Raw genomic sequence first — 55,631 nt, 5'->3', positions numbered from 1 at the left:
AGCGCGACGCATAAACAGCGCAGACATAGGCAACGAGATAAACCAGCGCCCAATAGCCGAGCGGCCCTTGCGTCAGCACATCGAGCATCAGACCGGCAAGAAAAATCACCCATTCCGGCAGCCACGCGTCGAGATCGAGAGTCCAATAATAGATGGCCACGATCGGCAGCAGCGGCAGCACGAAGCGATCGTCCGCCGCCATTCCCCAAGGCAGGATCGCAACGATCGTCAGCACCGCAACGGACACGACGGGCATCACGAAACGAAGCCGCGTCATGGTCCGCCCCCCGAGGCACGGGACGGATCGCTGTTCTTGGCGGTGCTCGCCGATTTGCGAGATGAGAGATCGCCTGTCAGGTCCGCCGACGGATCGTCGAAGAAAAGCACGCTGACGTAGTCCAGCCGATCGAGATTGGCTCGCAGCGCCACGCGCGGATCTGACCCCGCGTCATCCGCAACGACGCCGAGACGAAGCCCGATCGGGAAAAGCCCCCCTGTCCCCGATGTGGAGACGTCATCGCCCGGCGATACCTTGGCGCCGTCCGCAAGATAGATGAGACGAGGACGCGCGCCGTTATCTCCCGCCATGATCGCCCGCTGCGCATTCGGCCCGACGACGACCGGAATTCGGCTATCGATGTCCGTCGCCAAGAGCACGCGTGCGGCGTTGGCGCCAACATCGACGACACGCCCGACGAGCCCATCACCGTTGATGACCGGATAGCCCAATTTCACCTTGCGCGCGTCCCCCGCATCGATTGTGGCGTTGTGCCCGAAAGCTCCAGTCGAATCCGCGATCACCCGGCTCGTGATAAAATCGAGCTTCTGCTCAGGAACGACTTTCGCAATCGCTTCGAGACCGGAGAGCTTCGTCTCCAGTTGCCGTGCGCGCCACTCCCAGCTCGCCAGCCTGCGATTATCTTGTTTGAGGCGTTCGAGTTCGGTTTGCAGTTCAAGCTGCGTCGAGATCGTTCGCCCCATCTCGCGGATCGGTTCGAGCGGAACCATCGCGGTTCTGAACACCGGCATCATCCAAGACGTGATCTGCCAGCGAACGTCCCCGAGCATGCTGTGATCGAGCCGGCTCAACAGCATCAGGGCCGACGCGACAAAAATGAGAAAAAGCAGAACGGGCCGCATGCGCCGGCCCCGCGCCGCATCGTCGCCGCGCTTGAAAACGAGATGACCTTCCTTGACGCGCGCCATGATCGTTATCCGCTGCTCTCGAATGCGAACGTCGATCAAGCTCAAGGCTTGATCAAAAGATGCTCGCGGTCTTTGAGCCTTTCCAGAATTGCCGCCGACCCCGCAATGACGCACTGTTCCGGCTGCTCGGGGATATGAACTTTGATGCCGATCCGCCGTTCGAGTTCGGCATCGAGCTTAGCGAGCTTCGCTCCGCCGCCCGAAAGATGAATACCGCGTTCGCAAATATCCGTCGAAATCTCCGGCGGAAGATCCTCAATTGCGTGCTGAATGAATTCTGAAATCCTCTCGATCGGCGCTTCCAGCGCTTCCGCGATATCCTGCGGCCCAAGCACCACCGTTTTTGGTTTGCCTTCGCGGATCTCACGGCCGCGAATGAAGATCTCGGCGGTCTCGCCATTGACGTTGCCCGACGCCGATCCGGCCTCGATCTTGATGCGCTCGGCGTTCGCTTCACCGATTAGAAGCTGGTGACGGCGGCGAACGTAGAGAATGATCGCTTCATCCATCGCGTTGCCGCCGCAGCGGATCGAGTTCGCCTGCACGACGCCGCCCAGCGAAAGCACCGCGATATCCGTCGTGCCGCCACCGATATCGACGACCATCGATCCCTTCGGCTCATCGATCGGCAGTCCCGCGCCGATCGCCGCCGCGACAGGCTCTTCGACAAGATAGACTTTCCTCGCCCCCGCCGACATCGCCGTTTCATAGACGGCCCGCCGCTCGACCGGCGTCGCGCCCGCCGGCACGCAAATCAAAATGGTTGGACGAATGAACCCGACGATCGATTTCGTCCGGCCGATAAACTGCCGAAGCATTTCCTCCGTCGCCACGAAATCGGCAATGACGCCGTCGCGCAGCGGCCGGATCGTCTCGATGCCTTCGGGCGTCCGCCCCAGCATCTCCTTGGCCTTCTCGCCCACCGCCAGAACGTCGCGCACGCCACCGCGCGAACGGATGGCGACCACCGACGGCTCGTTCAGAACGACGCCGCGCCCAGCAACATAGACGAGAGTGTTGGCCGTACCGAGATCGATGGCAATGCTGTCGGAAAATGCTCTTTTAACGCCTAAACCAAACATCCCGTGAACCCGGCCCATTTCATGTCGCCCGAGCTTACGGGACGCACGGCGTTAATCAAAGTCACGGCCGTCGACGGCTGAGGCGAGTGCCGGACGGCTTCGACTGCAGCCACGTACATACACAGACAAACGCGTGCGGGGTAGCATGCTTCGTTGGTCGCACGCTACCCCGACCGATAATTCAGGAAATATAGGCTTTCCGGCTAAATCGCCTGCTGCGCCTGAGCCGTCTTTTGCCGTTTGACGACGAGCTTGTTGAGCGCCGCAACATACGCCCGCGCCGACGCGACGAGCGTGTCGGGATCGGCAGCGCGCCCGGTCACGGCACGTCCATCTTCCTCAAGGCGCACAGAGACTTCGGCTTGCGCGTCGGTCCCTTCCGTCACCGCGTGAACCTGATAGAGCTCCAGGCGCGCATTGTGCGGCAGCAGCATCTTGATGGCATTGAAGGTTGCATCGACAGGCCCATTGCCGACGCTCTGCACCGTCTTCGGTTGTCCACCGATGTCGAGCGTCAGAGTCGCGGTTTGCGGACCCATCGTTCCGGCAATGACGGTCAGCGCCGACAATTTGACGTTGTCGTTGATGTGCGCGACGCCATCGTCGACGAGCGCCTCGATGTCCTCGTCGTAGACGTGCTTCTTACGGTCGGCGAGCGCTTTAAAGCGATTGAAGGCATCTTCCATCGCGTTGTCGCCGAGATTGTAGCCAAGCTCCTTCAGCTTCGACTTGAATGCGGCGCGGCCCGAGTGCTTGCCCATGACGAGCGACGATTTACCGACGCCGACCGACTCGGGCGTCATGATCTCGTAGGTCTCGGTATTCTTCAGCACGCCGTCCTGGTGGATGCCACTCTCGTGCGCGAACGCGTTCCGGCCGACGATGGCCTTGTTGTACTGCACCGGAAAATTCGTCACCGCCGAAACGAGCTTCGACGCCTGCGACAGCATCTCGGACGTAATGCCCGTGCGATACGACAGCAGATCGTGACGCGTCCGGATCGCCATTACCACCTCTTCGAGCGCGGCGTTGCCCGCCCGTTCGCCGAGGCCATTGATCGTGCATTCGATCTGCCGCGCGCCCGCGCGTACACCTGCCAGCGAGTTCGCAACCGCGAGACCCAGGTCGTCATGGCAATGGGTCGAGATCACAACCTTGTCCATGCCTGGCACGCGCGTCTTCAGCATCGTGATGAGATCGAAATATTCTTCCGGCAGCGCGTAGCCGACCGTGTCGGGAATATTGATCGTCGTAGCGCCAGCCTTGATCGCGGCCTCGACGACACGGCAGAGATAGTCGTGCTCGGTCCGCGTCGCGTCCATTGCGCTCCACTCGACATCGTCGGTGTAACCGCGCGCTCGCGTCACGGACGAGACGACGCGCTCATAGACCTGCTCTTGCGTCATCTGCAGCTGATGCTGGCGATGCAGCGGCGACGTGCCGATGAACGTGTGGATGCGCCCGCGCTTCGCCGGCTTGATGGCTTCGCCTGCCCGGTCGATATCGCCGAAGTTCGCGCGCGCCAACCCGCAGATCACCGACTGCTTCGCGAGCTTCGCGACCTCGGTCACGGCCTCGAAGTCGCCATCCGACGCAATCGGAAAGCCCGCCTCGATAACGTCGACACCCATCGAATCGAGAAGCTCGGCGACCTGCAGCTTCTCCTCGAACGTCATCGTCGCGCCGGGACACTGTTCGCCGTCGCGCAGCGTTGTATCAAAAATGATGATCTTATCGTCTTCGCGCATTGGCTCTACCGGCGCGTCTTGAGTTGGGGACGTCATGTGCTTCTCATCCTTTACCGGGCGACCTCTGGGGTCTGCCGCTTTTCGCTCTCAAGCTCGTAAGTCCTGGCCGTCCGATCCCCTGGGCACAAACCCGGCGGACAGCCGGGCGTCATGCGGCCCAGGGGCCGGTAAGGAGGAGCGAAAGCAGAAGCTTGGACGCAAAGGACCCGCCGCGCGTGCTCCTCGCGGGCGCAAAAGAAACGGCGGTGTCGGTCGCGCAGGCCATAACGGCAACAGATCCAAGAAAACCGGTCGAAGGTCCAGTCTGCGGTGAATAACCGATCTGGCCCCAGAAAATCAAGCCATCCCTCGGTCGCGTGGCCGCAAAGGAAGAAAATCGAGCTTCCCGCGGCGGTTCTCGATATTCACCAAGACGGATTAGCCGGGCTTTTGCGTTTCTTAATCTCAAGCCATTCACTTTTGAAATAAAGAGAACATTGATCAGCCTCAATTTCACCCGAGCGCTCAAGGGCAGATTAAGTCGCATAAGGCTACATGGAGAAAATTCCGTGACCGTCGTCGCCTCAAATCCTACGTCCAACACCACCGGCTACCCCCCGGCCGCCATCGCACTGCACTGGATCATGGCAATACTCATCGCGGCGGTTTTCACCGCGATCGAGCTGAAGGGCTACTATCCGAAGGGCAGTGAAACACGGGCGCTACTCGGTTCCATCCATATGATGCTCGGAATCACGGTTTTTCTGCTCGTCATCGTTCGCATCGGCGTTCGCACGCAAAACGCCGCGCCGCCGATCGCTCCTCGCCCCGCCTCATGGCAGACTGCCATCGCACATCTGACGCATCTGACGCTCTACGCTGCAATGATCGGAATGCCGTTACTTGGCTGGACGATGGTAAGCGCGGGCGGCCACTCTATTCCCTTTTACGGTCTCTCCATCCCGCCCATCATCGGCGAGGACAAAGCACTCGCGCACAACTTGGAAGAGGTCCACGAGTTTCTCGGTAACGCCCTCTACTACGTCATCGGCCTTCATGCCCTTGCCGCCCTGGCGCATCATTATCTGCAAAAGGACAACACGCTTCTCCGCATGCTGCCACATCGCGGCGGGCCAAACGTCAGATCTTGAGGACGCCCTCGGCGATCCGCACGGCATAGCCGCCAATGCGGACGCCTTCGAGCTTTCCGCGCGCAACCGTCATGGTCAGCGAAATCGCACTCGGACGGCCCATCTCGATGCCTTGCTCGATGGCGCGCTTATGTGTGCCGTCAGGCAGCACGTCGAATTCCTGCACGATATAGGCGAAACTCGCCGCAGCCGAGCCGGTCGCCGGATCTTCCGGCACGCCGAGATCCGGAGCGAACATGCGCGCGTGAAACGCCGACTGAGCCCGCACGCACTGCCGCGTATAAAGATAGACACCCTGAACGCCGCGATCGGTGAAGGCACGCACCCAATGCTTCGGCGTAACCCTCACCTTGGCCATCGCTTCGAGGTTGGCGACCGGCATGAAGGCAAACGTCGGCACGCTCTTGAGGAGAGTCGGCTTGTGGTTCTCGAAACCAATCTCCGTTGAGATGAGACCGACCGCTGCCGAGATTTCCTCGGGCTCCGAAAGAGCTTCGGGCGCATTCGATATCTTCGGCGCATCGAATTCACCGAACGCCGCGCCGCCGCCTCGCTTGCGCACGCCGACGCGGATGCTGCCAATTTCCTCTTCGAGCGCGATGATCGCGTCGCTCTCGCCGTTGACGAGCGACGTCCGAAGGTCGGCAAGTAGAATGGCCGCCCCGAGCGTCGGATGACCAGCAAACGGCAATTCGCGGCTCGGCGTGAAGATGCGAATGCGCGCCGTATGGCCTGGGCTCGACGACGCAAGCACGAAAACCGTCTCCGAGAGGTTGAACTCCCGCGCGATCGTCTGCATTTCAGACGAACTCAGACGATCGGCTTCCAGCACGATAGCAACCGGATTGCCGCCGAACGGGCGTTCCGTAAACACATCCAGGACGTGATAGGTAAGCGCCATCGTGCGCCGGTCTCCCCGCTGTCGATTGCGCTGAAATGGCCGCGCGAGCGGCGGCACCATGCGTCAAGCCTCCGCCGGAGCCAAGCCCTTTTTCCGCACCAGGAGGACCTTTAGCGCGCGACCAAAAGTGTTTCGAGCAACAAGCGCGCATAGGGCAGCATCGCCAGGCCTTCGAGATCTTCGAGCTGGCCGACTGGAATGACAGCTTCGAGTTCCGGATGGTCCGATATGGCATTGTGCTGTTCGACCTGGGCGGCAAACTCTTCGCTTGCCATCGGCCAATAGAACGGTACGGCGAAACACAAATATGTGCCGTACCGCACGACGACGATCCCTTCCTCGCGTTGAAGGCTTTTACCTGCCTCGCCGATTTCTTCCTCGATTTCCCGCTCGACACTCGCGCCGATATCGATCGTGCCATCGGGCAGCACATCGCGGTCGTCGATGAAACCTGACGGCAGGTAGGCAAATCCCGAGTTGACGTTTCCGGGGCGCTGCCGAACCAATATGATCTTTCCGTCGGATGCGCGAATGAGCGCTGATCCAAACCCGTCGATGACGCCCGCTTCCGGAAACCCGAGCGATCGCCAGTAGAGAAAGCTTTTGAAATTGGTGCGGACCAACGACGCGTGAAGTTCGGTTCCCACCGCCTGCGCATCGCTCACGAGATGTACGATACCGTTGAAGTAAGCGGGATTGGCGGCTGTCGCATCTTGCCAGTGCGCGTCGACCTCCTTGGCGTACGTGTCGGCGAACGGCCAGTCATCGCCAACGACATTCAGAACGCAACGCGATACGACCTTAACGCTGTTTCCGTGCGGAAAGCCGGCCTGGGATTTCATTCGTATTTTCACCTTTGCAATTGGCCGGAGAACGCGGTCCAACCCAACAAGCCACAAATAAGTCTCGGTTTGATCAAAAGTCCCTGGCGTATTTTCGCTGAATTTCAAATGCTCGAATTGCCGATATCGCAATTGGTTTTAACCCGCGATCCCAATCGCACAAATTCGCTTCAGCCACGTGTTGAGCCAAGTTTCGTCATGACGCGGCCAAGATTCGACAGCCATATGACGTTAACGACAGCGTCGCTGGGGGGCGACAGTCAAGATCTCCCAGCACCTCTTAGCCGGTTTCAGTTCCTGGTGTTGTACCAGGACACATTCTGGCGAGGTGCCTGAGAATCCATCTGCCTCCCGATGAAAATCTCATCGGGGCTCGCGTAGGCAACCAGCCGCGCGCGAGCCCCTCCGAATCCGAAGATGTCGCGTCAGCGGCAATATTCGGAAACGGGCGGCAGAGGTCCCCGCTCCTCTGCCGCCCGCGTTAGTCCCGGCCTGCACCCCGCAAGGGCAAAGGCTGGATATGACGTGGACCGCCCGCGCTGCCGCACGTAAACCCTCCCCAAGAGCGCGGTAGCGCGGGTCGGTTCCCGTTTCATCATATCCATCACAACAGCGGCTCACCCAACTCGTACCGACCCATCACATCATCCAGGCCGAAGGCCGGGATCCAGTCGAATCACGACACCGGGAACATGGCTCGTCGTCGGGGCGCCGACCTCCGTCGGCATGACGATGCCGATGGACGAGCCCCAATAAAAAAGCGGCAACCTCGGAAGGCCACCGCGTTTTTTAATTCGGTTGCTTGCGTTGACGCCCGGACGGATCAGTTCTTGCCCTTGTCCACAAGCTTGTTCTTGCCGATCCACGGCATCATCCCGCGAAGCTTGGCGCCGACTTCCTCAATCTGATGCGCATCGTTCAAGCGGCGCGTCGCCTTGAAGTTCGGCTGACCGGCTTTCACCTCGAGCATCCAGTCGCGCACGAATCGGCCGGTCTGAATGTCCGTCAGCACGCGCTTCATCTCAGCCTTCGTCTCCGGCGTGATGATGCGCGGCCCCGTCTTATACTCGCCGTACTCGGCCGTGTTTGAAATCGAGTAGTTCATATTGGCGATGCCGCCTTCGTAGATGAGGTCGACGATCAGCTTCACCTCGTGGAGACATTCGAAATACGCCATCTCCGGCGCATAGCCCGCTTCGACCAGTGTTTCGAAACCGGCGCGGATCATTTCGACGAGGCCGCCGCAAAGCACGGCTTGCTCACCGAAGAGGTCCGTCTCGCACTCTTCGCGGAACGTCGTCTCGATGACGCCCGAACGCCCGCCGCCGATCGCCGACGCATACGACAAGAAGAGATCATGCGCGTTGCCGCTCTTGTCCTGATGGACAGCGATGAGGCACGGCACGCCGCCGCCCTTCTGATATTCGCCGCGCACCGTGTGGCCCGGGCCCTTCGGCGCGATCATGCCGACGTCGAGATCTTCGCGCGGCTCGATCAGATTGAAGTGGACATTGAGGCCGTGCGCGAACAGCAGCGCCGCGCCCTTCTTCATGTTCGGAGCGAGCTGCTCTTTATAGATGTCGGCCTGAAGCTCGTCGGGCGTCAGCATCATGATGACGTCCGCCCACTTCGCAGCGTCGGCGACTTCCATGACCTTGAGACCGGCCTGCTCGGCCTTCGCCGCCGAACCCGAGCCCTTGCGAAGCGCAATGACGATGTCCTTGATGCCGGAATCTTTAAGGTTCAACGCATGCGCGTGGCCCTGACTGCCGTAGCCGACGACAGCGACTTTTTTTGATTTGATAAGATTGATGTCGGCATCACGATCATAATAGACGCGCATGGGCGGCCTCTCGGGTTCCCCGGTCGAAATCGACAGTCGGGCTGGGTTGAATGCGTATGGCGGCCCATATCCATCCGGAGACGGGCGCCCTGAAAACTGGGCGGAACCTACAGATATCGGAATAAGGATTCAACGGCCCGGAGGTGCTACCGACTGCCCTAATTCGGAATATTTCACCGCAGCCTATCGGCTCATATTGCAAAGCGGCATTAACCGAACCGCCCCACGAGGCGGGCGGCGGCGAAACATCGGCAAAGCTTGTGCGCGATTCTTTTCTCATATCAGGTCCCGCACGATTGGCCAGAGCGACGCGACAAGCGCGACAGCCATCGCGATGTTGAAAGCCCGCATCGACCGCTCGTCCTTGAGAAGCGACCGAAGCGACGTGCCGAACAACGCCCAAACCGACGCCGACAGCGTCGAAACCAGCGTAAAAACCACAGAAAGCAAGGCCAAATCATTCCACAGATGGTCCGGCGCAACGTAATTCGCCGCGACGCTCAAGCAAACCGTCCAGCCTTTCGGATTGACCCACTGAAAGAGCGCAGCTTCGATGAACGTCATCGGCCGCGCTTCATCGCTGACGATCGGATCGGTCGCCCCCGCCGTCGCGATCCGCCACGCGAGCCATAAGAGATAGGCAATGCTGACGACGCGCAACGCCGTGTAAAGCGGCGGAAAAAGCACGAACACGCGGCCGATGCCAAGACCGACCGCCACGATCATGATCGTGAAGCCGATGACGACGCCAAGAATGTGCGGCTGCGTTCGCACGAAACCGAAGTTAACGCCGGACGCCAGCAGCATCGTGTTGTTCGGCCCGGGCGTCAGGGCCGAGACGAGCGCGAAGGTAATCAGCGAAAGAAAGAGTTCGTGAGACATTTGTCGTCGGCAGCACACCGAAGCGTCTGCTCGTCCCAATTCGATAATGTGTTGTCAGTTTCCGAGCTGAATGTCGTCAGCCGATCGCGCCACGCCCGATGGCCGCAATGCCCGTTCGCGAAACCTCGACGAGACCGAGCTCCGACATGAGCTGAATGAACGTCTCGATCTTCGAGGGCTTGCCGGTGACCTCAAACACGAAATGCTCGATCGATGTGTCGACGACCTTGGCCCGGAAGATCTCGGCGAGGCGCAGCGCTTCGATCCGCTTGTCGCCCTTGCCCGCAACCTTTACCAGCGCAAGCTCGCGTTCGATCGCGCCGCCTTCTTCCGTCAGATCGCGGACGCGATGCACCGGAACGAGGCGTTCGAGCTGCGTCTTGATTTGTTGAATGACCGCCGGCGTTCCGCTGGTGATGATGGTGATGCGCGACAGATGCCGCTCATGCTCGACCTCGGTAACAGTCAGCGAGTCGATGTTGTAACCTCGGCCCGCGAACAGCCCGATGACACGCGCCAGCACGCCCGGCTCGTTATCGACGACGACGGACAGCGTTCGCGATACGATCTCCTGCGAACGCGAGGGGCTCGGGTAGTGCGACTGCTTCAGTGGTTCAGACATCGTCGGTCTCTTCGTGTTCAAACAAAACTCTCAACAAGGGTATGGCCGGTAGCATAATCGGGAATGCTCCACGGTTCTACGAGGGCCGCCTCGCGCCAGTTGGCGAAAGCCGGATGCGCCAGAACGGCATCCATATAAGCACGCGTCGATTCCCGGACGGGAATTTGATAGCTGTCGAACCGCGCGACGACCGGCGCGTACATCGCGTCAGCGGCCGAAAACGGCCCGTAAAGAAATGGCCGCCCGCCGGCAAAGCGATTGCGCGCTTCCGACCATATGTCTTCGGCCCGGTCAATGTTCGCCCGCAAGGCTTCCGTGATCGGTGGCGTCGCGAAGCGCGCGCCGAGATGCATCGGGCAGGCCTGCCGCAAAGTCTGAAAACCTGAGTGCATCTCGTTCGAAATCGCCCGCGCATGAGCCCGCGCGTTGCCGTCTCGCGGCCAGATCGCGACGTCGGGAAATTTCTCCGCCAGATATTCGATGATGGCGAGACTCTCCCACACCGTCACCTCGTCGTCGACCAGCGCCGGCACTTTCCCAGAGGGCGAATACTCCAGCATCCGCCCGCGACTGTCCGGCATCCGCAGCGGAATGATCTCTTCTTCGAACGGAATGGCAAATGAAGACAACACAAGCCATGGCCGGAGCGACCACGACGAATAGAGTTTGTTGCCGATGACGAGCTTCAGCATCGCTATTTGTTGCCGTCCGCCGCGCCGCTATCGGGATCGCCCGGCTTCCTCGGCGGGAACACCGACTTCAGAAAAATCGGCATGCCATTTTTGTCGACCATCTTCTTGAAGTCGTCCGCCTGCTTGACGGAGATCTTGTAGGCCGTAAAGGCAGCAACGAATCGCGCACCCATGCCGCGCGCGATATCCTCAGGCGCGGGCGTTCCCATTCGCACGCGCTGCTCTTGCGGAATACGCGCATAGATCTGCGCCAGCACCTGGCTGTGCATGTAATCCTGCGCCAGACACGACTCGAGGCCCGGTGAATATTCGCTGGCGAGCATCTGCGTCCGATAGCAGGCGTCGAGAAACTTCAGCACACCCGCCGAACCTTCCTGCCGGTGCAACACGCCGAGACGCCGGGCGGCGTCCTTGATGTTGGCGACGTGGTCCCAGGTCTCTTTGGCGGCAGACGCATGCGGAACCGCGACGAAGCTCATCGCGAAAACCGCGAAGACCGCGCCGAGAATTCCGAAACCTGTTCCCCCGTGCGTTCTCAAACCAGCACCTTTCCTGCTTCTCCGATAGCGTTCTCGACTTCCTCTTCGGTATTCTCGCCGAGCAGCATCTCGTTGTGAGCCTTGCCCGATGGGATCATCGGGAAACAGTTCGCAAGCTTCGCGACCCGGCAATCGAACATGACCGGACCCTTCGTGTTGATCATCTCGTTTATCGCATCGTCGAGATCCGCGGGATGCTCGCAGCGCATGCCTGTCCAGCCGTAGGCGTCCGCCAGCTTCACGAAGTCCGGCAGTGCCTCGGTGTAGCTCTCCGACAGCCGATTGCCGTGCAGAAGCTGCTGCCACTGACGCACCATGCCCATGTATTCGTTGTTCATGATGAAAACCTTGACCGGAAGCCGGTACTGCACGGCCGTCGAGCATTCCTGAATGTTCATCAGAATGGACGCATCGCCCGCAACGTCAACAACGAGCGATTTCGGATGCGCAATTTGTACCCCGATCGCGGCGGGCAATCCATAGCCCATCGTGCCGAGCCCACCCGATGTCATCCAGTGATTCGGCTCTTCGAGGTTCAGGAACTGCGCCGCCCACATCTGATGCTGACCGACCTCGGTCGTGAAATATGTGTCGCGATTCTTCGTCAACTCATTGAGCCGCTGACACGCGTACTGCGGCATGATGATATCTTTGGACGCCTTGTAGGACAGCGATTTCTTCGCCCGCCAGCTATCGATGTGCTTCCACCACGTCTTGTGCGCGGCCTTATCGAGCACCGGCGCCTTCGCCTTCCAGACGCGCAGCATATCTTCGAGCGCGTAAGCGCAATCGCCGATGATCGGAATATCGACCATGATATTCTTGTTGATCGAAGACGGATCGATATCGACGTGGATCTTTTTGGAGTTCGGCGAAAACGCGTCGACACGCCCCGTGATACGATCGTCGAAGCGTGCGCCGATGTTGATCATCACGTCGCAATCGTGCATCGCCATATTGGCTTCGTAGGTGCCGTGCATCCCGAGCATGCCGAGCCACTGCTTGTCCGACGCCGGATAAGCGCCAAGACCCATCAGCGTCGACGTGATCGGATAGCCCGTCAAGCGCACGAATTCCCGAAGCAACTGGCTCGCCTTCGGACCTGAATTGACGACGCCGCCGCCGGTGTAAAACACTGGCCGCTTGGCACTCGCGATCAAGTCGACAGCCTCGCGCACCGCCTGCTGATCCGGCTTCAGCTTCGGCCGGTAAGTCTTGTGCTGGATGTTCGACGGGCCGACATAGTTGCCGGTCGCAAACTGCACGTCCTTGGGAATGTCGACCACAACCGGACCCGGACGGCCCGTGCGCGCGATATGAAACGCTTCGTGCAGAATGCGCGCCAGATCGTTGACGTTCTTCACCAGCACGTTGTGCTTCGTGCACGGCCGCGTAATGCCGACCGTATCGCATTCCTGGAACGCATCGTTACCGATCAGATGCGTCGGCACCTGCCCTGTAATGCAGACGAGCGGAATAGAATCCATCAACGCGTCGGCAAGACCCGTCACCGCATTGGTCGCGCCCGGCCCCGACGTTACGAGGCAAACGCCGACCTTACCCGTCGAGCGCGCGTAGCCTTCGGCCGCGTGCAGCGCTCCGCCTTCCTGGCGCACAAGAATGTGGCGGACCTTCTCCTGCTGGAAGATCTCGTCATAGATCGGAAGAACCGCGCCGCCCGGATATCCGAAAATCGTATCGACGCCTTGGTCGGCCAGCGCCGTCATGACGATTTCGGCGCCGGTCATCGTGCGTGCCATCGAAATACTCCTCTGCGGGCATCGGACCCGCCATCATCGCGAAAGTTTGGGGAACCTAGGTGCGCGATCCTAATTGGTCAACGCTTAGACTGAATAAATGCGAAAATTTCTCGCATGGAACTTTCCATAGATTTCGTTTTTACAGCATACCACGTAATCATATGACTTTTGTGCCAAGTTTCCTGCCGTTTGATGTACTGCCGGGTCTCCGCCTGGGACGCCGATATCGACTCATCCAAGCTGATCTCGCAACGTATAGCCCGGAGCAGCGGCCGCACGCCGATCGCCCGCATCGCCGGTAGTCCGCCGTCGAGTTGCATATCCGACAACGCCTGAACTTCCGCTATGCCGCCATCCCTAATCATCTCGGCGAACCGGACATCTGCACGGGCGTGAAGCTCGGCGCGATCGACCTGAACCACGAAGCGAACCGTCTCCGCGTCATTGAGAACCGGCTGCCCCTTGAGCGTTTGCCACTCCGCCAACGACCGCCCGGTCGACTGCAGAACCTCAAGCGCCCGCACAATCCGCTGCGTGTCCGCCGGCTGAAGCCGCGCCGCGACGACGGGATCGCGCTCCGTAAGCTCGGCATGCAATGACCCGGCGCCTCGACGCGTCGCCTCACCGCGCCAGTACTCCCGCACCTCGTCCCGGATCTCCGGGATCGGCGAAAGCCCTTCGAGCAGTGCCTTGAAATAGAGGCCCGTCCCCCCGACGATGATGGGCCGTCGACCCTCGCCCTGTGCCTTGGCAATGGCATCCCCAGCGTCGCGAACGAACCGCCCTGCCGAGTAGGCTTCGCTGGCCGGAACGAAGCCATAGAGCGCGTGCGGCACGCGCGCTTCGTCGGCGGGCGTCGGCCGCGCCGTCAGAACCCGCAGCTCACGATAGACCTGCATGCTGTCGGCATTGATGATCGCACCGCCAACTCGCTCCGCGATCGCCATCGCGAGCGCCGACTTACCGCTCGCCGTCGCTCCCGCGATCAGGATGGGCTTCAGATCTGTTTGAGCGCTGCACATGAAAAAGCCTCCTAGCGCTGCGGCGCTAGGAGGCGCAAGTCACGACGGGAAAATTAACCGTTCGGTCGATGCCGCTCAGTAGCTGATCTTCAGGCGCGAACCCCAGACGGCTGCATGATCGACCTCCGCCACGGCGCCTGGATTCCAGAAGTACTGGAAGTCCGGTGCCAGTGTGATGCCGTTCGCGATCTGCGCGACGTAGTTGAGTTCGAGCACCGACTCGAAGGTCTTGAGCTCGGAGGGATCGGTGTCGACCAGATCGCTGGAAATCTGGCCATATCCGTAGGCGGCGCCGAACGTATCCTTTGCCCGGCCCGGCACGAAGCCCGCGAACAGAACACCCGTATCGAAGTAGAAATCCATCGGGCTGCGATCCGTGGGGCTACCCGAAATACGGCCGAAGGCCGTGATGGTCTTGTCGCCGTCACCCTTCCAGATCTGCTGGTCGATGATGCCGTAGATTCCGTAGTCGTTGTTAACGCCGTTACCGCTGCGGAAGTCGGAGTAAACGCCTTCTGGAGCATTGAACTGCTTCCAGCCGCCAAACTTCACGGTCCCCTCCAGGCCGATATTGTACTTATACGCACCTTCGAGGATCATCAGCTCGCCGTCGCCGAAGCGGAAATCGGTCCCGTGCGGGTTGTCCTTCTGAGGGTCCTCGGCGAACGGATCGGCCGGGCTGCCGTTAAAGACCGCGCCCATGAGGGTCAGCTTGTCGTTCGGCGTGAACGTCACCACCGCGCCCATCGACGTCAGCGGATAGCCGGGACCGCCCTGGATGGTGTTGGATGCCAGAATACCGGGCCAACCGAACGTACCGTTCAAGAAGACAGCCGCCGTGTCGCTGATGAAGAACATCGTATCGGCGGCGATCGAACCGACCTTCACCTTCACTTTATCGTCGAGCAGCGACTGCTCGAGCCACAGCTCATCGAGACGGACAGTCTCGAAGCCCTCAAGGTTGCTGACGGCGAAAATGCTGCCCGTCTTCGCCGTTGGCCCGTCGCCATGAACGTAGAAGGCATTGGCGTGAATGGTCGCGCCCTTCCAGCCCATGATCTTCTCAAGGTCGAGATCGACATAGGTCTCGATGAGGCCGTTATACGTTGATCCGCGAGAAAGCCCGCCGGAGGTCACGTCGTAGTATTCACCGTTGTAGTTGACGCCGTATTTGACACCGGAAGCGGCCAGCGAAGCGCGTACCGAGTCAAAGGGAAGATCCGCGGCGATCGACTCGTCAGGGACGCCGATATCCGGCTTGTCTTCCGCCTTTGCCGCCGTCGCCGCCATCAGCGAACCCAAAGCAAAAACCGGCAAAGCCCCGGCCAAAAGTTTCGATGTCATATAGTCCCCCAAATTCCTCCGGTCCGGCCTGACGCTTCGGTCGCACGGCACCGGCTATTGAACCCGCCTCCCGGCCCAACGGGGTCAAACAGAAGATACTTGACGCGTCTCGTCAACATTTGAGTGGGCGAATAGGATCATGCGATGTGAGGCAAGATCAGGACTGTTGCTGATTTGCAATCTTTCGCGGCATCAGCCTGAGAGAAACGGTCGCAAGCCGTGCTGATTCCGGGAACATCTTCCAATCGTCAGCAGTGACCCGAGGTCAGCCGCCCCCATCTCGGCGAATCACTTCGGAGCGATATCCGCGCCGTCACGCGCTTGTCCCACAAATGGCAAATCGCGCCCCGTCCATCGCCGCCAGAGATCCGCGACCTGCGGCCGGACTCTCTTCCAGGCCTTTGAGACTTCGGCATTCGCACGCGCCTTCACGATGCGCCCATAACGCCATGCCCACGACGCCCGAATCTGGGCGTAGAGCGCGTCCTTCCAAGGCATGAACCAATTGAAGGCCTGCGCGAACCAGCCGATCTGCATCAGCGACGGCTTCACCAAAATGAAAATGCGGGCAATCAGCGCCGTCGACGCGATCTTGGCCCCGACGAACAAAAGCGTCGCCGATACGAAATGCTCGTTCGCCAGCAGCCAGAGCGCAAAGAATTTGAGCGGCAGCAGCAACGACGTCGGCAGCAGCAGGGCGATCAGCGCCGCATAGGGCGGCAGCCTTGCGAGCAGTCTTTCCAGCGCCGCGACCGGCGCGAATTTCGCAAGCCGTCCGAGCAGGTTCGAAAGCGGCCGCCACCCCCATTCCTCGAACAGGATGATAAGGGCCGCTATAATGTTGAGCGCTGCGATCAGCGGGCCTCGTGCGATTTTCCAAGCCGTCCTCAGAAGCTCGCGTACCGTCCAGATCGCAATGACCGTGCCGCGCCAAAGCGCGCCCGATATCCTCTTCGCCGTCGCTATGAAATCGTCTGTGCTCAATCGTTTTCGCCTCTTCGGGCCAGCAAAATGCGGCATCGGAGGCAAGTGTAACATCGCGATTCGGGCCGGGGATAAGTTTTGCCCGCGCAATCCGCGAATTGGCCTTCCCCGAACGCGTCAAAAGGACACTTGAGGCGCGGCCCAACCTATTCTATACTTTTTATGTAAACAAAAAACGGCCGGGAATAGGAAACGATATGAAAGTGACCCATCACGTTCTGATGGCGGCTGCTATTACCCTGGCCGCGCTCGCTATGCCACACGACGCTAGCGCCACCGAACACATCATCGAAATGCGCAATAAGGACGACGCCGGCAATCTCATGGTGTTCGTGCCCGGCTTCCTGAAAATCGAATCCGGCGACACCGTGAAATTCGTGCCGACCGACAAAGGCCATAACGCTCAAAGCGTTCCGAACGCCTGGCCCGAAGGAATTCCGGAAGTGAAAGGCGCCTTCAGCAAGGAAGTCGTCTTCACCCCCGGCAAGGACGGGCTCTACGTCATCAAGTGCCTGCCCCATTACGGCATGGGCATGGTCGCCCTCGTCCAGGTCGGCAAGCCCGTCAATCTCGACGCGATCAAGAGTTTCGTCGCGACCGGCAAAGCGAAACAGCGCTTGGAAGCCGAAGTCGCGAAGGTAACGCCGTAACAGAATCGAGTTGAGCCCAAGGTTTTCCTGGAAGGGCCAAAGGCTAAGCTCGTGCTACCCCTGAGATGGGTCTCCCGGCCCCAAATCTCGGGGGTAGCTTTTTTATGCGGCGATTGAAGCCCTCGCGGCTATCCTCGAGTCGAACGACGGAGGACATTCCCCGATGGCTTACCTGCTTGAAGAGCATCGCTCGACGCCGCTCGCGTTCGATACCAAACACACCTACCTCGGCAACGGCGATGTCTTCGTTGGCCGCGCGCTCGCCATTCGGTTCGCAACCCGCGATGAAGCCGAGACGAAACGCGCAAAGCTCCCCAATCCCGACGACTGGATCATCGTCGAGAATTAAATCCGCTCCAGAACATCCACGATCTCGTTGCGGCAATTCGACGATCGCCGTTTCACCACCAGCGCCAGCCGCGTCCTCAAATTCATAATTGACTGTCTAGTCACTCATGAAGTATGCAATCCGGCTAAGGAGACGACATGGCGAAGCCAAAAAGCGAAGAAAAGCGCAACGCGATCATGGCCGCCGCAACGCGCGTGATCGCAGCCCAGGGGCTTGGCGCACCGACCGCAACAATCGCCCAAGAGGCGGGCGTCGCCAACGGCACGCTTTTCACGTACTTCGAAACGAAAGCGGATCTGATCAACGAACTCTACCTAGAACTAAAGACCGAAATGGCCACAACCGCTTTAGACGGACTCCGCGAGTCGGCAGACCTTCGCAAGCAGGCATTCCACGTCTGGAAGCGTTCGATGAATTGGGGGATGGCCAGTCCGGAGAAGCGGCGTGCCCTATGCCAGCTCGGCGTCTCCGACGAAATTACACCGGCGACGCGTTCACAGGCGCATCAGGCCATGGCGCCTGTCGCCGAACTGATGGAACGCATTCGCGCCGATGGTCCGATGCGCAACGCCCCGATGAGTTTTGTCGTCGCGATCATGGAATCGCTGTCCGAGACGACGATGGACTTCATGATCCGCGAACCTGGCAACGCCGACAAGCACTGCAAAGCCGGGTTCGATGTGTTCTGGCGGGCAGTCGGATAATTTTTTGATCAAGAAATGACTGACTAGACAGACAATTAATGAGGGAACGCGATGTCGAAGACTGCGTTGAAAAATCCTATAGATCCCAACGTCTACATTGTCACCGGCCCGACGTCCGGCATCGGCCGCTTCACGGCGCTTGAATTGGCCGAGCACGGCACCGTCGTCCTGGTCGGGCGCGACCGCAACAAGCTCGACGAGATGCAGAGGATCATCGAGCAAAAAGGGCGGCGCGCGATATCGGTCGTATGCGATCTGTCGGAGCTCGACAGTGTGCGGCGCGCGGCAGCAGAAATCATCGCGCTCGAACTTCCAATTGCAGGCTTGCTCAACAACGCGGGCATCATGCAGGTGCATCCGACGAAAAACGCGATGGGCTGGGACATGACGTTCGCGACCAACCATCTCGGTCCGTTCACGCTGACGGAAGCACTCGTGCCATATCTGCCCGACGGCGCGAACGTGTTGTTTGTCGCCTCCGCCGCCGAAGACCCGGAGCGCAAACCCGCGGTAGCCGCCGGTTTCCGTGGCGGGCGCTATATCTCGGCCGAAGCCGGCGCGCGCGGCGAGTGGCAATCCGGCGGTTCCGCAAGGGTGGGCATGGACGCCTACGCCACGTCGAAGCAGTGCAATCTCGCCACCGCGATGGCCTTCGCCCGCGAGACGCCTCGGCTCCACTTCAACGCAATCGAACCCGGCGTCACTCCGGCCACCGGCCTTGGGCGCGATGCCGGTGCCTTCGTACGCTTTCTGTCGAAATACATCGTTCCCGTGCTCGTACCGCTGCTGATGCCCTTCATCAAGGTTTTGAACACCCCGCAGCGGGCCGCACGCGTGATCGCGAAAGTCCTAACCGATACTTCGGGCCAGACCGGCGTCTATTACGACGAGAGCGGCCAGCCAACGCAAGGCTCCACGCTCGTGCGCGATCCGAAATTTCAAGACCGCGTCGTCGCTGAGACGCGCGCCTTGCTGTCAAAGATTTCAACCTGAAAATTTGAATCGACCGACCGGCAAACCATTGGAGAGAATGATGTCCAAAACAGTGCTTGTGACCGGCGCGACCGGCTTCGTCGGCAGTTGGTGCGTGGTTGAGTTATTGCAGCGTGGCTACACGGTTCGCACCACCGTGCGCAGCCTCGCGAAGGAAGCCGCCGCACGCACGATCATCGCCTCGGTCGTCGACCCCGGTGACAAGCTCACCTTTTTTGCGGCCGACCTCAATCGAGACGAAGGATGGGACGCCGCAGTGGCAGGCTGTGACTATGTCCTCCATGTCGCGTCTCCTCTCGGCACCGACAACCCCAAAGACCCCGACGTGCTCGTCGTGCCGGCGCGCGAAGGCACGCTGCGCGTACTGCGTGCCGCGACTGGCGCCGGGGTCGAACGTATCGTGATGACGTCTTCAGTTGCCGCGTGCGCGCCGAGAATAAGAAGCGGAGAGACTACGACCGATGAGACGTTCTGGACCGACCCGAGCGATCCCGACCTCGGCGCCTATCGTTTGTCGAAGACTTTAGCGGAACGGGCTGCTTGGGATTTCATGTCCCAGCAGTCCAGCCGGACGAGACTGACGACAATTCTGCCGAGCGCCGTACTTGGGCCGGTACTGAGTAAAGAAAACCTGGGATCCGTCCAGATCGTCCAGCGCTTGCTCACCGGCAGCATTCCCGGCGCGCCCCGGCTGGGTTTCAACTTTGTCGATGTCCGTGACGTGGCCGACCTCCACATCCGCGCCATGACCGCGCCGGAAGCGGCAGGCGAGCGCTTTATCGCAGGTGGTGAATGGAAATGGATGAAAGACATATCGGAGATCCTGCGGTCGGAGCTGGGCCCGCGCGCGAAGAAAGTTCCGAGCCGAAATCTGCCGGACTTCGTGCTGCGGCTGATCGGCATTTTCGACCCCACCGTGCGAGTCGTCACGCCGTTGCTCGGCCGCAAACACATGGTCACGTCAGCGAAGGCTCAAACCGTTCTGGGCTGGAAGCCTCGTTCTGCGAAAACAGCGATCGTCGACTGCGCCGAGAGCCTCATCGCCAAGGGTGCCGTAAACTAATTTCGGAACTGCCGTCGCCATCACGGCTCGGGCCGTGCTACGACGCCCGACCAACTTCATGGCCGCGCAGGCGGCCATCCACGACAAGCCAAAACAAAACCGAGCGCCACGCGATCACTCCGTCTCTGCGCGCTCCAGCAGAGTTGCTTCGTCCGAACCGAGCCGCGGAGGCAACTCGCCCGCGTCTTCCAAAGCGTGCGCGAGCTCTTCCCGCGCCTTCTCCGCCTGCCGCTGCCGCGCCCACAGGCTCGCATAAAGACCGTTCTTTGCGATGAGCTCCGCGTGCGTCCCCTGCTCCGCGACCCGGCCCGCCTCGAACACCAAAATCATGTCGGCGTGCACGATCGTCGACAACCGGTGCGCAATCACCACCGTCGTCCGGTCCCGCGAAACGCGGTCGAGCGCATCCTGAATTTCTTTTTCCGTATGGCTATCGAGCGCGCTGGTCGCCTCATCCAGCAGCAAGATCGGCGGCGCTTTCAAAATCGTCCGCGCGATCGCGACGCGTTGCTTCTCGCCGCCCGAGAGTTTCAGCCCCCGCTCGCCGACCATCGTGTTGTAGCCATCGGGAAGCGCCCGCACGAAATCGTCGATCTGCGCCAGCTGCGCCGCCGCGTAAACGTCCTCGTCCGTCGCGTCCGCGCGGCCATACTTGATGTTGTAGAAAATCGTATCGTTGAACAGCACGGTGTCCTGCGGCACGACTCCGATCGCCTCGCGCAGCGACGACTGCGTCACCTCGCGAAGATCCTGCCCGTCGATCAAGATCCGCCCGCTCGTCACATCGTAGAAGCGCAGCAGCAATCGCCCGATCGTCGACTTGCCCGCGCCTGACGGTCCGACAATCGCGACCATCTTGCCAGCCGGCACCTCGAACGAAATGTCCTTCAGGATGACGCGTTCCGGATCATAACCGAACCAGACATGATCGAATTTGATCGCGCCACCCGAAATGGCGAGCGTCTTGGCGCCCGCGCGGTCCGCGACTTCCGGATTCTGTTCGAGCACTTCCATCATGCGCTCGATGTCCGTCAGACCCTGTTTGATCTCGCGATAGACCATGCCCATGAAATTCAGCGGCATGAACAACTGCAACATCAGCAAATTCACCATTGCGAAATGGCCGACGGTATCTTTCCCCGCCACCACGTCGTTCGCCGCCATCACGAGGCAGATCGTCAGCGCAACCGTGAAGATGACGGCCTGGCCCGAGTTCAACACCGCGAGCGACGTGTATGTCTTGATGCTCGCCTTCTCGTAAGCCGCCATCGACTTGTCGTAACGAGCGGCCTCGCGGCCCTCGGCGCCGAAGTATTTGACCGTCTCGAAATTCAGCAGACTGTCGACCGCCTTGGTGTTGGCGTCCGTGTCGCTTTCGTTCATGGCGCGGCGGATCGAGAGCCGCCAGTCGGTCGCGCGGATCGTGAACCACAGGTAAGCGGCGATCATGCCGACGATGGTCACGATGTAGCGCCAGTCGAATTCGTATGCACAAACGACGATGATCATCAGGAATTCGATGATCGTCGGGATCAGGGTCATCAGCGCCATGCGGCTGATATTTTCGATGCCCGTGCGCCCGCGTTCGAGCACGCGCGTCAGCCCGCCGGTCTTGCGTTCGAGGTGAAAGCGCAGCGACAGCCGGTGCATGTGTTCGAATGTCGAAAGCGCGAGCTTGCGCACGGCGTGCATCGCGACGCGCGCGAACATGCCTTCGCGGACCTGCACCAGCAGCGACATCACGATGCGCGACAGACCGTATAAAATGGCGGCCAGCACCGGCGCGCCGACGAGCCACGGCAACGTCTGACTGCTCGCGACATGGCCGCCCGAAGCAGCGACAAGCGCATCCGTCGCCCATTTGAGCGTGAACGGCACACACACCGTCACCGCTTTGGCGATGACCACGATCACGAACGACCAGACGACCGTGCGCCTTAAGTCAGGCCGATCCTGCGGCCAGACGTAAGGCCACAGTGCCCGCAAAACCCGTGACGTCTCGGTGGTGGGAATGAAGCGCGCGACAAACCCGTTTCGGGCGATAGCCGCGCGCATGTTGGTCAAGGATTCTTGCATTGGCCCTCAGATAGGGTCAAGCGGCGGGAAAGTCCATCACCCGCGCCGACGCGGCAGGTAAAGGCGCTCGCAAGGGTATATGAGGTTTGGATTGCGAATGACGTCTCGGTTGGCGCGATAAATGCGCAAGAAATAACGGCCACTGCGATAATGCCGAAGCGCGATCCGCCAAAGCGTATCCCCACCCGCGACGGTATAGCGGCCCGGGAGCAGGATCTTGCGGCCCGCATATCGGCAACGGCCTTGTCGCGCCCGGCGGATCCACCGCTTGACGACGGGACCGCGCGCAACGTGAGTGCTCGCTTCGCGGACAAGCTCCGCCTCGTGCGGCGGAGATGGTGCCGCCTCTTTTCTCTCGGCTGGCGGAGCGGCTGCGGCTTTCTCCTCTGCCCCTTTGACGGCGGCAGCGCGCGCAGCTTTGACTTCGGCGATGCGCTGCTTATCGGCGGCATCCTTCGCGGCAGCTTCTTGTTGCGCCTTTTCGTCGGCGGCCTGTGCGGCGGCAGCCCTCGCCGCTTCTTCCTGAGCAAGACGCTGCTTTTCCGCCGCGTCTTTGGCTGCATCTTCTTTGGCTTTATCTTCAGCCGCTTTCGCTGCTTCTGCCGTTGCGAGACGCTGCTTCTCGGCCGCATCCCGTGCGGCAGCCTCTTCGGCCTGCCTCTGAGCGGCGGCCGTCGCCGCCTGTTGTTCGTCGGCTGCCCGCTTCGCATCGTCAGCGGCTTTCGCGGCCGCATCGGCTAAGGCGCGCTGATGCTCCTCGTCTTCGCGGCGGCGCTGCTCCTCGGCGTCCTTCTCGGCAAGTTCGCGCGCTTTCGCCTCTTCCGCCTGCTTTTCGGCCTCAACCTTCGCAGCGGCGTCATTGGCGGACTTCTTTGCGTCCGCTGCTCTCTGAGCCTCTTGCTGCGCTTGCGCCGCAAGCCGCGCATCTTCCAGCCGCTTCTCGTCGTCAGCCTTGCGCTGCGCTTCCGCAAGTCGCCGTTGCTCGTCGACGCGTTTTGTCTCGGCTTCCAGACGCTCACGCTCCTGTCGCACCTCGTCCGCCGCTGCCTTTTCCTTCGCTGCGGTTTCCTCGGCCTTGCGCTTTGCGGCGTCTGCTACGTCCTGGCGATGTTTGGCCTCGGCGGCCTGCTTCGCTTGCGCCGCCTTGATCGCCTCTTCTGCGTGCTGCGCGGCGCTCTCGGCGTCTTGTTCCTTCACCTCTTCGAGCTTGCGCGCGATGTCATCGCCGCCGCCGCTCGGAGGCGCCACCGACAACCGCCGGACGATAACCGCCTGAAATTCGCGATTGGCCCGCGCCAGCCAATCCTGCACGCGATCCAAGAGGCTGAGTTCTCTCGCCCGCCACTGCCTCTGATCTTCGGTCTGGGCGCTTTCACCCGCGCCGGTTCCCGGTTCGGCAGGAGATTTCGGCGCCTCCTGCGCCACCACAATCGGGCGCGCTTCAGCGGCCTCTAGCGTGTCGTCATTGCCGGTTGCCACGACAATGGCAAAATTTCTGTCGATAACGGCTTGTGACGCGGCCCGGCGAACATCCGGCCGCTCGATGGCGGCATCCAGCGGCAGCGATAAAAGCGCGGCAGCGACAAGGATTCCCGCAGCAGCTCCGGCACGCGCGCACCGAAACGCAATTTTTCCGGCCGAATCCGTGGGTTCCCCGCCCTTCATAACATCGCCTTGTAGCTCCTATATAAGCTAAGCACACGTCTCCCGCCGACGCCAAGCCCTGCCAGGGGCGGAGACTGCGGATTGGCCCGGGAGCGTGACCCGGCGCTCACAAGCGTCAAATCGATGGGATGCGAGGACTAGGCCGCATCGGCATCTGGGAACCGCGAAGCCGGCCCACTAAATATTGAAGACTGATAATCTGAGAACGGAATACGAATGAACGAAATGACAAAAATGCCGGACACAAAACCGGCCCACGGGAAGAACGCCAAGGACGATATGAAATCGGGAGTTTCGGCCGAGATTGAGGGCGTCTGCGTCTACTGCGGCTCCGGCAAAGGCGTCGATACCGCCTACGCCATCGCGGCGCGAAAACTCGGCAAGGCCCTCGCCGACAGCGGCATCCGCCTCATCTATGGCGGCGGCAGCCTCGGGCTGATGGGCGAAGTCGCTCGCTCGGCCCTCGGCGCCGGTGGCAAGGTGACGGGCATCATCCCGGAATTCCTCGGTAGCCGCGAACACATGCTGCAGGACGTCGACGAATTGATCGTTGTCGAGAACATGCACGTCAGGAAGCAGTTGATGTTCGATCGCGCCGACGCGTTTGTCGCGCTGCCCGGTGGCGTCGGCACGCTCGAAGAGCTGGTCGAGCAACTGACATGGTCGCAACTCGGGCGGCACACCAAGCCGATCGTCGTCGCCAACATCAACGGCTTCTGGAACCCATTCCTGAATCTGCTTGAGCACATGAAGGCCGAAACCTTCATTCGCGCCGGCCTCGACATCCACTTCACCGTGGTCGACAAGGCCGAGGATATTCTGCCCGCGATCCTGCGATCGGCGAAGCCTCAGGCGCCCGCAGACGCAGAGGATGTCGTGAGGAAGTTCTGATTTTTCGAGCTAGCCTGGAAGTGCCATGCCACATCTCAAAGGTTTGCCTCGCATCCTCGCGATAGCGGCACTTTGCTCGGGCGCCATTGCCCCCGATGTAGCCCAAGCCAACGAGATTTCGACGGCGGGGCAACGGCTCGCTGAAAAGCTGGACAGCTTTGATGTCGAAAAACATTGGCCCGCCCACCTGCACGTCAACTGGGAAACCGGAGAGCCGGATGGAAAGCCAGAGAAAGGCACCGGCGTTCACACCCACTGTAGCGCCTTCGTGGCGGCCGCCGCAAAGCGACTAGGCGTTTACATCTTGCGGCCGCCCGATCACGGTCAAGTCCTTCTTGCGAACGCCCAGAACGAATGGCTTGAGAGCGAAGGCGCTGCTCAAGGCTGGCAGCATTTAAAAGACGCTCAGACAGCCGAAGATGCGGCGAACAAAGGCGAACTTGTCGTCGCGTCCTATCACAATCATCACGAAAATAAGCCGGGCCACATCGCCATTGTCCGGCCGAGCACAAAGAGCGCCGAGGCCATTGCCGAAGAAGGGCCTGACATGGTGCAGGCCGGCGGGCACAACTACAACATCGTCAGCGCCAAAATGGGTTTCGCCGGACACCCCGCCGCTTGGCGTGACCATGAGATCGAATATTTTGCTCACAATCTCGACCTCCGCCCAAACTGACCCTCGCCAGCGCGATATCGCCATCCATCCTCACCAAAAATCGCGAAGCTCATTGCGACCGCCGCCGTTCCCTCTTATCAGCGCTTATGACCAAGACGATTGCAGACCCCCCCGCCCCCATTGCCCGTATCGGCGACGCCGATATCGCCGATTATGTGGCCCGCATGCGGGCGGGCGAGCGCCGCGCCATCTCAACGGTGATCACCGAGTTGGAACGTCTGTCTACGGCCGCGCCGGGATTGCTCCAGGCTCTCCAGCCCCATCTCGGACACGCCCTCGTCGTCGGCTTTACGGGGCCGCCCGGTGCCGGAAAATCGACCCTCGTCAACGCCGTTATCGCCCATCTGCGACAGCATGGTCGCACCGTCGGCGTCATCGCCGTCGATCCGTCGAGCCCGATCTCGGGCGGCGCCATTCTGGGCGACCGCATCCGCATGACCGCCGCCCTCGATGATGATGGCGTCTTCGTCCGCTCGCTGGCGTCACGCGGGTATCTTGGAGGTCTTTCCCCGGCCGCCGTCCGCATCGTCGACGCCCTCGACGGCGCCGGCTTCGACATCGTGCTTCTCGAAACCGTCGGCACCGGCCAGAGCGAAATCGACGTCGCGGAAGTGGCGGACATTCGCATCGTCATCGCCGCCCCCGGCCTCGGCGACGACATCCAGGCGATGAAGTCCGGCCTGCTCGAAATTGCCGATATCATCGTCGTCAATAAAGCCGACCGGCCCGGCGCCGAGCAAACGATGCAGCAACTCATCGGCGCGCTGTCGATCCGCGCGACGCACAGCGAAAAAGTCCCAGTTCTGAAAACGAGCGCGCTAAATGGCGATGGCGTCCCCGATCTCGTGCAGGCGTTCGATGCGATCGGCAAGCGCGTCGTCGCCAATGGTGCCATCGACCGCCGCCGCCGCCGCGCACGTTATCTCATCGCCCGCGCCGCATCCGATATCGTCGCCGCACGCATAAAGTCCGGCGGCAAGGACGGCCTCGATCTCCTCGCCGACGAGGTTCTCTCCGGCACGATGACACCCGACAAGGCCGCCCGAAAGCTGCTCGAATCCTGACGGCGCTTTCGCGCCGGCGCGCGAAACGCGTGTCATTCATGCCAATCGTTAGAGCCACCTGCGCCGCTTGAAATAGAGATACGGCATGATTGCCGAGAGAACCATAAGTCCCAGCGCCCAGGGATATCCGAAGAACCACTTGAGTTCGGGGATATCCTCGAAGTTCATGCCGTAGATCGACGCGACGAGCGTCGGCGGCAGGAACACTACGGCCGCGACCGAGAAAATCTTGATGATCTGGTTCTGCTGCAGGTTGATCAACCCCAGCGTCGCATCGAGAAGGAAGTTCACCTTGCTCGACAGGAACGTCGCCTGATCGGTCAAAGCCACGACGTCGCGATAGAGAACCTTGGTCCGCGCCTTGGCTTCCTTGGTGACCCGCTTGTCGACCTGTTGATCGACAGTTGTGTGATACGTCAGCACGCGGTTGATGCTGACCAGGCTTTCGCGCACCTTCGTCAAGAGATCGCCATCCTGCCCGATCTGCTCGATGGCAAGCTGCAGATCGTCGCTCGACGGCGCCGCTTTCATCTTGCCCTTGCGGAAAACCTGACGCGAAACTTGATCGATGTTCGTGCCGACACGTTCGAGAGCATCCGCTAGGCGGTCGAGAAGCGCCTCGATCAAGCCCATCATAATTTGCTCGCCATTGGCGACGGGAACCGCGTTTGCCCGCTGCGCGCGCGCGACGAAATTGGCGAAGGCCTTGGGCTCGTCGTAACGCATCGTCACCAGCGAGCTGCCCTTCAGGACGAACGTAATCGGCGACATGGTCGGCTCATCGCTTTCGAGCGCCGACACCGCCGTAATCGTCATGAACTCCGCGCCATCTTCCTGATAAAGCCGCGCCGAAACCTCGATCTCCTGCATCTCCTCCCGCGTCGGCAGCGAGATTTCGAGAAGCTGCTCGACGAAGCGGTTATCTTGCGGCGCCGGGTTGTAAAGATCGATCCAGAGAGGTTGGCCTAGCGAAACCGTCCCGTCGGCCGGAATGCCTTCCTGCCCGAGGACGATGTGTGAATTTTCGCGGCGGTAGCTGCGCAGCATGCTGGCTCTCTCTCGTTGACGGCCGCCGCGCAGCCGCCCCGAGCCGCCTTCGATCAGGCGCGCCGGAAGGATGCTGGCGAAAGCGAAGCGTCACTGCGACTGTCGCAGTCCATTGTCGATGGTCCTTGTAATCGGTCCGAAGGGGGAGCGGAGCAATACCCACGGGGCCGAGTCGGCGCGACCCTAACCCCAGCGCCGACCTTTTTCCAGTCGGCGCCGACTGCGGCGGAAGTGCCTTTATATGACGACTTGATGACGCCTCAGGTGGAGGTCGACGCCAGCCGGCTGTGTTTGATCGAATAGGTGAAGTAGATGATCAGCCCGGCCGCGAGCCAGAGGATGAACCGCAAGTGTGTCTCCCACGGTAGAAATACGATCAGCGCCCCGCATGAGAGAACACCGAGCACGGGCGTAAGAATGCCGCCGGGCGTCTTGAAAGGGCGCGGCAGATCGGGATGCGACCGGCGCAGCATGATCACGCCTCCGCAGACGAGGACGAAAGCCACCAGAGTGCCGATATTGACCAGCTCGGCCAAAATGCCGAGCGGGATAAATCCGGCCATGATGGCCATGACGACGCCGGTCAGAACGGTCGTCCGAACGGGAGTACGCGTGCGCTCGTTCACGGCGGAGAAATAGGGTGGCAGTAGACCATCGCGCGACACGCTGGTGATGATGCGCGTCAGCCCGTAGTAGAGCACCAGCATCACCGTCGTCAGCCCGAAGATGACGCCGGTGGCGACGAGACCCGCAGCCGTATCGTGCCCGATAAGAAGCAGCGCCTCCGACGCTGGCGACGATACATTCAACGACGTGTAGGGCACGATGCCCGTCATCAGCGCCGAAACGATCACGTAGATGGTCGTGCAAAAGCCCAGAGCGGAAAGGATTCCGACAGGAACGTCGCGTTGCGGTTCGCGCGCCTCCTCAACAGCGGTCGATACGGCGTCGAAGCCCACATAAGCAAAAAACACCAGCGACGCGCCGGCGAGCACACCGATCGGCTTACCGGCGCCGTCATGCCCGAACCAGCCGAACGGCAGGAAAGGCGACCAGTTCGCCGGGTGAACATTGAAGATTGCGACCCCCACGAAAATCGCGACGGCCAGGAGCTTGATCGCGACCGCAGCCGCATTGATGCGCGCGGTCTCCTTAACGCCGATGATCAGCAGCACCATCAGGATCAGGATGACGATGATCGCCGGTAGATTGACGATCCCGCCTCCGCCCTCAGCGAACGGACCTTTCGTGAATTGCTCGGGGAGTCCGATCCCCATCGCGGTCAAGGCATTGTTGAAATAGCCCGACCAGCCGTTGGCGACGGCCGCTACCGAAACGCCGTATTCCAGAATGAGATCCCACGCGATGATCCAGGCGATCAGTTCGCCGAAGGCCGCGTAGCTATAACCGTAAGCGCTGCCCGAGCCGCCGACCGACGCCGCAAGCTCCGAATAAGATAGGGCGGCGAATGCGCACGCCACGCCAGCCACCAAGAACGACAGCACGACCGCCGGTCCCGATTGCGTCGCGGCGGCATGGCCCGTCAGCACGAAAATGCCGGTTCCGATGATCGCGCCGATCCCCAGAAGGGTCAGATCGAGGGCGCTCAAGACCCTCTTCATTCCGAATTCCGCATCGTCGTAGGCAACGGCTTTCTTGCGAAAGAGATCGGACATGCGAAGGGTCCCCCAATTTGAACGGCATTAAACCGGTCTTGTTCGGCGCTCTAAGTCCCTGCCGCCCCGGTGCGTTAAAGCCGCCGATAGCCGTGCTTCCCCAAGACTCCGTGCCGGCGCTGAGCTTTGCCCAGGCTTTTGCGGATGTCCACAACCCGATTGCCGAAAAATGTTGCTCGCCCATATATTAAGCAGACTGGGCGTCCATGCACCGAACCGCCGCCCCCCGGGCAATTCTGGCGGGGCCTTGCTCCGCGCACCCAAACCCGATAGCGAATTCGAACTTTCGAGCGAGCCAGGGGACCCGGTCCCCAAGCCCATGATGGAGCATGCATATGTCCGACGAGGCCGTCGTCGCCCAGACTGGCCCCTACCAGGTCGAACTGACCGAAGGTCAGGAATACTGGTACTGCCGCTGCGGCCGTTCGAAGACCCAGCCTTTCTGCGACGGCTCCCACGAAGGCACCTCCTTCGAACCGATGCGTTTTGTTCCCGAGCGCACGGGCACGTTCAATATCTGCGGCTGCAAAGCCACCGACGACGAACCCTATTGCGACGGCACCCACAACGTCCTTTAGCCGGGCATAATCGTGTAGCCGTCCACCTCAAGGTTCATGTGGCCACCGCATAAAAAAAGGCCGCCTTGCGCGAATACTCGCGCCGGCCAGCCCAAACCAATAAATCTCGATCAATTGGAAATTGATCGGACGGAAAGAGGCATGCAAGTGCAGGCTCTCATACGCCTGCACTATAACGAATATCAGCGGCCTTGAGAGGCCAGCATGCATTCCGTCATGAGTTGCCTTTCGAGTTTCGACAATTCGTCGGGTATATCCCGGCCCGAATCGCGAAACGCGCTAATTCTTTCCCTCACCAGTGCATAGCATTGGCGCGGATCGTCTTCCGATTGTTCCATTTGATGGACCAATTCAGCAAGCTCTCCGCTGCCCATCTGTTGCGACATGTGATTGTAGTCTCCCGCTTTGGTTTTTATTGAAGCGCCCGGAGTTGGATAAACCATCCGCGTACGCCCCGACTCATTACTCCCTTGGGCCTACCAATCTAGGCCCACCTATCGTCGAATAGAACGCGATAATCAGACGTCGTCCGACGAATTTTATAAGTGTGGCTAAACTGCCCTGAATATTAGCTGAACAAGAAACTGAATTGCCACCCTCATATGGTGGGAATTAGCTCAGCTATTCGTGGCGATAGACTGGCGACATTTGGATATCTCTTCACAAATTATTGCAAAGCATTAGGTGCAGAGCAGCATTCGCCGCTTTCACGGGACCACCCGCAAGTCTTCGGGATTTCGCCTCGCGTGATTGATGCGGAGTGGCCCGTCTGCTACGCCTCCCGCATCGCATCAAGGATCTAGCTGAATGATTCCCCGTTACTCCCGCCCCGAGATGACCCGCATCTGGGAGCCCGAAACCCGCTTCCGCATCTGGTTCGAGATTGAGGCCCACGCCGCCACCGCGAGCGCCCAGATTGGAATAATTCCGGAGGCTGCGGCAAAAAAGATATGGGAAAAAGGCTCGGCCGCCGTTTTCGACGTAAAACGGATCGACGAAATCGAAGCCGTTACGAAACATGACGTGATCGCGTTCCTGACCCACCTCGCTGAGCATGTCGGCCCGGAAGCCCGCTTCGTCCACCAGGGGATGACGTCGTCGGACGTCCTCGACACCTGCCTCAACGTCCAGTTGGTGCGCGCCGCCGACCTGCTGATCGCCGATATCGACCGTCTGCTCGCGGCCCTCAAGACGCGGGCGTTCGAACACAAGAATACAGTCACTATCGGCCGCAGCCACGGCATTCATGCCGAGCCGACGACGTTCGGCATTAAGCTCGCCTTTGCCTATGCCGAGTTCCAGCGCTCGCGTGAGCGTCTCGTCGCGGCGAGAAAGGAAGTCGCGACCTGCGCCATCTCCGGCGCCGTCGGCACCTTCGCCAACATTGACCCGCGCATCGAGGAATACGTCGCCGAGAAGATGGGCCTCGTTCCCGAACCGGTCTCCACGCAAATCATTCCGCGCGACCGCCACGCCATGTACTTCGCGACCCTCGGCGTCGTCGCGTCCAGCATCGAACGTCTCGCAATCGAGATCCGGCATCTGCAGCGGACGGAAGTGCTCGAAGTGGAAGAGTATTTCTCGCCTGGCCAAAAAGGCTCGTCGGCGATGCCGCACAAGCGCAACCCGGTGCTATCCGAGAATTTGACCGGTCTGGCACGGATGGTCCGAGCCTACGCCATCCCCGCCATGGAGAACGTCGCCCTCTGGCACGAGCGCGATATCTCTCATTCGAGCGTCGAGCGGATGATCGGGCCGGACGCGACCGTCACCCTCGACTTCGCGCTCGCACGCCTCGCGGGCGTCATCGAGAAGCTTGTCGTCTACCCCGAGAACATGAAGAAGAACCTCGACAAGCTTGGCGGCCTGCACAATTCCCAGCGCATCTTGCTCGCGTTGACACAGTCCGGTGTCAGCCGCGAGGACGCCTATGCTCTCGTTCAGCGTAACGCCATGAAGACGTGGGAATTCGGCAAGGACTTCCTGACCGAACTCAAGTCGGACCCGGACGTGACGGCGAAGATTGCGCCCGGCGACCTCGATGCCATGTTCGACATCGACTACCACACCGCCCACGTCGATACGATTTTCCGGCGCGTATTCGGGAGCTATTGAACCGACTGATCGGCTGTTAATCGACCAACGTCACCAAATAGTAAGAAAACTGACACGCCGCTGACACGTCTGCTGACGATTTTCCCTCAGGTCGGGGGTTAGTCGGGATAGTTGGTGATGTGGGCGCCGAAGTTTGTTTTCGACTCGGACGAGCGCCTGGATGGCGTCGACGAGACGGACGTCCAACCGTACGTCACGGCAAGCGCTATGCTGAGGGGCGCGCTGATCGTCGGGGGTCTGGCGCTGGTCCTCTTTACGGTTGCGCCCGGCATAGACTTGACTTTGGCGCGTCTGTTCTATCTGGGCGACCGCCATTTCATCGGCAACGCCGGCTTCCTGATCCCGTCTATCCGATTGGCGTTTAACATTTTTTTCTACCTGATCTGTGCGGTAACCATCCTCGGACTGGTGATGGCGGCACGGAACGCCGGTCCGTGGCTCGACCTGACCGTTGGCAAGTGGCTCTTTATTGCTCTCTGCCTGATAACCGGCCCACTCGTCGTCGCCAACATCGGCTTCAAGGACCATTGGGGCCGCGCCCGCCCCCGCGACATCGTTGAATTCGATGGCTCAAAGGCATTCACGGCGCCGTTTCCTCCCTCGGGTCAGTGCGATTACAACTGTTCATTCGTATCGGGCGAGGCTTCGTCGATTTTCATCGTAATGTTTGCCGCAGCCCTGATGTTCAAATCCCGCTCGCGCAATTTCGTCAGGCTCGGCATTGTATCCGGCAGCCTTGCGGGCCTCATGCGAATGTCTCAGGGCGGACATTTCCTATCGGACGTCATTTTTGCAGGCGTCCTGATGGCCATTACGGCCGCCAGCATCCAGATTCTGTTCGATACGCTGAACGGTGAGCAGGCACGTCCCATAGAGCAAGGCGCGGCCTAGGCCAGATGGTGCGCGAAATGCTTATGCGTGACATCTTCAAATCGAAAGTCTAAGCGAACCTCGGACGGAAAGCAGCGAACCCGATGGGGACGATGACCACGGCACTATCTCGAGCTGAACTTCAGGACCAAGACGCGAACGGCAACGTCTCGTTGCTCATTTGGGGCGCGCTCATTGTGGGTGCCGTCTCCGGCGTCCTGTTTTTTGCATTTCCCCAGATCGACATAAAAACGTCCGAGTACTTTTACAAAGGCGGCGGCGTCTTCGCCGGAAAGGGCAGCGGGATATTCTCCGGCGGACCGCCGAGAACCATCCCCGACGTCGTGCGCTTGTTCCTCTACGTCTCGTTCGTCGGCGTCTGCATCCTCAACGCGATCGGACTTATGGCGTCGCTCATTCTCAAACGTCCCGTGTTCGGGCTGGGCTTCCTGAAGTGGCTCTTCCTCGCCCTATGCCTCGTGATGGGCCCGTTGATTGTCGGCAACCTCATCCTCAAGGACAATTGGGGACGCGCTCGGCCGGTCCATATCACCGAGTTCGGCGGCTCGAAAACCTATACTTTGCCGCTCGTGCCGTCCGATCAATGTGACCGCAATTGTTCGTTCGTCGCGGGCGAAGCCTCGATGATGTACGCGGCGTTCTTCGCGGCCGCTTTTCTCTTTCCGGGTCGTGGCCGCAGGCTCATCGCAGCCGGCGTTCTAGTTGGCTTCTTCTCCGGCCTCATACGCTTATCGCAGGGCGCGCATTTCCTATCCGACGTGATTTTTGCCGGCGTCACGATGGCCCTGACGGTCGCCTGCATTTATCTGCTGTTTAAGGCGATCGCGCGAAAGGTTGCCGTCGACGCCCAACCCGGACCAGATCCATTGGCTCAATGGAGCCCGTGGTGACCTCCGATCCCCAAGTGAAAATCACTACCCAGGCATCCGCGATCCCATTCGCCGGAACACACGCGACGGCCCCCGTGGCCCGCCCGCGTCTCTCCGTCGTCATTCCCACCTATTGCGAAGCGGGCAACATCGCATCGATGATCGCGGCCCTCGATGCGGCCCTGGTCAGCATCAGTTGGGAGGTCATCTTCGTCGATGACGACAGCCCCGACGGCACGACAGCCGTCATCCGCGCAATCGGCGAACAGGACGGTCGCGTCCGCGCCATGCGCAGGGTGGGTCGTCGCGGCCTGGCAGGGGCCGTGATCGAAGGCATGCTCGCCGCCAGCGCCGACATCGTGGCGGTCGTCGACGCCGACCTCCAGCACGACGAAAAACTTCTGATCGCCATGCTGCAAGACATCGAAAGTGGCAAGTCGGATATCGTCATCGGCACCCGCTATGACCAATCGGGCGACGCCGAGGCCGGCTTCTCGGAAACGCGGCGCCTGTCGAGCATCCTCGCGACCAAGCTCACGAACGCGCTGCTTCACACCAACGTCAGCGATCCGATGAGCGGCTTTTTCATGCTGAAGCGAAACATCATGGACACCGTCGCGCCGAAGCTATCGCCCGGCGGCTTCAAGCTTCTTCTCGATATTCTTGCGTCCGTCCCGTCAGGCGTCCGCGTTTCCGAAAAGCCGTATGTGTTCCGGCCGCGAAAAGTCGGAAAATCGAAGCTCGACGGTCTCGTAATCGCAGATTTCCTCGGGCTGCTTCTCGCCAAGGTTTCCGGCAACTGGGTGCCTCCCCGCTTTTTCCTTTTCGCCTTCGTCGGCGCGACGGGTCTCATCATTCATTTGGCGGCGCTCCGAAGCGCGATCATCCTGGGCGGCGCATCATTCAATGTGGCCCAGATCTTCGCCTCTTTCGTCGCCATGACGTTCAATTTCTTCCTGAACAACGGCCTGACCTTCCGCGATCGTCGCTTGAGCGGCGTTGAAGCGGTCCGCGGCCTGCTGACCTTTTATGTCGTCTGCAGCGTCGGCGCACTCGCCAACATCGGCGTCGCCGACCTCGTCTACAATCACGATCCGAACTGGTGGCGCGCGGGCATCGCCGGCGCGTTAATGGCTTCGGTCTTCAACTACGCCGTCAGTTCCGCGATCACCTGGCGGCGCTGATGGTCGCCGCTTCGACGCCAGTCGCCGCCCCGGCGGACGCGAAAATTCGCGACAGCCGAGCCGCGAACAATCTTCTGCTCGCCGCTGCGCTCGGACTGACCGTCGTCCGCCTCGCGATCGCGAGCTATACCGGCCTCGTCGACGACGAAGCCTACTATCGAATCTGGTCGCTGGCGCCGTCACTCTCCTACCTCGATCACCCGCCGATGGTCGCCTGGATCATCGGAGCCGGACGCGCCCTCGCCGGTGACGGCACCCTCGGCGTGCGCCTGCTCGCGCCGCTCATCGTGCTCGCGGGCGCGGCGGTGCTTTGGCGAACGGCATTGCTGCTTTACGGACCGGACATCGCGCGCTGCGCCGTCTGGATCATGCTGGCGATGCCGCTCCTCGCGGTCGGCGGCATCATCGTTACGCCCGATCTGCCGTCCGTACTTTTCGCAGGGCTCGTCGTTTGGGGCATCGCCGAACTCGATCGCGGCCGAAACGCAAAATGGTGGCTGGCGATCGGCCTCTTCGCCGGTCTCGGCCTTCTGTCAAAATATACCAACCTTTTCCTCGGCGGTACGATCCTGCTCTGGCTGCTGGCGACTCCCGAAAATCGCAAATGGTTCCGCGCCCCCGAACTCTGGATCGGCGGCATCATCGCGGCGCTCGTCGCCAGCCCCGTTGTCATCTGGAACGCCGAGCACGACTGGGCATCCTTCACCAAACAGTTCGGACGCGTCGCCCACGGCGGCTCCGCTGGATTGAGCTACCTGATAGAGTTGATCGGTGGCTTCGCGCTGCTTGAGAGCCCGCTGATCGCGACGCTGGCGCTGGTCGGTTTCATCGGCGTTATACGCGCCGCGATCTCGCAGCGCCGCCAAAGCGATGTTTTGCTCGCGGCGGCAATCGTGCCGATGCTGCTCTATTTCTGCATCCACGCACTCCATGACCGCGTGCAAGGTAACTGGCCAGGGCCGCTCTATCCGTTTTTCGCGATTTGCGCCGCGCTCGGCCTAACTGTGGTGCCCATGGCTTGGCGGCGCGCGGCATTCGTCGGCGCCCTGGCACTCGGCTTCGCCACGACCGCGCTCGTCTACATTCACGCGCTTCATCCCCTTTTTCAATCGGCGAAAGATCCAACGGAGCAGATGCGCGGTTGGCCGGCCCTCTCCGATGCCATCGAAAAAACGCGCGAGGAAACGGGCGCGGCATGGCTCGCAACATCGAGCTACGCGACGACCGGCCAGCTTATGATGGGCATCAAAGGTCGGAGCGAAGTTGCTCAGCTCGACGAGCGCATCCGGTATATCTTCCTGCCGCCGTTGCCGGATGCACTGCTTTCCAAGCCCGCGCTCTACGTTGAACTCGAACGACGCGTCGATCTCCCGCTTCTGCGGAAGAAGTTCGCCAACATCAGCAAGGTCGCCACGCTGACCCGTAACAACGGCAGCACCAGCGGAGCGACCTACGTTCTCTATCTCGTCTCAGCCCCGCTTCAGCCGCCGCTCGCGATGGACGATAAGCGCTAGATGACCGAAACGGACGCCTCACATCGTCATCCCGACGTTCGTCGGCACGACGATGGTGAGGGCACGCTTCCTAGTAATGCAGGCGAAATACTCAGGCGGCTTCCTTGTTGAGCCGCCCTTCCGCGAGCTTCGTCAGCTTGTCGTCGGCGCCGTATTCTTCTTTGAGCGTCTTTTCGAGGATGGTCGCGATGTCCTTGTGACCGAGAAGCTTCGCCCACGAAACGAGCGTACCGTAACGGGTGATCTCGTAATGCTCGGCCGCTTGTCCGGCCGCGATCATCGCCGCATCGCGCGTATCGGCGTCCTTGATCTCCGACATCAGTTCATCGCCCTCGGTTAGAATGCCCTTAATCGCTGGACACTCCGTAGCCTTGGCATTGCGGCCGAGCTTTTCGAACACTTGCTCAAGGCGCGTCACATGCTCCTTGGTCTCCTCAAGATGACCCATGAAGGCTTTGGCAAGCGCTGGAGAATCCGACGCCTTCGCCATTTTCGGCAGCGCTTTGACAAGCTTCGTTTCGGCAAAATAAATATCTTCGAGCGTATGGTTGAACAGGTCTTCGAGATTCGTGATCTTCATTGGGGGCGTCTCCTCGGCCTATGAACAGTTCCTCATCGCGCAACGTCATGCCCCCTGCGCGGTTCCCGAACTGAACACCGCTCCGCTGGATCTTTTGTCCCCGGAGATGCCGCAATGTTGGTATTTAGGCATTCTATGCCGAGAGAAATTTTTGCTATCGGCGGCCAATACCGGCAAACGCATCAAGCACGAGAGACCCTATGACCGATTAGCAGCCGACTTCCGCAACGCCTCCGCCGCGCCAAGCAATTCCGCTTGCGCGTTTGTGCGTCTGCGAAGGAAACCTGCAATGGTCCGATCCAATCTTCCCGTTTACATTCAACCCTCACGCAAAGTCAGCGAACGGCTCGGCAGCCACATCGGTAACGTCGCGTTGCTTGCGATCCGCGCCATTTTGAAAAACCAGCGCGGTATCGAAGTCGCCTATCAGCAAATTCTATATCGCGGCCATCACCTGGCTTTGTCCTCGCGGATTACGGCTGGCGGCGATCTGGCGATAACCATCGACGTCGGCGACCCGAGCCTCGCCCAACGCCTGATCCTTGAGGATGAACTTTGCAGCGCCGAACGGCGAGCACGCGAGGCCGATAGAAAAGTCCGCGAGGCCGGGCTCCAGCTTCGCCGAGGTCCACGACGCTGGTAAGGAAAATGGCCAGGATCGGGCCGGTCACGCCAGGCGGCCCGATCTAGGTCTCTCTGCCGCTCTTTTCACGAACGGCCCGGTCGGTTAAGCACACAGTCATCCATGAAAACATCCGAAGTCGACATCCTCATCGTTCCCGGCTGGCAAGATTCCGGCCCCGATCATTGGCAAAGCCGATGGGAACGCAATCTCAAGACCGCGCGCCGCGTCATTCAGCTCGATTGGGAAAATCCCGACGTCGAAAGCTGGGGCGACCGGATGGCGAAATTCGCCGGCGGCACTACCCAGCCCGTCGTTGTCGTCGCGCATTCCGTCGGCGTACCCGCTGTCGTCTTTGCGGCGGATAAACTGAAGCGTAACGGCGTCATCGGCGCGTTTCTCGTTGCTCCGTCCGATCTCGACTACGCCAATTTCTGGCCGGACACCGGCGGCAAGCGCTGGCCGCCCGAAAAGGGCACACGCGGCTTCGAAACGATGCCCACGCGGCGGCTCCCGTTTCCCTCGCACGTCGTCGTCGCCAACAACGATCTCTATTGCAGCTTCGCGCGCGCCGAATACCTTGCCGGAAAATGGGGCGCAACGATCAGCGACGCTGGCGAAAGCGGCCACATCAACATTGCTTCGGGTCACGGTCCGTGGCCCGAAGGTCTTTTGCAGTTCGGACAATTTTTGAAAAAATTGGGTTGACGCGCCGCGCCCGGCAACCGGCTCCCGCAACGGGAGAGCCGGGCGCAAACAAAAGACTTAGCTATTCTGAATATCCGTAACCGCCTTCGCGAAAGATTCGGCCATGAACGAACGAATTTCCGTGTCGTCGACGGCGATGCCCTTCGCCGCGAGGTCGGCCTTCACTTTCCGGAAGACATCGTCGTCGCCCTTTTCCACGAGGTCGGCTTTGCGCACCTCTTTGACGTAAGCGTCAAGCGCCTCGCCAACGAGACCGAGCTTCGCACCGGCCCACTCCGCAACAGCCCTGTTGCGCCGCGCCTCAGCTTTGAAGCGAAGCCCCTCGTCATAGGCAAATTTGCTCTCGAAACCCTTCTCACGCTCGTCGAAGGTCGTCATTTCATGCTCCTCCCTGATCTCCCGGGCGCCCACCGGGGGCGTGACCATTGATTGTATTTACTGTTAATTCGCACGCTACACGGGTATTGCAGATGCCCACCTAATGCATATCTAAGGCAGCGTTACCGTGCGCTCTGAGCTAAATCAACGGCTTGGCTTTTAGACACCATAAGGGATGCTGCGGCTCATGGTCTACATTGTGTCGCCCCCCTCGTTCGGCTAGTGTCCGCCCAAGACACCCGAGCGCGAAAAGGTGCGCCACTTCATTCCCGACATGAAGAAAACACGTTGGAAAATCAAGGCGTCAGCGTCAGCGTACGAACTCGTGAGAAGATCCGTTATCGCAATGAGTGAGAGCAATCTGTTGATCCTCAGAGGTCCAGGAATGAACAAGCGTCGGCGCATTTACGAGGGTAAGGCAAAGGTCCTTTATGAAGGACCCGAGCCCGGCACCCTCATCCAGCACTTCAAGGACGACGCAACCGCCTTCAACGCGAAGAAGCACGCGTTGATCGAAGGCAAGGGCGTTCTAAACAATCGCATCTCTGAATATATCTTCGTGAAACTCGGCGAGATCGGAGTTCCGACGCATTTCATGAAGCGCATCAACATGCGCGAACAGTTGATCCGCGAAGTTGAAATCATTCCGCTCGAAGTCGTCGTGCGCAACGTCGCTGCGGGCTCGCTCTCAACGCGCCTCGGCCTCGAGGAAGGCACGCAGTTGCCGCGCTCGATCATCGAGTTCTACTACAAGAAAGACGAACTGAACGACCCGATGGTCTCGGAAGAGCACATCACCGCGTTCGGTTGGGCGACGCCGCAGGAAATCGACGAAGTCATGCAGCTCGCGCTGCGCATCAATGATTTTCTCGTCGGCCTGTTCCTCGGCATCGGCATCCGTCTGATCGACTTCAAGGTCGAATTCGGCCGCTACTACGACAACGAGCAGGTCCGCATCGTTCTTGCTGACGAGATCAGCCCCGATTGCTGCCGTCTCTGGGACGTCCAGTCGGGCGACAAACTCGACAAGGATCGCTTCCGTCGTGACCTCGGCGGCGTCCTCGAAGCGTATCAGGAAGTTGCGCGTCGTCTCGGCGTTCTGACCGAGACCCCGCGTCCTCGCGGCGCCGGCCCCGTGCTGGTCGCCTCGAACACGGCCTCCAACGGCCCGATCGCGCCGGTTAACGGCAAGCCGAACTAAAAGCTCTGATCCTGTTATCCCGGACGGCCCATTGGCCGATCCGGGATCCAGGACCTCCGCCACATCGCCAAGCTCATCGCTGGATACCGGCTTTTCGCTTCGGCCGGCATGACAAAACCGGACTTCTTATGAAGGCACGCATCAAAATCACATTGAAGAACGGCGTGCTCGATCCTCAGGGCAAAGCCATCGAAGGCGCGATCAAGGGACTCGGCATCGCCGGTGTCGGCGACGTACGCCAAGGCAAGTATATCGAAGTCGATCTTTCGGAGAGCGATCCGGACAAGGCCAAGGCCATGGTTGAGCAGATGTGCAAAGACCTTCTCGCCAACACCGTGATCGAGAACTACAGCTACGAAATCGGCTGATCGATGCACCCAGCGCTACGGATCGGAGTTGCCGTAGTCGCCCTTGGGTCATTCCAAGCGTTATCCGATTCCGCGCACCCGTCTCCGCCTGATCTCGATTGCAGCATAGGCTTCGAGGGGCTTCACCAATGGACGGAGTGGCTGCCCGGAGCAGAACGAGGAAACGGCGCCAGCGGTAATACCATAACGGTCAACGCCCCCGATGCCTGGCGCGTCGAAATCACCTTTACCGAACGGGGCCAACCCGCGCATCCCGCCGTCGTCTTGCGGAAGTTCCTGAAGCAGGTCACGGGCGTCTGGACAGCGCAGAGCAAAGTCTGTGGCTACGGCGACAAGGCGCAATTCGCGGCGTTCATGGCCGACGTGAAGACTGAGGACACCAGACTGACCAACGCCTCCCGCGCCGAAGTCGAGCGCCAGAAGCGGGAAGCTTCGCCGCTCGCGCGCTGACGCCCCTGCCGCGACGGGTCGGCAAGTGGACATACGGCCGGAGTCGCATTACCTGACACTAGACAATCATTGACACCTGTCAGCGATCATACCTGCTAACCGAGGCTATCCAGGATGCTCCGCGCTTCCGTCATCGTCTTTCCCGGATCGAACTGCGACCGCGACGTCGAAACCGCGATTGCGCGCGTCACGGGGTTCGCGCCGAAGATGGTCTGGCACGGCGACGCCAGCGTCCCATCGTCCGACGTGATCGTATTGCCGGGCGGTTTTTCCTACGGCGACTATCTTCGCTGCGGTGCGATGGCCGCCCACTCGCCGATCATGAAGGACGTTGTCGCCAAGGCCAAAGCTGGAACGCCGGTCATCGGCATCTGCAACGGCTTTCAGATTCTATGCGAGGCGGGCCTTCTCCCCGGCGCGCTCCTGCGCAACGCCTCGCTGAACTTCATCTGCCGCGACGTGCTTCTCAAGGTCGAGAACGATCAGTCGTTCTTCACGAAGTGCTATCGTAAGGGCGAAGTGATCAAGGTTCCGATCGCGCACGGCGAAGGCAACTATTTCGCCGACAGCGAGACGCTCGACCGTCTCGAAGGCGAAGGCCGGATTGCATTCCGCTATGCCGATGCCGATGGCAACGTCGGCGCGGAAACGTGCCCGAACGGCGCCCAGCGCAACATCGCCGGCATCACCAACGAGACCGGCCGCGTGCTCGGTATGATGCCCCATCCCGAACGGCTCTACGAAACGGCACTCGGCGGCACCGACGGCCGCCGCGTCTTCGAAAGCATCCTGCTTTCGACGCTGGAAGCCGCCGCCTAAAGCGCGTCGCTCACGCCGACATCGCGAGATATGCGGACACTGTCAGCACCGAGATCACTGTCGAGACGAGAATAACGCGCGACGTGACGGCCGCCTCGCGCCCGTAAAACTCAGCAAGCATGAACGGCCCCGTTCCCGTCGGCAGCGCCGCGAGCAAGACGGCGGTCCGCGTCAGTTCCGGCGTCAGATCGAAAACCATGCACGCAAGCACCCACGCGATGATCGGATGCACCACAAGCTTCAATCCGACGAGCATCGCCGTCGTGGCCGTCGTACCGGCGCCTGCCTCCGTCTTCGCTGCGAGAAACAGTCCGAGCGCAACAAGCGCACACGGCGACGCCGCGCCACCGAGCATTTTGAGGAACGGCTCCGCCGCAGCTGGCACGTCAAATCCGGTGATCGGAAATAGCGCCCCCAACACCGGAGCGACGAGAAGCGGGTTGCGAACCAGCGACCGGCCGGCCTTCATCGCAAGATGCAGAGCCCGCGCCTCGCTCTGCAGCCCGATTTCGATCAAGATGATCGCGATACCGAACAGCACGCAAACCGTGATGATCGACGCGATCGTCGTCGGCGCCATGGCTTGATGGCCGAGAACGGCAAGCGTGATCGGAAATCCGATGTAGGCCGTGTTGGCGTATCCGGCGCCGAGCCCGTCGATTGCGGCATCCGCCAGGTGCCTGGTCCCTCGCGCGCGGATGACGACCGTCGCGGCGAAGATCAGCGCCGTGGCGATGCCGAACACAGCGATGAAACCTGGCTGCCAGAGATCGGCCCAATGCGCGTGGCTCGTGATGTCGAAAAGCAGCGCTGGCAGCGCCAGATAGACGACGAACCTGTTTAGCTCCGTCGTCGCGTTGGGTCCAAGGACGCCGATGCGGCGTGCCAGCCACCCGGCAAGCACGAGCGCAAATATAGGCAGAACGATCAGAAGGGTCGCAAGCATGGAGCCGGAAAAAGTTGGGAGGACCTAGGAACGGAGGCCCTTACTTATGCCGCACCGCCGCAATGATCCAATGCGGACTGGGAGCCCCATTCATGCGGATCGACCATGCGGGGGTGATCCCGCCGTCGGCATGACCGGCGTCGCGCGGCGGTCAATTGTGATCTTTCGGTGGCATTTGCGAACCCTCACTTGCGCACCGCCGAAGCCCACCTAAGTCATTGGGAGATTGCGGAACCGGGCCCCTCTGGCAGTACCTTGATGGTGTTGCGATGTCGGACCGCATCGGGTGTGCCCGGTGCTTTGAGTCTTTCGCCGGACATACCTCCATCATTCCGAACCGGAGGAAAGTTCATGTCCCGTCGCTTCTTGGTCCTTCTCGATCGCGCCGCTCGCATCCGCGAAATGATCGACCGCGAACAAAAATTCCCAGCGCCCAGTAGCATGCGCCTCATTCGCATGAAGCAGCTTTACCTGCAGCTCTCGCGCAGCCTGCGGCGCCTCACCGAAAAACGCATCATCGCGATGGCGTCAGCGCCACGCCTCCGTCCGGAAATCATCTTCCTGAATGTCCGCTCGGCTCCAGCCCTCTCCGGCCGCTGGCAATAACTTCCCGCACGTGGCGGCCGGCTCGCGGAACGCGCGGCGCCGGACACAAACAAAAGCCCCCAGAAACAAAAAAGGAGCCTCGCGGCTCCTTCCTCGTGCAGTCAAACGTCCACTGATTAGCGGGCGTTCCCGCGCCGCTGATTCCTACTGGCGGGCGTAGAGCCAAACGACAGCGAATTGAATACAGCGAACACGATGGCCTTCATAATATCACCTGTTTTGAGCTAGCCGGCAGGGATGACCCCCGCCTAACTCCCGGGATTAGCCCCCGGGCCGCTTTCTTCTACAGTGTAGATAGGTGATCCGCGGACGGTCCGCCAGGGGGCGCCGAGCAGCTCTATCATGCGCGCCCCACAGCGCGGCTAGGTCGCGGGGGGTATCAAGAATAACCAATGAAATCAGTGCTTAATGGAAAATAAAAAAAGGGAGAGAGTTGTAACCCCCTCCCTTTGCTCAAACGGCTTGCAAGCGTGGACTTGGAAGCGTCGAGGCAACCCGCTGCCGATAATTCGCAGTTGCGATAAACACTACGTGCGGACGAACCTTAAAACCTTGCCGGACTACCCGAAGCACCGCCCCGAACCCGCCGTCATTGATCTATGTTCAAATCCACGCCAAAGGCCTGGACGTAGCGTCGTCATTCAACTGACTAAATAACCTACTGACCTCACACGCAAAATCCCCATTCACCGCAAACCCGAATTGCGCCTTTTGCAGCGCGAAACGGTCACAGTCCGAACGGGTAGGACGGAAAGTGCCAATCTGCCCGATCGCTGGGCAGAAGTCCGGAGTGGGACAAGGAAGGTTCAGGCCGCCTGCCGGAGATCCGAAGCTCGCGGAGCCTCGGCCGCGGCGTCGGACGCGAGCAACTGCGACTGTGCGACGAAGCGCGACGCATGCGCGACTTCGAGCGCCCCCGGAAGGGCCTGCAGGCCGCCGCTCTGGCGATATCGCACCGCGCGCCATAGATCCGCGAATGAAACGTCCGCGAACAGCGACCGGCGATCGACGAACTTGCGGGATGACATTGGAAACTTCCTTCCGAACCCTCAGACGGCGATGCGGAGACAATCCTCCGTTCGCCGACATTGCCAAATCAGGAGGCATATAGGGCGCAGATTCTGCTAAATAAAATGGCACATCGCCGCAACTCTGAGATGCGCGGATCACAGCGCTGAGCCGCCGCAGGGCAAGACCGTAGAAGTTCATTTCGGGTTCATGGACGTCGCAAAGCTCTGCGTCGCCGGAGGTCCGCGACAATCATACAAGCCGCCGTTATAAGGTCGATCGACGTCACAGGGTTACGTCTCGCCGGGAAATTCCCATATCCGACCATATTCCATAGCTGAAACGCCCGAAGGACATCCGCCGTGAAATCCATCGCCGCTTTTCTTTGCCTCGGCCTTTTCGCCGCCACGCCCGCCGCCGCCGAAGACATGGATATGAAATCCATGGATCACATGCAGATGGACATGGGCGCGACCTCAGCCGAGACCGCCCCCTCATCGAAGGCCTTCGAGGCTGCGAACCAGAAGATGCACAAGGACATGACGATGTCCTTCACCGGCGACGCCGATGTCGATTTCGTCAAAGGCATGATCCCGCATCACCAAGGCGCAATCGATATGGCGAAAGTCGAATTGCAGTACGGCAAGGACCCCGAGATGCGGAAACTCGCCGAAGACATCGTCAAGGCGCAGGAGAGCGAAATCGCCGGGATGAACGCGTGGCTCGCCAACCACGCGAAGTAAGCCGCGCTCCTTGGCTGCTCCCGAGGGGAGAGAGATTAAAACCATCGCGACGTTTGGCCATTGGGCTCGGAGCCCCCCAAAGGCGACAAATCGGCACCGACCCCATATAAGCGGTCGCAATTCAAGCGCCCGGCGAGATCCTGATGACCGAGACGACCACCACCAGCAAGATCACCCCTGCAATCGTTGCCGAACACGGCCTGAAGCCGGACGAGTACGCCCGTCTGCTCGAAATCCTCGGCCGCGAGCCCTCGATTTGCGAGCTCGGCATCTTCTCGGTCATGTGGAGCGAGCACTGTTCGTATAAATCGTCCCGCGTCTGGTTGAAGACCCTGCCGACGTCCGGCCCGCAGGTCATCCAGGGACCGGGCGAGAACGCGGGCGTCGTCGATCTCGGAGACGGTGACGCCGTCGTCTTCAAGATGGAGAGCCACAACCACCCCTCCTACATCGAGCCGTTCCAGGGCGCCGCGACCGGCGTCGGCGGCATCATGCGCGACGTCTTCACGATGGGCGCGCGGCCGGTCGCCAACATGAACGCGCTACGCTTTGGCAGCCCCGATCACGCTAAGACGAAGCAACTCGTCTCGGGTGTCGTCGCGGGCATTGCCCACTACGGCAACTGCACCGGCGTTCCGACCATCGGCGGCGAAACGAATTTCGACGAAGGCTACAACAACAACATCCTCGTCAACGCCATGTGCGTTGGCCTCGCGAGGACGGACAAGATCTTCTATTCCGCCGCCAAGGGCGTTGGCTTGCCCGTCGTCTACGTCGGCTCGAAGACCGGACGCGACGGCATCCACGGCGCCACGATGGCCTCCGCCGAATTCGACGACAAATCCGATGAAAAGCGCCCGACCGTTCAGGTCGGCGACCCCTTCACCGAAAAGCTGCTGATCGAAGCCTGTCTCGAATTGATGGCGACGGACAGCATCATCGCTATTCAAGACATGGGCGCGGCGGGCCTGACTTCGTCGACGTCCGAGATGGCCGACAGAGGCGGCGTCGGCATCGAACTCAATCTTGATTTCGTGCCCCAGCGCGAAACCGGCATGACCGCTTACGAAATGATGCTCTCGGAATCGCAAGAGCGCATGTTGATGATCCTGAAGCCCGAGCGTCAGGACGACGCGAAAGCCATCTTCGAGAAATGGGGCCTCGACTTCGCCGTCATCGGCACGACAACCGATACCCAGCGCATGATCATCATGCATAAGGGCAACGTCGAAGCCGACCTGCCGGTGCCCGTGCTCGCCAACTCGGCGCCGCAATACACCCGCCCTTATATCGAGCCGAAAAAGCCCGCGAAGATCCTGCCAGAATGGGTGCCCGCGCCAAACTCGATCGTCGGCACGCTGAAGGATTTGATGGCGAGCCATCACCTCGCCTCTCGCCGCTGGATCTGGGAACAATACGACCACATGGTGATGGGCGACACCATCGGCCGTCCCGGCGGCGATGCCGGCGTCGTTCGCATCCACGGCACCAAGAAGGCTATTGCCGTCGCGTGCGATGTCACGCCCCGCTACGTCACTGCCGATCCGGAAGAAGGCACGAAGCAGGCGGTCGTCGAGACGTGGCGCAATTTGACGGCCGTCGGCGCCGATCCGCTCGCCATCACCGACAACATGAACTTCGCCAATCCCGAGCGGCCCGAGATCATGGGCCAGTTCGTCGCGAGCTGCCGCGGCATGGCAGAAGCCTGCACTGCATTGGCCTATCCCGTCGTGTCCGGCAACGTCTCGCTTTACAACGAGACCAACGGCGTCGGCATTCCACCGACCCCGGCCATTGGCGGCGTCGGTCTCGTGCCGGATTCATCCAAGCTCGCCGACATCCGCCTGAAGCACGATGGCAACATGCTGATCGTGATCGGCCGCGAGGAAGGCCACCTCGGTCAGTCGCTCTATCAGCAATACGCGGCGGGCAAGTTCGAAGGTGCGCCGCCGCCCGTTGATCTCGATTCCGAAATCAAGGCGGGCCGTCTGATCCGCACGCTGATCCGCGAGGGCCGCGCGCTGGCCGTGCACGATTGCTCCGATGGCGGACTTCTCGTCGCCATCGCCGAAATGGCGCTCGCTGGCGGCAAAAACGGTCTGTCGCGCGAAGCCTCGGGCCTAGGCGTCGAACTCTTCGCCTATGAGGGCAAGATTCCGTCGCACGCAGTCTGGTTCGGTGAAGATCAGGGCCGCTACGTCGTCGAGGTCACGCCGCAGAAGGCCGAAGAAGTGTTGGAGCGTGCCCGGCTGCTCGAACTGCCCGCCCGTATCGTCGGCCGCGTTGGCGGCAACGCCATCGCGCTTACTGGCGAAGTCGCTTTGCCCCTGTCCGAACTTCGCGCCGCAAACGAAAGCTTCCTTCCGAAGCTGATGGGTGGGTGAGTTCAGCGCATAGGCCCCACCCGTCATGGCCGCGAAAGCGGCCATCCGCGACACGCCGAAAACCAATTCTCAATACCTTTGCGGAGGCGGCGCCCGGTGATATATCGACCGGCACACGCAACGACCAAGGCGATCCCGATGTCCACCGCTAACGAGCCGCCCACCGAGCAGGAACTCAGCGAGATCAAAGGCGGCCTCGACGTTCTCTTCACGTTGCGCGAGGAGTTCGCAACATGGGTCGAGGAAGCGCAAGACGAGGCGCGCAAGGAAGAACTCGACAACGTCTATCAGCACGTTCTTGCGATAGAGAGCGAATATCAGCGCCGCCTCGAAGAAGGTCTGAAGAAATCCGAAGCGTCGGCCTAGCTACGCTATCTCTTGAGATCGCGCGGCGACGGGCCTGTCCCAGCCGCCGGACGACACACGGCTCACATTTGAAGGAACCGATATGTCCTACGCACGCTTCCCAACAGTGATGGCCATCGCCGCCGCTCTCTCGCTCAGCGGAGCAATTCTACCCACCAATCTTGCAATCGCAGAACCACAAGGAACGTCCATGACCACCACACCGTCCGGCCTGCAATACGAAGACACCCTCGTCGGCACCGGCGCCACGCCCGAGACTGGGCAGATCTGCGTCATGCACTACACCGGCTGGCTTTATAAGGACGGCGAGAAAGGCGCGAAGTTCGATTCATCGGTCGATCGCGGCAGCCCGTTCGAATTCCCGATCGGCACCGGGCGCGTCATCAAGGGCTGGGACGAAGGCGTCGCGTCGATGAAGGTCGGCGGCAAGCGCACACTCATCATTCCGGTTGCGTTGGGTTACGGCGCGCGCGGCGCTGGCGGCGTCATCCCGCCCAACGCCACGTTAATGTTCGATGTCGAGCTGCTCGGCCTGAAATAACACGTCGCGCGGTGGCGGCCGTCAGAGGGCGGGCGCCGCCGCGTATTGATGCCTCGCTATCCGCGCGAGCACGCCGCCGAGATCCGAGCACCGTGACCGGTGATAGCGATCGATGTTGGCCAGAAACTTCTCGCGCGTGACCATGTTCGGATGCTCGCTGCCGCGCGCATTCTGCTCTTCCGGGCTCATTTTGGTTTTGATCTGAAGCTTTCGGGCGATGCCTTCCTCGTTAAGGACGGCGTACCCGTAATAGAAGATCGCAAGATCATCGAGCGTCGGCATCTGATACCAGTGCCGCCCGCCTTCGCGCGCATAAGCAACGGGATAATTGTGAATGCTGCGGCTGGCGCGCAGACCTAGGTTCAGCTTCTCGCACGGGCGCGGATCCGTTTCGTAGTAACCGAAACTCACCTGCTCGTGTAGCGGCCGCGAATACGTAAGTTCGTGCGGCGCGCCGTTCCGCGGTTGAGTGAAAACATAGTTGCCGAGAAAGTGCTGCGCCGGAATCACAATTTTATCGAGCTGCGCAACGTTGCCGTACAGAAATTCCGTGACATTCAGCGCCATCCGCCAGCCGGTGCAGGTGCGCTCGTAATCTTCGACTTCGCGATCGATGCAGGCGCTATCGAAATAGGCGTTGCGCGTTGTGACGATTTCCCAATCCGGGCACATCTCCTGGATGATGCGCCGGCTTTCGTCCGTCGAATTGTAATCGATCATGATGCCGTGATCGAAGATGCGCCGATGATGAGCCAGCCACCAGGGCAGCAAATATTCTTCGTTGAAGAAGTGGCAAACCACCGTCCGCATCTTGGCCACCGTAAAGCGAATATCGTCGACCTGATGATCTCCCGCACGCCCCCACGATTCAGGATAAACGACAATATGCTTTGATTCGCCAAAACGCTGAAGCGGCTACGCACCCAGCCGCAACCTTCGCGAAACCTTTGAGTCTCTGCGAACTTTCAATTCCAGGAGATCATAGCTTTAGGCCGCGCGCCGTCTCTTCTCCGCCTTGCCGCGATATTTATAGATCAGGCCCGGCAACACGATGAATTCCCCATCCTTCAGCGCGGCGTCGTCGAATTGTCCGTTGCTCCGACGCGGGGCAACACCCGAATAAGCGAACAGCCGCCCATATTCATCCAAAACGAATTCCGAGAATTCGCGCCCGTCGAGCCTGCCGATCACCGGCCCTTGGAACTTCGTATTGTGCAGAATGGAATACTCGATGGGCCGGGCGCGGTGCGTGCTGGAGAGCATGGCTCAATCCCCTCTGAAAATTAGCGCTGGCTGTCGGCCTGCTCTGCCGCGGCACCGGACAATGTCAGCTCGCGTGTGCCGCCATTGGCCAACAGCACGATGCCCAGCGCCGCGCAGGCGCCGATCAGAACGGCGAAAATCAGCGCCACTCCGCTCTTCTCGCGCTTGTTCCTCGCAAGCACCACCGGCTCGCGTCCGGTCGGCTGCGTATAAATCCATACGGGACTTGCCATGATCGTTCACCGTTTTCGCGCGCTCCAACGGCGCACGGAGGACACTTAGGCATCTGTCCGTAAAGAATCGACGGGGATCGCAGTGCAAAAATATAGTCTTCTCATATTGATGCCGGTCAGGGGCGCCCCCCAACCCAAACGAGTTCCCGAGCGGGGTCAAAAACGACCGATCCGAGTCCGGCGACGACCGACATTCCGAGTTGCGCCATAGGCGAAGCCATGTCGGCGATCCCGCCGCAACCATTAGCTTTTTTTCGGATCAGGGCCGCGCCTGCGAGCGGACGGATTTCGCGATCGTCCTCCGTCCGCAACGAAATTTCAGCGTGCACGACGGCATACACGTCGTTGGTCACAACTCCGTGACACGTCACGAGCGAGCTGGTTCCCTTGCGGCGCAGCGCAATGCCTGCTGCGACAAGCTCCCCGTAAAGCGCGTCGTTGATGTCGATGGACGGCGGCATAACGCGATCGTCGTATCCCGTATCGATCTGCGCGGCGGAAAAAACGCCCCCGATGTTGACGAAAAGCACGGGAACGTTCGGCATCACCACATCAACTTTGCGCAAGTCGCCGGAAAAAAAGCCCTTCTGACGAACCGGCACCAACCCCCGCGCTCGAAGCACCTCGCGATCGCACGGCAAAGCACTCAACGCGACATCCCTGCGATCATGACGGAAGGAAAAATCCGCGGTTAGGAGCGATAGAAAATCCGTCCCGATGATCCCGAGTTGACCTCCCGGCGGCGTCGCGGCGAGCCCATATTTCGATATCCGGAACCGGCCGGATGAAAAACTCGGTAAAGAAATCTTTTCGATCCGGATGTCGGCGCTATCTGATCCGCCGGCCTGATAAAAATCACCCGCAAGTGAGCTTTCCGTCGTCCCGTAATCGAGAAGAAAAAAGCCCTTTCTTCTCCCGACGCTAAGCTCAACGTAAGGCGACGTGCCACCCGAAACGGCCGTCACTTCAAAGCGTTTGCCGGAACATCGCGTCTCGACGGGCGCTTGTCGCTCGCCCGTCAACGCTCGGCTCGCCAAAAAGAGCCCGGCGAAACAAAAAATGAGAAATCCTGCGGCTCGTATTGCTGACTTGGCGCTCATCCATCGCGATCATACCAGATGTCCGCGCGATGCCAAAAACCGCTTTTCATCGCTGGTGGGATCAGAGAAGGAAGCCGCAAATACGCGTGCCTCCCTCTTTTCTCCCACACCATTACTTATGCGCACCTGCATTCTGCTCCATCTCCGCACCGGAGAGAGAACCATCCTGCGGCTTCGCATTCGGCGTCGCCGTCTGGCCGGTCTTGTCGCTGTTAACGCCCGGCTGGCGCTGCATTTGTCCTTCAGAAAGGCTGCCGGAATTCGGCTTCGCCGTCGGGTCAACGGTGGTGCCGCCGCTGTTATTCCCGGGAAGATCCTTCATCGCTTTCGTCGTGAGGTTGCTATCTTCTGCAGCGAGCGCGACCGAGGCCGACATAGCAAGCAGCACAGCGGCAAAAATTGACGTCTTCATTGGAACAAGCTCCTGTTTTGGAAGGTTAAAGTTTTTTTATTCAAGAGCGCGGCCGAGACGCGGTAAAATTCGATCGAATATCGCTGCGCCAGATTGCGACTGTTTTCCGCTCTTGCATGAACCGGTACGTCCCCTCACCGGTGTTCGTTTCATGCGTATTCGGAGAAAATTCTCCGACGGCGGAATTAACGAATGCGAAGATTCCCGCGTCAACCCACGCCTGTTCCAGCCGGAACATCCAGTGTGGGCTGCTTAGGGCACAAAGAGCGCAACACGGATTATCTGAAGCAAACGCGGTTCTGTGAAAGGGATCTTGTCATGCGGGTCATGAAATTCATTGCGCCGGTTGCGGCCTTTATCTCATTGGCGGCTGTCCCCGGAAGTGCATTCGCCGGCTCCGATCCAACCGGGATCTGGCTGAACGACACCGGCCGCGGTGCGGTCGAAATCAAGGCATGTGGAAGCGCCATGTGCGGCAACGTCGTTTGGGTCAAATCGGCAACCGATGCAGGTGGCTGCGGAAAGCAGGTCATCGGCAACGTCGCCTCTGTCGGCGCCGGTCGTTGGGATAACGGCTGGATCTTTTCGCCCGAGAGAAACCGAAAATACGATGTCGAGCTGACGCCGCTCGCCAACGGCAATCTCAAGGTCGTCGGCTATGCCGGCATGAAGTTCCTGTCGAAGACGATGATCTGGAAGCCCGCGCCCGCGGACTTGCAACTCTGCGGTCAGACCGAGGCGACCAAGAAGCCCGAGATCACGACGGGCACCATCCCGCCGCCCCCGGCTCCGGCCGCACCGAGCGCCGCTACGTCCGCAAGCATGCCTGCTCCCGCGAAGGAAGCGGAAGCGACGGCATCCGAAAAAACGCCGCCTATTGCCGCCGCACCCGCGGCCAAACCAGACCAGGCGCAAGCACCGGCAACCGCACCGGCTGATGAAACCGCGAAAGACGATACCGGCGCGCCGGACGACGGCAACGACATCGCTGGCGCTCTCGGCAAGATCAAGATCGGCGATCTGTCGTTGGATAAGGTTTTGACCAAAACCAAGTCGGGCAAGTGCAAACTCGACCTTCCATGGCTGAAGGTCACGATCGATTGCGAGCAATGAGCTCGCGAAGCGCCGGGGCTCCCCCCCGTACTCGGCGCTAAAGAGACGTCCGCTGCTTCTGCCCGCAGCGGGCGTCTCCATTTCGATCGCAAAATTTCGGACACAAAAAAACGCGGCGGTAGGATTTCCTACCGCCGCGCTTGAATTCAAATCGAGCAAACCGACTTAGATGAGGTCGATTTCAGCCGGAAGATACGAGGTAACTTCGAGGCCGACTTCCTGCTCGCGAACTGCGGGCTTTGTCCAGGTCTTCATGGTGTCCTCCATTAGACTTCAGGGAGCATTACGCTCCTCACGTTCTGTACATTTAGCGTTGACCAGCGATAACGTCCAATCGCAATCGCGTGAGAATTACATAAGAATGCCTGATCGCATCCCTTGTCGGATCTGATTGGAAGCGCCATAGATCGGAAAGAATCCAAGACCACATCCAGAACCGGGAGTTCACCACCAATGCCGATGGCAGCGGCCGATATCGAACGCATGATCAAAACCCAGTTCCCCGATGCCGAAATCCAGCTCAAGGATCTCGCGGGAGACAACGACCATTGGGCGGCGCACGTCGTCTCGGCGGCCTTCAAGGGCAAGAGCCGGGTCCAGCAGCACCAGATGGTGTACGACGCTCTCGGCGGCCGCATGGGCGGCGTATTGCACGCCCTGCAGCTTACAACCGCGCTACCGCCCGATTGACTAACGCACAAGTCTCGCCCACATCTTGAGTTTTAACGGGTGCGCCGCATCGGGCCGCCCACGATAGGAGCCTCGGAATGGCCTCTGATACCACCACAGCAACAGCCAGCGACGCCATCGCCAAGACCATCAGCGAAAACGATGTCGTATTGTTCATGAAGGGAACGAAGCAGTTCCCGCAGTGCGGTTTCTCGGCGACGGCCGTAAAAATCCTTGAGCACCTCGGCGTGCCGTTCAAGGACGTGAACGTCCTCGAAGACCAGGGCATCCGCGAAGGTATCAAGACCTTCTCCAACTGGCCGACGATCCCGCAGCTTTACGTCAAGGGCGAATTCGTCGGCGGCTCCGATATCATGCGCGAGATGTATACCGCCGGAGAGTTGCACGATCTGATTTGCGATAAGGGCATCGCCCACAGCCACCACCACGGCTAATCGCGCGCAATCAGTTCTGAAAATTCAAGCGGGGCTGTTTCAGTCCCGCTTTTCTTTTGCTGACGGCAGCGGTGTTCGCTTTGCATATCGTCCTGGAATCGACGTCTCATGTGCGTTCAACAAATACCGTCATGCCGACGAAGGTCGGCACCCAGACAACGATTTACATCCAATTTATCGACATCTGCCTGAATCCCGGCCTGCGCCGGGATGACGTTGCCGGGGATAGCCGTCGCCCAATCGCGAAGTTTGACGCCGAGACCGATCGATCGGTACGTGAAAACCAATCTCTCCGTCATGGCCGCACAGGCGGCCATCCATGGCAAACTTCTGCATAATCGTGCTGCGATAAGCGCGTGCAGATGCTTGCCGCTTAACGGCTGACACCGGATGACGGAAAAAGAACTCAGCTCGCGAGCCGGGCCTCGATGGCTTTGAGAGCATCGCCCGCCTTGGCGCCGTCAGGCCCACCCGCCTGCGCCATGTCTGGACGGCCACCACCGCCCTTACCACCCAGCGCTTCCGCGCCAGCCTTAACGAGATCGACTGCGCTCCACGTCTTGACGAGATCGTCCGTCACGCCGACCGCCAGCCCGGCCTTGCCGTCCTCGGTCACACCGACGACCGCGACGATGCCCGAGACGACCTGCTTCTTGCCGTCGTCGATCAGGCCACGCAGGTCCTTCGGATTGAGCCCCTGCACCGTGCGCGCAAGCAGCTTGACATTGCCGATGCTGCGGATCGCTTCGCCATTCGTTGCGCCTTCGCCCGCGCCGCCGCCGAGCGCGATCTGGCGCTTCGCATCCGCAAGCTGCTTTTCGAGAGTCTTACGTTCTTCGACAAGATGCTTCAGCCGCTCGACCAGATCCTCCGGCCGCGTCTTGAGAACACCCGCAGCTTCCTTCACGCGGGTGTCCTGCTCATCGAGATAAGCGCGCGCGCCCTCGCCGGTCAGCGCCTCAAGCCGCCGCACGCCCGCGGAACTGCCGCTTTCACCGACGACGCGGATGAGCCCGATATCGCCCGTCCGCGAGACGTGCGTGCCGCCGCAAAGTTCGACGGACCATGCCTTGTTGGCGCCGGGACGCGTTGAGCCCATTGACACGACGCGAACTTCATCGCCGTATTTCTCGCCGAACAGCGCCATCGCGCCCGTGGCGCGCGCATCGTCGAGCGCCATCAGCCGCGTGACGACCGGCGTATTCTCGAGAAGCACGGCATTGGCCATGTCCTCGACGGCCTTGATCTCCTCCGCGGACATCGGCTTCGTATGCGAGAAATCGAAGCGCAAACGATCCGGCGAAACGAGCGACCCCTTCTGCGCGACGTGCGTACCGAGAACCTGCCGCAACGCCTCGTGCAGAAGATGCGTTGCCGAGTGGTTGGCGCGCGTTGCCGAGCGTCGGCCATGATCGACTTCGATCTCGACGGCATCGCCCGTCTTGAAACTTCCCGCTTCGACCTTGCCGTAGTGAACGAACAAATCGCCGAGCTTCTTCTGCGTATCGGTCACGCGGAAAAGCGCGCCCTTCGGCCCTTTGACAACGCCCTGGTCGCCGACCTGGCCGCCGCTCTCGCCGTAGAACGGTGTCTGGTTGAAAACGAGCGCGCCGTCTTCACCGGCCTTGAGTTCGGCAGCTTCCTTGCCGCCCGAAACGACTGCGGTGACGATGCCTTCCGCACTCTCCGTATCGTAGCCGAGAAATTCGCTTGCGCCGGTCTTGTCCTTGATTTCGAACCAGAGACCTTCCGTCGCCGCTTCGCCCGAGCCCTTCCAGGCAGCCCTCGCGGCGTCCTTCTGCTTCATCATCGCGACGTCGAACGCGTCGGTATCGACCGTGATGCCGCGCGGCTTCAGCGCATCCTCGGTAAGGTCGAGGGGAAAGCCGAACGTGTCGTAGAGCTTGAATGCGACTTCGCCGGGAAACACGGCGCCCTTCGTGAGGCTCGCCGAGCTCTCGCCCAAGAGCTTCAGACCGTTGTCGAGCGTCCGTTTGAACTTCGTCTCTTCGAGCTTCAGCGTCTCGGTGATGAGCGGCTGCGCCCTGACGAGTTCGGGATAGG

General features: G+C 60.5%; 61 protein-coding genes (2 of these 61 cut by a window edge). 30 read left to right on the top strand and 31 right to left on the bottom strand.

Annotated features, from left to right (window positions below; all coding sequences use genetic code 11):
• The 4 genes from mreD to WC811_RS18495 form a co-directional block, all read right to left on the bottom strand.
• Positions 1 to 277: the 5' portion of a rod shape-determining protein MreD gene (gene mreD, locus WC811_RS18510; protein ID WP_372646878.1), read on the bottom strand. 236 nt of this gene lie to the left of the window's left edge; 277 of the gene's 513 nt are visible here — the first part of the coding sequence; its start codon is at positions 275 to 277; the stop codon falls past the left edge of the window.
• Positions 274 to 1,251 carry a rod shape-determining protein MreC gene (gene mreC / locus WC811_RS18505; protein ID WP_372646877.1) on the bottom strand — a complete coding sequence of 326 codons (978 nt, stop codon included), beginning with the start codon at positions 1,249 to 1,251 and terminating at the stop codon, positions 274 to 276. Before mreC ends, mreD begins: the two co-directional genes overlap by 4 nt.
• A complete protein-coding gene (locus tag WC811_RS18500) occupies positions 1,248 to 2,288 on the bottom strand; it encodes a rod shape-determining protein (protein WP_372647132.1) in 1,041 nt (346 codons plus the stop codon). Before WC811_RS18500 ends, mreC begins: the two co-directional genes overlap by 4 nt.
• A 203-nt stretch (positions 2,289 to 2,491) precedes the next feature.
• Entirely contained in the window at positions 2,492 to 4,072 is a 1,581-nt protein-coding gene (locus WC811_RS18495) for a 2-isopropylmalate synthase (RefSeq protein WP_372646876.1), read from the bottom strand.
• 512 nt (positions 4,073 to 4,584) lie between these two features.
• Here WC811_RS18495 and WC811_RS18490 point away from each other — a divergent pair.
• Positions 4,585 to 5,166, top strand: a complete 582-nt coding sequence (locus WC811_RS18490) for a cytochrome b (RefSeq protein ID WP_372646875.1) — start codon at positions 4,585 to 4,587, stop codon at positions 5,164 to 5,166.
• On the opposite strand, the gene WC811_RS18485 is transcribed toward WC811_RS18490, so the two are convergent.
• The 11 genes from WC811_RS18485 to WC811_RS18435 form a co-directional block, all read right to left on the bottom strand.
• On the bottom strand, positions 5,156 to 6,067 hold the full coding sequence (locus WC811_RS18485; RefSeq protein WP_372646874.1) for a PhzF family phenazine biosynthesis protein: 912 nt from the start codon (positions 6,065 to 6,067) through the stop codon (positions 5,156 to 5,158). The two genes, WC811_RS18490 and WC811_RS18485, sit on opposite strands and share 11 nt — an antisense overlap.
• Positions 6,068 to 6,177: 110 nt before the next feature.
• Complete coding sequence (locus tag WC811_RS18480; RefSeq protein ID WP_372646873.1) at positions 6,178 to 6,909, bottom strand: NUDIX hydrolase; 732 nt, start codon at positions 6,907 to 6,909, stop codon at positions 6,178 to 6,180.
• Positions 6,910 to 7,732: 823 nt separating this feature from the next.
• Positions 7,733 to 8,752: a ketol-acid reductoisomerase gene (ilvC, locus tag WC811_RS18475; protein WP_372646871.1), complete on the bottom strand. Its 1,020-nt coding sequence runs from the start codon at positions 8,750 to 8,752 to the stop codon at positions 7,733 to 7,735.
• A gap of 276 nt (positions 8,753 to 9,028) precedes the next feature.
• Positions 9,029 to 9,634, bottom strand: a complete 606-nt coding sequence (locus tag WC811_RS18470) for a LysE family translocator (protein WP_372646870.1) — start codon at positions 9,632 to 9,634, stop codon at positions 9,029 to 9,031.
• A 76-nt stretch (positions 9,635 to 9,710) separates the two neighbouring features.
• On the bottom strand, positions 9,711 to 10,256 hold the full coding sequence (ilvN, locus tag WC811_RS18465) for an acetolactate synthase small subunit (RefSeq protein WP_372646869.1): 546 nt from the start codon (positions 10,254 to 10,256) through the stop codon (positions 9,711 to 9,713).
• A gap of 17 nt (positions 10,257 to 10,273) precedes the next feature.
• Entirely contained in the window at positions 10,274 to 10,948 is a 675-nt protein-coding gene (locus WC811_RS18460) for a glutathione S-transferase family protein (protein WP_372646868.1), read from the bottom strand.
• A 2-nt stretch (positions 10,949 to 10,950) separates the two neighbouring features.
• Entirely contained in the window at positions 10,951 to 11,487 is a 537-nt protein-coding gene (locus WC811_RS18455) for a hypothetical protein (RefSeq protein WP_372646867.1), read from the bottom strand.
• A complete protein-coding gene (locus tag WC811_RS18450) occupies positions 11,484 to 13,247 on the bottom strand; it encodes an acetolactate synthase 3 large subunit (RefSeq protein ID WP_372646865.1) in 1,764 nt (587 codons plus the stop codon). Before WC811_RS18450 ends, WC811_RS18455 begins: the two co-directional genes overlap by 4 nt.
• Positions 13,248 to 13,324: 77 nt before the next feature.
• Positions 13,325 to 14,269 (bottom strand): tRNA (adenosine(37)-N6)-dimethylallyltransferase MiaA, encoded by a 945-nt coding sequence (gene miaA, locus WC811_RS18445; RefSeq protein ID WP_372646864.1) that lies wholly within the window; start codon positions 14,267 to 14,269, stop codon positions 13,325 to 13,327.
• 75 nt (positions 14,270 to 14,344) lie between these two features.
• Positions 14,345 to 15,613 carry a carbohydrate porin gene (locus WC811_RS18440; RefSeq protein WP_372646863.1) on the bottom strand — a complete coding sequence of 423 codons (1,269 nt, stop codon included), beginning with the start codon at positions 15,611 to 15,613 and terminating at the stop codon, positions 14,345 to 14,347.
• Positions 15,614 to 15,901: 288 nt separating this feature from the next.
• Entirely contained in the window at positions 15,902 to 16,597 is a 696-nt protein-coding gene (locus tag WC811_RS18435; protein ID WP_372646862.1) for a hypothetical protein, read from the bottom strand.
• Between the two features lie 197 nt (positions 16,598 to 16,794).
• Between WC811_RS18435 and WC811_RS18430 the strand changes: the two genes are divergently transcribed.
• From WC811_RS18430 to WC811_RS18410, 5 genes are all read left to right on the top strand, one after another.
• Positions 16,795 to 17,247 carry a pseudoazurin gene (locus tag WC811_RS18430; protein ID WP_372646861.1) on the top strand — a complete coding sequence of 151 codons (453 nt, stop codon included), beginning with the start codon at positions 16,795 to 16,797 and terminating at the stop codon, positions 17,245 to 17,247.
• Between the two features lie 163 nt (positions 17,248 to 17,410).
• Entirely contained in the window at positions 17,411 to 17,596 is a 186-nt protein-coding gene (locus tag WC811_RS18425) for a hypothetical protein (protein WP_372646860.1), read from the top strand.
• Positions 17,597 to 17,733: 137 nt separating this feature from the next.
• Positions 17,734 to 18,300, top strand: coding sequence for a TetR/AcrR family transcriptional regulator (locus WC811_RS18420; protein WP_372646858.1), 567 nt, complete (start codon positions 17,734 to 17,736; stop codon positions 18,298 to 18,300).
• Positions 18,301 to 18,351: 51 nt separating this feature from the next.
• Entirely contained in the window at positions 18,352 to 19,293 is a 942-nt protein-coding gene (locus WC811_RS18415; protein WP_372646856.1) for an SDR family NAD(P)-dependent oxidoreductase, read from the top strand.
• Positions 19,294 to 19,333: 40 nt separating this feature from the next.
• A complete protein-coding gene (locus WC811_RS18410) occupies positions 19,334 to 20,356 on the top strand; it encodes an SDR family oxidoreductase (protein WP_372646855.1) in 1,023 nt (340 codons plus the stop codon).
• A gap of 114 nt (positions 20,357 to 20,470) precedes the next feature.
• On the opposite strand, the gene WC811_RS18405 is transcribed toward WC811_RS18410, so the two are convergent.
• Positions 20,471 to 22,432, bottom strand: a complete 1,962-nt coding sequence (locus WC811_RS18405; RefSeq protein ID WP_372646854.1) for an ABC transporter ATP-binding protein/permease — start codon at positions 22,430 to 22,432, stop codon at positions 20,471 to 20,473.
• Positions 22,433 to 22,468: 36 nt separating this feature from the next.
• Positions 22,469 to 24,097 (bottom strand): LysM peptidoglycan-binding domain-containing protein, encoded by a 1,629-nt coding sequence (locus WC811_RS18400; RefSeq protein ID WP_372646853.1) that lies wholly within the window; start codon positions 24,095 to 24,097, stop codon positions 22,469 to 22,471.
• 216 nt (positions 24,098 to 24,313) lie between these two features.
• On the opposite strand from WC811_RS18400, the gene WC811_RS18395 reads away from it, so the two are divergent.
• The 3 genes from WC811_RS18395 (at position 24,314) to meaB (ending at position 26,728) form a co-directional block, all read left to right on the top strand.
• Complete coding sequence (locus WC811_RS18395) at positions 24,314 to 24,988, top strand: TIGR00730 family Rossman fold protein (RefSeq protein WP_372646852.1); 675 nt, start codon at positions 24,314 to 24,316, stop codon at positions 24,986 to 24,988.
• Between the two features lie 25 nt (positions 24,989 to 25,013).
• Positions 25,014 to 25,664: a hypothetical protein gene (locus WC811_RS18390; protein ID WP_372646851.1), complete on the top strand. Its 651-nt coding sequence runs from the start codon at positions 25,014 to 25,016 to the stop codon at positions 25,662 to 25,664.
• A gap of 86 nt (positions 25,665 to 25,750) precedes the next feature.
• Positions 25,751 to 26,728, top strand: a complete 978-nt coding sequence (gene meaB, locus WC811_RS18385; protein ID WP_372646850.1) for a methylmalonyl Co-A mutase-associated GTPase MeaB — start codon at positions 25,751 to 25,753, stop codon at positions 26,726 to 26,728.
• A gap of 48 nt (positions 26,729 to 26,776) precedes the next feature.
• On the opposite strand, the gene corA is transcribed toward meaB, so the two are convergent.
• Entirely contained in the window at positions 26,777 to 27,775 is a 999-nt protein-coding gene (corA, locus tag WC811_RS18380) for a magnesium/cobalt transporter CorA (protein WP_372646848.1), read from the bottom strand.
• Between the two features lie 260 nt (positions 27,776 to 28,035).
• Positions 28,036 to 29,451: an APC family permease gene (locus tag WC811_RS18375; protein ID WP_372646847.1), complete on the bottom strand. Its 1,416-nt coding sequence runs from the start codon at positions 29,449 to 29,451 to the stop codon at positions 28,036 to 28,038.
• 335 nt (positions 29,452 to 29,786) lie between these two features.
• Here WC811_RS18375 and WC811_RS18370 point away from each other — a divergent pair, with 335 nt between their 5' ends.
• A complete protein-coding gene (locus WC811_RS18370; protein ID WP_372646846.1) occupies positions 29,787 to 30,029 on the top strand; it encodes a CDGSH iron-sulfur domain-containing protein in 243 nt (80 codons plus the stop codon).
• A gap of 182 nt (positions 30,030 to 30,211) precedes the next feature.
• Here WC811_RS18370 and WC811_RS18365 read toward each other — a convergent pair whose 3' ends face one another.
• Positions 30,212 to 30,415 (bottom strand): hypothetical protein, encoded by a 204-nt coding sequence (locus tag WC811_RS18365; RefSeq protein WP_372646844.1) that lies wholly within the window; start codon positions 30,413 to 30,415, stop codon positions 30,212 to 30,214.
• A gap of 421 nt (positions 30,416 to 30,836) precedes the next feature.
• Here WC811_RS18365 and purB point away from each other — a divergent pair, with 421 nt between their 5' ends.
• The 5 genes from purB (at position 30,837) to WC811_RS18340 (ending at position 36,602) form a co-directional block, all read left to right on the top strand.
• A complete protein-coding gene (gene purB, locus WC811_RS18360) occupies positions 30,837 to 32,144 on the top strand; it encodes an adenylosuccinate lyase (RefSeq protein ID WP_372646843.1) in 1,308 nt (435 codons plus the stop codon).
• 117 nt (positions 32,145 to 32,261) lie between these two features.
• Positions 32,262 to 33,035 carry a phosphatase PAP2 family protein gene (locus WC811_RS18355; RefSeq protein ID WP_372646842.1) on the top strand — a complete coding sequence of 258 codons (774 nt, stop codon included), beginning with the start codon at positions 32,262 to 32,264 and terminating at the stop codon, positions 33,033 to 33,035.
• A gap of 92 nt (positions 33,036 to 33,127) precedes the next feature.
• A complete protein-coding gene (locus WC811_RS18350) occupies positions 33,128 to 33,925 on the top strand; it encodes a phosphatase PAP2 family protein (RefSeq protein WP_372646840.1) in 798 nt (265 codons plus the stop codon).
• Complete coding sequence (locus WC811_RS18345) at positions 33,922 to 35,088, top strand: glycosyltransferase family 2 protein (protein WP_372646838.1); 1,167 nt, start codon at positions 33,922 to 33,924, stop codon at positions 35,086 to 35,088. Before WC811_RS18350 ends, WC811_RS18345 begins: the two co-directional genes overlap by 4 nt.
• Entirely contained in the window at positions 35,088 to 36,602 is a 1,515-nt protein-coding gene (locus tag WC811_RS18340; RefSeq protein WP_372646837.1) for a glycosyltransferase family 39 protein, read from the top strand. The genes WC811_RS18345 and WC811_RS18340 overlap by 1 nt, the downstream gene beginning before the upstream one ends.
• 91 nt (positions 36,603 to 36,693) lie before the next feature.
• On the opposite strand, the gene WC811_RS18335 is transcribed toward WC811_RS18340, so the two are convergent.
• The gene (locus WC811_RS18335; RefSeq protein WP_372646836.1) at positions 36,694 to 37,182 is read right to left on the bottom strand and encodes a ferritin-like domain-containing protein; all 489 of its coding nucleotides are present in this window, start codon (positions 37,180 to 37,182) and stop codon (positions 36,694 to 36,696) included.
• A gap of 289 nt (positions 37,183 to 37,471) precedes the next feature.
• On the opposite strand from WC811_RS18335, the gene WC811_RS18330 reads away from it, so the two are divergent.
• Together WC811_RS18330 and WC811_RS18325 are read left to right on the top strand one after the other, a co-directional pair.
• Positions 37,472 to 37,825, top strand: a complete 354-nt coding sequence (locus tag WC811_RS18330) for a hypothetical protein (protein ID WP_372646835.1) — start codon at positions 37,472 to 37,474, stop codon at positions 37,823 to 37,825.
• 102 nt (positions 37,826 to 37,927) lie between these two features.
• Positions 37,928 to 38,512, top strand: a complete 585-nt coding sequence (locus WC811_RS18325) for an RBBP9/YdeN family alpha/beta hydrolase (protein ID WP_372646834.1) — start codon at positions 37,928 to 37,930, stop codon at positions 38,510 to 38,512.
• Positions 38,513 to 38,569: 57 nt separating this feature from the next.
• Here the strand turns inward: WC811_RS18325 and WC811_RS18320 are convergent, their stop codons facing one another.
• Entirely contained in the window at positions 38,570 to 38,890 is a 321-nt protein-coding gene (locus tag WC811_RS18320) for a DUF1476 domain-containing protein (protein ID WP_372646832.1), read from the bottom strand.
• 385 nt (positions 38,891 to 39,275) lie between these two features.
• Between WC811_RS18320 and purC the strand changes: the two genes are divergently transcribed.
• The 4 genes from purC to purQ all read left to right on the top strand — a co-directional run bounded on the left by purC (position 39,276) and on the right by purQ (position 41,728).
• Positions 39,276 to 40,091 (top strand): phosphoribosylaminoimidazolesuccinocarboxamide synthase, encoded by an 816-nt coding sequence (gene purC / locus WC811_RS18315; protein WP_372646831.1) that lies wholly within the window; start codon positions 39,276 to 39,278, stop codon positions 40,089 to 40,091.
• Positions 40,092 to 40,219: 128 nt separating this feature from the next.
• Positions 40,220 to 40,459, top strand: a complete 240-nt coding sequence (gene purS / locus WC811_RS18310; protein WP_372646830.1) for a phosphoribosylformylglycinamidine synthase subunit PurS — start codon at positions 40,220 to 40,222, stop codon at positions 40,457 to 40,459.
• Between the two features lie 3 nt (positions 40,460 to 40,462).
• Complete coding sequence (locus WC811_RS18305; RefSeq protein ID WP_372646828.1) at positions 40,463 to 40,909, top strand: hypothetical protein; 447 nt, start codon at positions 40,463 to 40,465, stop codon at positions 40,907 to 40,909.
• A 114-nt stretch (positions 40,910 to 41,023) separates the two neighbouring features.
• Positions 41,024 to 41,728, top strand: coding sequence for a phosphoribosylformylglycinamidine synthase subunit PurQ (purQ, locus tag WC811_RS18300; RefSeq protein ID WP_372646826.1), 705 nt, complete (start codon positions 41,024 to 41,026; stop codon positions 41,726 to 41,728).
• A 10-nt stretch (positions 41,729 to 41,738) separates the two neighbouring features.
• On the opposite strand, the gene WC811_RS18295 is transcribed toward purQ, so the two are convergent.
• Complete coding sequence (locus WC811_RS18295) at positions 41,739 to 42,674, bottom strand: AEC family transporter (protein ID WP_372646825.1); 936 nt, start codon at positions 42,672 to 42,674, stop codon at positions 41,739 to 41,741.
• A gap of 351 nt (positions 42,675 to 43,025) precedes the next feature.
• Between WC811_RS18295 and WC811_RS18290 the strand changes: the two genes are divergently transcribed.
• A complete protein-coding gene (locus WC811_RS18290; RefSeq protein WP_372646824.1) occupies positions 43,026 to 43,280 on the top strand; it encodes a hypothetical protein in 255 nt (84 codons plus the stop codon).
• A gap of 806 nt (positions 43,281 to 44,086) precedes the next feature.
• Here WC811_RS18290 and WC811_RS18285 read toward each other — a convergent pair.
• Positions 44,087 to 44,308 (bottom strand): hypothetical protein, encoded by a 222-nt coding sequence (locus WC811_RS18285; RefSeq protein WP_372646822.1) that lies wholly within the window; start codon positions 44,306 to 44,308, stop codon positions 44,087 to 44,089.
• A gap of 408 nt (positions 44,309 to 44,716) precedes the next feature.
• Between WC811_RS18285 and WC811_RS18280 the strand changes: the two genes are divergently transcribed.
• From WC811_RS18280 to WC811_RS18265, 4 genes are all read left to right on the top strand, one after another.
• Positions 44,717 to 45,031 carry a DUF305 domain-containing protein gene (locus WC811_RS18280; RefSeq protein ID WP_372647131.1) on the top strand — a complete coding sequence of 105 codons (315 nt, stop codon included), beginning with the start codon at positions 44,717 to 44,719 and terminating at the stop codon, positions 45,029 to 45,031.
• A gap of 143 nt (positions 45,032 to 45,174) precedes the next feature.
• A complete protein-coding gene (gene purL / locus WC811_RS18275) occupies positions 45,175 to 47,415 on the top strand; it encodes a phosphoribosylformylglycinamidine synthase subunit PurL (protein WP_372646821.1) in 2,241 nt (746 codons plus the stop codon).
• A 138-nt stretch (positions 47,416 to 47,553) separates the two neighbouring features.
• On the top strand, positions 47,554 to 47,781 hold the full coding sequence (locus WC811_RS18270; protein ID WP_372646820.1) for a hypothetical protein: 228 nt from the start codon (positions 47,554 to 47,556) through the stop codon (positions 47,779 to 47,781).
• A gap of 82 nt (positions 47,782 to 47,863) precedes the next feature.
• Positions 47,864 to 48,322 carry an FKBP-type peptidyl-prolyl cis-trans isomerase gene (locus WC811_RS18265; protein WP_372646818.1) on the top strand — a complete coding sequence of 153 codons (459 nt, stop codon included), beginning with the start codon at positions 47,864 to 47,866 and terminating at the stop codon, positions 48,320 to 48,322.
• Positions 48,323 to 48,343: 21 nt separating this feature from the next.
• Here WC811_RS18265 and WC811_RS18260 read toward each other — a convergent pair whose 3' ends face one another.
• From WC811_RS18260 to WC811_RS18240, 5 genes are all read right to left on the bottom strand, one after another.
• Positions 48,344 to 49,132: a glycosyltransferase family 2 protein gene (locus WC811_RS18260; protein WP_372646817.1), complete on the bottom strand. Its 789-nt coding sequence runs from the start codon at positions 49,130 to 49,132 to the stop codon at positions 48,344 to 48,346.
• A gap of 177 nt (positions 49,133 to 49,309) precedes the next feature.
• Positions 49,310 to 49,585 (bottom strand): hypothetical protein, encoded by a 276-nt coding sequence (locus WC811_RS18255; RefSeq protein WP_372646815.1) that lies wholly within the window; start codon positions 49,583 to 49,585, stop codon positions 49,310 to 49,312.
• 20 nt (positions 49,586 to 49,605) lie between these two features.
• Entirely contained in the window at positions 49,606 to 49,818 is a 213-nt protein-coding gene (locus tag WC811_RS18250) for a hypothetical protein (RefSeq protein ID WP_372646813.1), read from the bottom strand.
• 116 nt (positions 49,819 to 49,934) lie between these two features.
• Positions 49,935 to 50,840: a hypothetical protein gene (locus WC811_RS18245; RefSeq protein WP_372646812.1), complete on the bottom strand. Its 906-nt coding sequence runs from the start codon at positions 50,838 to 50,840 to the stop codon at positions 49,935 to 49,937.
• Between the two features lie 190 nt (positions 50,841 to 51,030).
• Positions 51,031 to 51,330: a hypothetical protein gene (locus tag WC811_RS18240; protein WP_372646811.1), complete on the bottom strand. Its 300-nt coding sequence runs from the start codon at positions 51,328 to 51,330 to the stop codon at positions 51,031 to 51,033.
• Positions 51,331 to 51,648: 318 nt separating this feature from the next.
• On the opposite strand from WC811_RS18240, the gene WC811_RS18235 reads away from it, so the two are divergent.
• Complete coding sequence (locus WC811_RS18235; RefSeq protein WP_372646810.1) at positions 51,649 to 52,443, top strand: DUF2147 domain-containing protein; 795 nt, start codon at positions 51,649 to 51,651, stop codon at positions 52,441 to 52,443.
• A gap of 165 nt (positions 52,444 to 52,608) precedes the next feature.
• Here WC811_RS18235 and pqqA read toward each other — a convergent pair whose 3' ends face one another.
• The gene (gene pqqA, locus WC811_RS18230) at positions 52,609 to 52,698 is read right to left on the bottom strand and encodes a pyrroloquinoline quinone precursor peptide PqqA (protein WP_015598411.1); all 90 of its coding nucleotides are present in this window, start codon (positions 52,696 to 52,698) and stop codon (positions 52,609 to 52,611) included.
• A 198-nt stretch (positions 52,699 to 52,896) separates the two neighbouring features.
• On the opposite strand from pqqA, the gene WC811_RS18225 reads away from it, so the two are divergent.
• The 3 genes from WC811_RS18225 (at position 52,897) to WC811_RS18215 (ending at position 53,905) form a co-directional block, all read left to right on the top strand.
• Positions 52,897 to 53,133: a BolA/IbaG family iron-sulfur metabolism protein gene (locus WC811_RS18225; protein WP_372646808.1), complete on the top strand. Its 237-nt coding sequence runs from the start codon at positions 52,897 to 52,899 to the stop codon at positions 53,131 to 53,133.
• 77 nt (positions 53,134 to 53,210) lie between these two features.
• Positions 53,211 to 53,567: a Grx4 family monothiol glutaredoxin gene (gene grxD / locus WC811_RS18220; protein ID WP_372646807.1), complete on the top strand. Its 357-nt coding sequence runs from the start codon at positions 53,211 to 53,213 to the stop codon at positions 53,565 to 53,567.
• A gap of 56 nt (positions 53,568 to 53,623) precedes the next feature.
• Positions 53,624 to 53,905, top strand: a complete 282-nt coding sequence (locus WC811_RS18215) for a hypothetical protein (protein ID WP_372646806.1) — start codon at positions 53,624 to 53,626, stop codon at positions 53,903 to 53,905.
• Positions 53,906 to 53,973: 68 nt separating this feature from the next.
• Here WC811_RS18215 and alaS read toward each other — a convergent pair whose 3' ends face one another.
• Positions 53,974 to 55,631, bottom strand: partial view of an alanine--tRNA ligase gene (gene alaS, locus WC811_RS18210; protein ID WP_372646805.1) — the 3' portion only. Its footprint extends 1,030 nt past the window's final position; only the last 1,658 of its 2,688 coding nucleotides appear in the window; its start codon lies beyond the right edge, outside the window; its stop codon occupies positions 53,974 to 53,976.

It is taken from the genome of Hyphomicrobium sp., from assembly GCF_041659645.1.
GTDB lineage: Bacteria > Pseudomonadota > Alphaproteobacteria > Rhizobiales > Hyphomicrobiaceae > Hyphomicrobium_B.
The sequence above is the reverse complement of the archived record's forward strand: the minus strand, read 5'-3'. Positions and strand labels throughout refer to the sequence as shown.

Bases quoted from the DNA above. Each gene is read 5' to 3' on its own strand.
- WC811_RS18500 (WP_372647132.1), bottom strand. From the start codon at position 2,288: ATGTTTGGTTTAGGCGTTAAAAGAGCATTTTCCGACAGCATTGCCATC.
- WC811_RS18495 (WP_372646876.1), bottom strand. From the start codon at position 4,072: ATGACGTCCCCAACTCAAGACGCGCCGGTAGAGCCAATGCGCGAAGAC.
- WC811_RS18485 (WP_372646874.1), bottom strand. From the start codon at position 6,067: ATGGCGCTTACCTATCACGTCCTGGATGTGTTTACGGAACGCCCGTTC.
- WC811_RS18480 (WP_372646873.1), bottom strand. From the start codon at position 6,909: ATGAAATCCCAGGCCGGCTTTCCGCACGGAAACAGCGTTAAGGTCGTA.
- ilvC (WP_372646871.1), bottom strand. From the start codon at position 8,752: ATGCGCGTCTATTATGATCGTGATGCCGACATCAATCTTATCAAATCA.
- WC811_RS18470 (WP_372646870.1), bottom strand. From the start codon at position 9,634: ATGTCTCACGAACTCTTTCTTTCGCTGATTACCTTCGCGCTCGTCTCG.
- ilvN (WP_372646869.1), bottom strand. From the start codon at position 10,256: ATGTCTGAACCACTGAAGCAGTCGCACTACCCGAGCCCCTCGCGTTCG.
- WC811_RS18460 (WP_372646868.1), bottom strand. From the start codon at position 10,948: ATGCTGAAGCTCGTCATCGGCAACAAACTCTATTCGTCGTGGTCGCTC.
- WC811_RS18450 (WP_372646865.1), bottom strand. From the start codon at position 13,247: ATGGCACGCACGATGACCGGCGCCGAAATCGTCATGACGGCGCTGGCC.
- miaA (WP_372646864.1), bottom strand. From the start codon at position 14,269: ATGTGCAGCGCTCAAACAGATCTGAAGCCCATCCTGATCGCGGGAGCG.
- WC811_RS18440 (WP_372646863.1), bottom strand. From the start codon at position 15,613: ATGACATCGAAACTTTTGGCCGGGGCTTTGCCGGTTTTTGCTTTGGGT.
- WC811_RS18430 (WP_372646861.1), top strand. From the start codon at position 16,795: ATGAAAGTGACCCATCACGTTCTGATGGCGGCTGCTATTACCCTGGCC.
- WC811_RS18425 (WP_372646860.1), top strand. From the start codon at position 17,411: ATGGCTTACCTGCTTGAAGAGCATCGCTCGACGCCGCTCGCGTTCGAT.
- WC811_RS18420 (WP_372646858.1), top strand. From the start codon at position 17,734: ATGGCGAAGCCAAAAAGCGAAGAAAAGCGCAACGCGATCATGGCCGCC.
- WC811_RS18415 (WP_372646856.1), top strand. From the start codon at position 18,352: ATGTCGAAGACTGCGTTGAAAAATCCTATAGATCCCAACGTCTACATT.
- WC811_RS18410 (WP_372646855.1), top strand. From the start codon at position 19,334: ATGTCCAAAACAGTGCTTGTGACCGGCGCGACCGGCTTCGTCGGCAGT.
- WC811_RS18405 (WP_372646854.1), bottom strand. From the start codon at position 22,432: ATGCAAGAATCCTTGACCAACATGCGCGCGGCTATCGCCCGAAACGGG.
- WC811_RS18400 (WP_372646853.1), bottom strand. From the start codon at position 24,097: ATGAAGGGCGGGGAACCCACGGATTCGGCCGGAAAAATTGCGTTTCGG.
- WC811_RS18395 (WP_372646852.1), top strand. From the start codon at position 24,314: ATGAACGAAATGACAAAAATGCCGGACACAAAACCGGCCCACGGGAAG.
- WC811_RS18390 (WP_372646851.1), top strand. From the start codon at position 25,014: ATGCCACATCTCAAAGGTTTGCCTCGCATCCTCGCGATAGCGGCACTT.
- meaB (WP_372646850.1), top strand. From the start codon at position 25,751: ATGACCAAGACGATTGCAGACCCCCCCGCCCCCATTGCCCGTATCGGC.
- corA (WP_372646848.1), bottom strand. From the start codon at position 27,775: ATGCTGCGCAGCTACCGCCGCGAAAATTCACACATCGTCCTCGGGCAG.
- WC811_RS18375 (WP_372646847.1), bottom strand. From the start codon at position 29,451: ATGTCCGATCTCTTTCGCAAGAAAGCCGTTGCCTACGACGATGCGGAA.
- WC811_RS18370 (WP_372646846.1), top strand. From the start codon at position 29,787: ATGTCCGACGAGGCCGTCGTCGCCCAGACTGGCCCCTACCAGGTCGAA.
- WC811_RS18365 (WP_372646844.1), bottom strand. From the start codon at position 30,415: ATGTCGCAACAGATGGGCAGCGGAGAGCTTGCTGAATTGGTCCATCAA.
- purB (WP_372646843.1), top strand. From the start codon at position 30,837: ATGATTCCCCGTTACTCCCGCCCCGAGATGACCCGCATCTGGGAGCCC.
- WC811_RS18355 (WP_372646842.1), top strand. From the start codon at position 32,262: ATGTGGGCGCCGAAGTTTGTTTTCGACTCGGACGAGCGCCTGGATGGC.
- WC811_RS18350 (WP_372646840.1), top strand. From the start codon at position 33,128: ATGACCACGGCACTATCTCGAGCTGAACTTCAGGACCAAGACGCGAAC.
- WC811_RS18340 (WP_372646837.1), top strand. From the start codon at position 35,088: ATGGTCGCCGCTTCGACGCCAGTCGCCGCCCCGGCGGACGCGAAAATT.
- WC811_RS18335 (WP_372646836.1), bottom strand. From the start codon at position 37,182: ATGAAGATCACGAATCTCGAAGACCTGTTCAACCATACGCTCGAAGAT.
- WC811_RS18330 (WP_372646835.1), top strand. From the start codon at position 37,472: ATGGTCCGATCCAATCTTCCCGTTTACATTCAACCCTCACGCAAAGTC.
- WC811_RS18325 (WP_372646834.1), top strand. From the start codon at position 37,928: ATGAAAACATCCGAAGTCGACATCCTCATCGTTCCCGGCTGGCAAGAT.
- WC811_RS18320 (WP_372646832.1), bottom strand. From the start codon at position 38,890: ATGACGACCTTCGACGAGCGTGAGAAGGGTTTCGAGAGCAAATTTGCC.
- purC (WP_372646831.1), top strand. From the start codon at position 39,276: ATGAACAAGCGTCGGCGCATTTACGAGGGTAAGGCAAAGGTCCTTTAT.
- purS (WP_372646830.1), top strand. From the start codon at position 40,220: ATGAAGGCACGCATCAAAATCACATTGAAGAACGGCGTGCTCGATCCT.
- WC811_RS18305 (WP_372646828.1), top strand. From the start codon at position 40,463: ATGCACCCAGCGCTACGGATCGGAGTTGCCGTAGTCGCCCTTGGGTCA.
- purQ (WP_372646826.1), top strand. From the start codon at position 41,024: ATGCTCCGCGCTTCCGTCATCGTCTTTCCCGGATCGAACTGCGACCGC.
- WC811_RS18295 (WP_372646825.1), bottom strand. From the start codon at position 42,674: ATGCTTGCGACCCTTCTGATCGTTCTGCCTATATTTGCGCTCGTGCTT.
- WC811_RS18290 (WP_372646824.1), top strand. From the start codon at position 43,026: ATGTCCCGTCGCTTCTTGGTCCTTCTCGATCGCGCCGCTCGCATCCGC.
- WC811_RS18285 (WP_372646822.1), bottom strand. From the start codon at position 44,308: ATGTCATCCCGCAAGTTCGTCGATCGCCGGTCGCTGTTCGCGGACGTT.
- WC811_RS18280 (WP_372647131.1), top strand. From the start codon at position 44,717: ATGGATATGAAATCCATGGATCACATGCAGATGGACATGGGCGCGACC.
- purL (WP_372646821.1), top strand. From the start codon at position 45,175: ATGACCGAGACGACCACCACCAGCAAGATCACCCCTGCAATCGTTGCC.
- WC811_RS18270 (WP_372646820.1), top strand. From the start codon at position 47,554: ATGTCCACCGCTAACGAGCCGCCCACCGAGCAGGAACTCAGCGAGATC.
- WC811_RS18265 (WP_372646818.1), top strand. From the start codon at position 47,864: ATGTCCTACGCACGCTTCCCAACAGTGATGGCCATCGCCGCCGCTCTC.
- WC811_RS18260 (WP_372646817.1), bottom strand. From the start codon at position 49,132: ATGCGGACGGTGGTTTGCCACTTCTTCAACGAAGAATATTTGCTGCCC.
- WC811_RS18255 (WP_372646815.1), bottom strand. From the start codon at position 49,585: ATGCTCTCCAGCACGCACCGCGCCCGGCCCATCGAGTATTCCATTCTG.
- WC811_RS18250 (WP_372646813.1), bottom strand. From the start codon at position 49,818: ATGGCAAGTCCCGTATGGATTTATACGCAGCCGACCGGACGCGAGCCG.
- WC811_RS18240 (WP_372646811.1), bottom strand. From the start codon at position 51,330: ATGAAGACGTCAATTTTTGCCGCTGTGCTGCTTGCTATGTCGGCCTCG.
- WC811_RS18235 (WP_372646810.1), top strand. From the start codon at position 51,649: ATGCGGGTCATGAAATTCATTGCGCCGGTTGCGGCCTTTATCTCATTG.
- pqqA (WP_015598411.1), bottom strand. From the start codon at position 52,698: ATGAAGACCTGGACAAAGCCCGCAGTTCGCGAGCAGGAAGTCGGCCTC.
- WC811_RS18225 (WP_372646808.1), top strand. From the start codon at position 52,897: ATGCCGATGGCAGCGGCCGATATCGAACGCATGATCAAAACCCAGTTC.
- grxD (WP_372646807.1), top strand. From the start codon at position 53,211: ATGGCCTCTGATACCACCACAGCAACAGCCAGCGACGCCATCGCCAAG.